The sequence below is a fragment of the Mycetohabitans sp. B8 genome, from assembly GCF_021991875.1.
In the GTDB taxonomy this organism is placed as follows: Bacteria; Pseudomonadota; Gammaproteobacteria; order Burkholderiales; family Burkholderiaceae; genus Mycetohabitans.
The window spans coordinates 115,344-171,518 of the sequence record NZ_JAHLKR010000001.1 but is presented as its reverse complement, the minus strand read 5'-3'; the positions used below and the strand labels follow the sequence as shown (position 1 = coordinate 171,518).

The 56,175-nt window shown below is 61.4% G+C and carries 54 protein-coding genes and 6 pseudogenes (1 of these 60 cut by a window edge); 30 read left to right on the top strand and 30 right to left on the bottom strand.

Annotated elements, in window-relative coordinates:
• Nucleotides 1-12: 12 nt before the first annotated feature.
• Together KQH60_RS00725 and KQH60_RS00720 are read right to left on the bottom strand one after the other, a co-directional pair.
• A pseudogene (locus KQH60_RS00725) lies at nucleotides 13-759 on the bottom strand (GTP-binding protein).
• Nucleotides 760-806: 47 nt separating this feature from the next.
• Nucleotides 807-1,256, bottom strand: a complete 450-nt coding sequence (locus tag KQH60_RS00720; RefSeq protein WP_237574628.1) for a lytic transglycosylase domain-containing protein — start codon at nucleotides 1,254-1,256, stop codon at nucleotides 807-809.
• 496 nt (nucleotides 1,257-1,752) lie between these two features.
• Here KQH60_RS00720 and gspD point away from each other — a divergent pair, with 496 nt between their 5' ends.
• Genes gspD through gspF form a run of 3 tightly spaced genes read left to right on the top strand, consistent with a single transcriptional unit; the run spans nucleotide 1,753 to nucleotide 6,980 of the window.
• Complete coding sequence (gene gspD, locus KQH60_RS00715) at nucleotides 1,753-4,236, top strand: type II secretion system secretin GspD (protein WP_237574627.1); 2,484 nt, start codon at nucleotides 1,753-1,755, stop codon at nucleotides 4,234-4,236.
• A gap of 32 nt (nucleotides 4,237-4,268) precedes the next feature.
• A complete protein-coding gene (gene gspE / locus KQH60_RS00710; protein WP_237574626.1) occupies nucleotides 4,269-5,759 on the top strand; it encodes a type II secretion system ATPase GspE in 1,491 nt (496 codons plus the stop codon).
• 12 nt (nucleotides 5,760-5,771) lie between these two features.
• A complete protein-coding gene (gene gspF, locus KQH60_RS00705; RefSeq protein WP_237574624.1) occupies nucleotides 5,772-6,980 on the top strand; it encodes a type II secretion system inner membrane protein GspF in 1,209 nt (402 codons plus the stop codon).
• Nucleotides 6,981-7,025: 45 nt separating this feature from the next.
• Here gspF and KQH60_RS00700 read toward each other — a convergent pair whose 3' ends face one another.
• Nucleotides 7,026-7,457: a general secretion pathway protein GspC gene (locus KQH60_RS00700; protein WP_237574623.1), complete on the bottom strand. Its 432-nt coding sequence runs from the start codon at nucleotides 7,455-7,457 to the stop codon at nucleotides 7,026-7,028.
• Between the two features lie 248 nt (nucleotides 7,458-7,705).
• On the opposite strand from KQH60_RS00700, the gene gspG reads away from it, so the two are divergent.
• From gspG to KQH60_RS00655, 9 genes are all read left to right on the top strand, one after another.
• Nucleotides 7,706-8,170, top strand: coding sequence for a type II secretion system major pseudopilin GspG (gspG, locus tag KQH60_RS00695; RefSeq protein WP_237574622.1), 465 nt, complete (start codon nucleotides 7,706-7,708; stop codon nucleotides 8,168-8,170).
• Between the two features lie 22 nt (nucleotides 8,171-8,192).
• Entirely contained in the window at nucleotides 8,193-8,729 is a 537-nt protein-coding gene (locus KQH60_RS00690) for a GspH/FimT family pseudopilin (protein ID WP_237574621.1), read from the top strand.
• Nucleotides 8,701-9,111, top strand: coding sequence for a type II secretion system minor pseudopilin GspI (gene gspI, locus KQH60_RS00685; protein ID WP_237574619.1), 411 nt, complete (start codon nucleotides 8,701-8,703; stop codon nucleotides 9,109-9,111). The genes KQH60_RS00690 and gspI overlap by 29 nt, the downstream gene beginning before the upstream one ends.
• A complete protein-coding gene (locus KQH60_RS00680) occupies nucleotides 9,089-9,748 on the top strand; it encodes a type II secretion system protein J (RefSeq protein ID WP_237574617.1) in 660 nt (219 codons plus the stop codon). The genes gspI and KQH60_RS00680 overlap by 23 nt, the downstream gene beginning before the upstream one ends.
• A gap of 56 nt (nucleotides 9,749-9,804) precedes the next feature.
• Nucleotides 9,805-10,878: a type II secretion system minor pseudopilin GspK gene (gene gspK / locus KQH60_RS00675; RefSeq protein WP_237574616.1), complete on the top strand. Its 1,074-nt coding sequence runs from the start codon at nucleotides 9,805-9,807 to the stop codon at nucleotides 10,876-10,878.
• Between the two features lie 67 nt (nucleotides 10,879-10,945).
• Nucleotides 10,946-12,370, top strand: a complete 1,425-nt coding sequence (gene gspL, locus KQH60_RS00670) for a type II secretion system protein GspL (RefSeq protein WP_237574615.1) — start codon at nucleotides 10,946-10,948, stop codon at nucleotides 12,368-12,370.
• Nucleotides 12,346-12,876, top strand: coding sequence for a type II secretion system protein GspM (gene gspM / locus KQH60_RS00665; RefSeq protein WP_237574613.1), 531 nt, complete (start codon nucleotides 12,346-12,348; stop codon nucleotides 12,874-12,876). Before gspL ends, gspM begins: the two co-directional genes overlap by 25 nt.
• 16 nt (nucleotides 12,877-12,892) lie before the next feature.
• Entirely contained in the window at nucleotides 12,893-13,672 is a 780-nt protein-coding gene (locus KQH60_RS00660; RefSeq protein WP_237574611.1) for a type II secretion system protein N, read from the top strand.
• Between the two features lie 228 nt (nucleotides 13,673-13,900).
• Complete coding sequence (locus KQH60_RS00655; RefSeq protein WP_237574610.1) at nucleotides 13,901-15,445, top strand: efflux transporter outer membrane subunit; 1,545 nt, start codon at nucleotides 13,901-13,903, stop codon at nucleotides 15,443-15,445.
• 118 nt (nucleotides 15,446-15,563) lie between these two features.
• Here KQH60_RS00655 and KQH60_RS00650 read toward each other — a convergent pair whose 3' ends face one another.
• Nucleotides 15,564-15,929, bottom strand: a complete 366-nt coding sequence (locus KQH60_RS00650; RefSeq protein ID WP_237574609.1) for a hypothetical protein — start codon at nucleotides 15,927-15,929, stop codon at nucleotides 15,564-15,566.
• A 201-nt stretch (nucleotides 15,930-16,130) separates the two neighbouring features.
• Between KQH60_RS00650 and KQH60_RS00645 the strand changes: the two genes are divergently transcribed.
• Nucleotides 16,131-16,895, top strand: coding sequence for a phytanoyl-CoA dioxygenase family protein (locus KQH60_RS00645; RefSeq protein WP_237574607.1), 765 nt, complete (start codon nucleotides 16,131-16,133; stop codon nucleotides 16,893-16,895).
• 76 nt (nucleotides 16,896-16,971) lie between these two features.
• On the opposite strand, the gene KQH60_RS00640 is transcribed toward KQH60_RS00645, so the two are convergent.
• The gene (locus KQH60_RS00640) at nucleotides 16,972-17,175 is read right to left on the bottom strand and encodes a DUF3185 family protein (RefSeq protein ID WP_237574606.1); all 204 of its coding nucleotides are present in this window, start codon (nucleotides 17,173-17,175) and stop codon (nucleotides 16,972-16,974) included.
• A gap of 223 nt (nucleotides 17,176-17,398) precedes the next feature.
• Nucleotides 17,399-18,808 carry an MATE family efflux transporter gene (locus KQH60_RS00635; protein ID WP_237574605.1) on the bottom strand — a complete coding sequence of 470 codons (1,410 nt, stop codon included), beginning with the start codon at nucleotides 18,806-18,808 and terminating at the stop codon, nucleotides 17,399-17,401.
• A 446-nt stretch (nucleotides 18,809-19,254) separates the two neighbouring features.
• On the opposite strand from KQH60_RS00635, the gene ada reads away from it, so the two are divergent.
• Both ada and KQH60_RS00625 read left to right on the top strand, forming a co-directional pair.
• Nucleotides 19,255-20,382: a bifunctional DNA-binding transcriptional regulator/O6-methylguanine-DNA methyltransferase Ada gene (gene ada / locus KQH60_RS00630; protein WP_237574604.1), complete on the top strand. Its 1,128-nt coding sequence runs from the start codon at nucleotides 19,255-19,257 to the stop codon at nucleotides 20,380-20,382.
• A complete protein-coding gene (locus KQH60_RS00625; protein WP_237574602.1) occupies nucleotides 20,375-20,587 on the top strand; it encodes an AlkA N-terminal domain-containing protein in 213 nt (70 codons plus the stop codon). Before ada ends, KQH60_RS00625 begins: the two co-directional genes overlap by 8 nt.
• On the opposite strand, the gene gshA is transcribed toward KQH60_RS00625, so the two are convergent.
• The 3 genes from gshA to KQH60_RS00610 all read right to left on the bottom strand — a co-directional run bounded on the left by gshA (nucleotide 20,577) and on the right by KQH60_RS00610 (nucleotide 24,176).
• Nucleotides 20,577-22,193, bottom strand: coding sequence for a glutamate--cysteine ligase (gshA, locus tag KQH60_RS00620; protein ID WP_237574600.1), 1,617 nt, complete (start codon nucleotides 22,191-22,193; stop codon nucleotides 20,577-20,579). The genes KQH60_RS00625 and gshA overlap by 11 nt on opposite strands.
• Nucleotides 22,194-22,335: 142 nt before the next feature.
• A complete protein-coding gene (locus KQH60_RS00615) occupies nucleotides 22,336-23,964 on the bottom strand; it encodes an ATP-binding domain-containing protein (RefSeq protein ID WP_237574599.1) in 1,629 nt (542 codons plus the stop codon).
• 53 nt (nucleotides 23,965-24,017) lie between these two features.
• Nucleotides 24,018-24,176 (bottom strand): hypothetical protein, encoded by a 159-nt coding sequence (locus KQH60_RS00610; RefSeq protein WP_237574598.1) that lies wholly within the window; start codon nucleotides 24,174-24,176, stop codon nucleotides 24,018-24,020.
• Between the two features lie 182 nt (nucleotides 24,177-24,358).
• On the opposite strand from KQH60_RS00610, the gene KQH60_RS00605 reads away from it, so the two are divergent.
• Genes KQH60_RS00605 through KQH60_RS00595 form a run of 3 tightly spaced genes read left to right on the top strand, consistent with a single transcriptional unit; the run spans nucleotide 24,359 to nucleotide 27,022 of the window.
• On the top strand, nucleotides 24,359-25,363 hold the full coding sequence (locus KQH60_RS00605) for a sodium:calcium antiporter (RefSeq protein WP_237574596.1): 1,005 nt from the start codon (nucleotides 24,359-24,361) through the stop codon (nucleotides 25,361-25,363).
• A 47-nt stretch (nucleotides 25,364-25,410) separates the two neighbouring features.
• The gene (locus tag KQH60_RS00600) at nucleotides 25,411-25,863 is read left to right on the top strand and encodes a copper chaperone PCu(A)C (protein ID WP_237574594.1); all 453 of its coding nucleotides are present in this window, start codon (nucleotides 25,411-25,413) and stop codon (nucleotides 25,861-25,863) included.
• Nucleotides 25,864-25,867: 4 nt separating this feature from the next.
• The gene (locus KQH60_RS00595; protein WP_237574592.1) at nucleotides 25,868-27,022 is read left to right on the top strand and encodes a class I SAM-dependent methyltransferase; all 1,155 of its coding nucleotides are present in this window, start codon (nucleotides 25,868-25,870) and stop codon (nucleotides 27,020-27,022) included.
• Between the two features lie 8 nt (nucleotides 27,023-27,030).
• Here KQH60_RS00595 and metE read toward each other — a convergent pair whose 3' ends face one another.
• Nucleotides 27,031-29,310: a 5-methyltetrahydropteroyltriglutamate--homocysteine S-methyltransferase gene (gene metE / locus KQH60_RS00590; protein WP_237574591.1), complete on the bottom strand. Its 2,280-nt coding sequence runs from the start codon at nucleotides 29,308-29,310 to the stop codon at nucleotides 27,031-27,033.
• A 105-nt stretch (nucleotides 29,311-29,415) separates the two neighbouring features.
• Between metE and KQH60_RS00585 the strand changes: the two genes are divergently transcribed.
• A complete protein-coding gene (locus KQH60_RS00585; protein ID WP_237574590.1) occupies nucleotides 29,416-30,315 on the top strand; it encodes a LysR family transcriptional regulator in 900 nt (299 codons plus the stop codon).
• Here KQH60_RS00585 and KQH60_RS00580 read toward each other — a convergent pair.
• The 10 genes from KQH60_RS00580 to KQH60_RS00535 all read right to left on the bottom strand — a co-directional run bounded on the left by KQH60_RS00580 (nucleotide 30,292) and on the right by KQH60_RS00535 (nucleotide 39,894).
• Nucleotides 30,292-30,585: a DUF296 domain-containing protein gene (locus KQH60_RS00580; RefSeq protein ID WP_237574588.1), complete on the bottom strand. Its 294-nt coding sequence runs from the start codon at nucleotides 30,583-30,585 to the stop codon at nucleotides 30,292-30,294. The two genes, KQH60_RS00585 and KQH60_RS00580, sit on opposite strands and share 24 nt — an antisense overlap.
• Nucleotides 30,586-30,597: 12 nt before the next feature.
• Nucleotides 30,598-30,921 carry a hypothetical protein gene (locus KQH60_RS00575; RefSeq protein ID WP_237574587.1) on the bottom strand — a complete coding sequence of 108 codons (324 nt, stop codon included), beginning with the start codon at nucleotides 30,919-30,921 and terminating at the stop codon, nucleotides 30,598-30,600.
• Between the two features lie 29 nt (nucleotides 30,922-30,950).
• The gene (locus KQH60_RS00570) at nucleotides 30,951-32,108 is read right to left on the bottom strand and encodes an iron-containing alcohol dehydrogenase (protein WP_237574586.1); all 1,158 of its coding nucleotides are present in this window, start codon (nucleotides 32,106-32,108) and stop codon (nucleotides 30,951-30,953) included.
• Complete coding sequence (locus tag KQH60_RS00565; protein ID WP_237574584.1) at nucleotides 32,105-32,413, bottom strand: putative quinol monooxygenase; 309 nt, start codon at nucleotides 32,411-32,413, stop codon at nucleotides 32,105-32,107. Before KQH60_RS00565 ends, KQH60_RS00570 begins: the two co-directional genes overlap by 4 nt.
• Nucleotides 32,414-32,446: 33 nt before the next feature.
• A complete protein-coding gene (locus KQH60_RS00560) occupies nucleotides 32,447-33,022 on the bottom strand; it encodes a glycerol-3-phosphate responsive antiterminator (RefSeq protein ID WP_237574583.1) in 576 nt (191 codons plus the stop codon).
• A gap of 9 nt (nucleotides 33,023-33,031) precedes the next feature.
• The gene (locus KQH60_RS00555) at nucleotides 33,032-34,591 is read right to left on the bottom strand and encodes an FAD-binding oxidoreductase (RefSeq protein ID WP_237574582.1); all 1,560 of its coding nucleotides are present in this window, start codon (nucleotides 34,589-34,591) and stop codon (nucleotides 33,032-33,034) included.
• Complete coding sequence (locus KQH60_RS00550; RefSeq protein ID WP_237574685.1) at nucleotides 34,588-36,267, bottom strand: glycerol-3-phosphate dehydrogenase/oxidase; 1,680 nt, start codon at nucleotides 36,265-36,267, stop codon at nucleotides 34,588-34,590. The genes KQH60_RS00555 and KQH60_RS00550 overlap by 4 nt, the downstream gene beginning before the upstream one ends.
• An 18-nt stretch (nucleotides 36,268-36,285) precedes the next feature.
• Complete coding sequence (locus KQH60_RS00545) at nucleotides 36,286-37,833, bottom strand: FGGY family carbohydrate kinase (protein WP_237574581.1); 1,548 nt, start codon at nucleotides 37,831-37,833, stop codon at nucleotides 36,286-36,288.
• Nucleotides 37,830-39,293, bottom strand: a complete 1,464-nt coding sequence (locus KQH60_RS00540; RefSeq protein WP_237574579.1) for an MFS transporter — start codon at nucleotides 39,291-39,293, stop codon at nucleotides 37,830-37,832. Before KQH60_RS00540 ends, KQH60_RS00545 begins: the two co-directional genes overlap by 4 nt.
• 148 nt (nucleotides 39,294-39,441) lie before the next feature.
• Nucleotides 39,442-39,894 (bottom strand): hypothetical protein, encoded by a 453-nt coding sequence (locus KQH60_RS00535; protein ID WP_237574578.1) that lies wholly within the window; start codon nucleotides 39,892-39,894, stop codon nucleotides 39,442-39,444.
• Nucleotides 39,895-40,600: 706 nt separating this feature from the next.
• Between KQH60_RS00535 and KQH60_RS00530 the strand changes: the two genes are divergently transcribed.
• Entirely contained in the window at nucleotides 40,601-41,476 is an 876-nt protein-coding gene (locus KQH60_RS00530; RefSeq protein WP_255778898.1) for a helix-turn-helix domain-containing protein, read from the top strand.
• Here KQH60_RS00530 and KQH60_RS00525 read toward each other — a convergent pair.
• The 3 genes from KQH60_RS00525 to KQH60_RS00515 form a co-directional block, all read right to left on the bottom strand.
• Nucleotides 41,473-42,252, bottom strand: a complete 780-nt coding sequence (locus KQH60_RS00525) for an SDR family oxidoreductase (protein WP_237574576.1) — start codon at nucleotides 42,250-42,252, stop codon at nucleotides 41,473-41,475. The genes KQH60_RS00530 and KQH60_RS00525 overlap by 4 nt on opposite strands.
• On the bottom strand, nucleotides 42,249-43,961 hold the full coding sequence (locus tag KQH60_RS00520) for an ATP-binding protein (protein WP_237574575.1): 1,713 nt from the start codon (nucleotides 43,959-43,961) through the stop codon (nucleotides 42,249-42,251). The genes KQH60_RS00525 and KQH60_RS00520 overlap by 4 nt, the downstream gene beginning before the upstream one ends.
• A 112-nt stretch (nucleotides 43,962-44,073) precedes the next feature.
• Nucleotides 44,074-44,574: a molybdopterin-dependent oxidoreductase gene (locus KQH60_RS00515; protein ID WP_237574573.1), complete on the bottom strand. Its 501-nt coding sequence runs from the start codon at nucleotides 44,572-44,574 to the stop codon at nucleotides 44,074-44,076.
• Between the two features lie 497 nt (nucleotides 44,575-45,071).
• On the opposite strand from KQH60_RS00515, the gene KQH60_RS00510 reads away from it, so the two are divergent.
• From KQH60_RS00510 to KQH60_RS14935, 7 genes and pseudogenes are all read left to right on the top strand, one after another.
• Nucleotides 45,072-45,251, top strand: coding sequence for a hypothetical protein (locus KQH60_RS00510; protein WP_237574568.1), 180 nt, complete (start codon nucleotides 45,072-45,074; stop codon nucleotides 45,249-45,251).
• Nucleotides 45,252-45,347: 96 nt separating this feature from the next.
• Complete coding sequence (locus KQH60_RS00505; protein WP_237574567.1) at nucleotides 45,348-45,617, top strand: helix-turn-helix domain-containing protein; 270 nt, start codon at nucleotides 45,348-45,350, stop codon at nucleotides 45,615-45,617.
• Nucleotide 45,618: 1 nt separating this feature from the next.
• Nucleotides 45,619-46,558, top strand: a pseudogene (locus KQH60_RS00500) (HipA N-terminal domain-containing protein).
• A 306-nt stretch (nucleotides 46,559-46,864) separates the two neighbouring features.
• A pseudogene (locus tag KQH60_RS00495) lies at nucleotides 46,865-47,104 on the top strand (IS3 family transposase); the annotation flags it as partial.
• Between the two features lie 69 nt (nucleotides 47,105-47,173).
• Nucleotides 47,174-47,416, top strand: coding sequence for a hypothetical protein (locus KQH60_RS14945; protein WP_368669304.1), 243 nt, complete (start codon nucleotides 47,174-47,176; stop codon nucleotides 47,414-47,416).
• A 147-nt stretch (nucleotides 47,417-47,563) separates the two neighbouring features.
• On the top strand, nucleotides 47,564-48,280 hold the full coding sequence (locus tag KQH60_RS14940; RefSeq protein ID WP_368669303.1) for a hypothetical protein: 717 nt from the start codon (nucleotides 47,564-47,566) through the stop codon (nucleotides 48,278-48,280).
• 32 nt (nucleotides 48,281-48,312) lie between these two features.
• On the top strand, nucleotides 48,313-48,747 hold the full coding sequence (locus tag KQH60_RS14935; protein WP_368669302.1) for a hypothetical protein: 435 nt from the start codon (nucleotides 48,313-48,315) through the stop codon (nucleotides 48,745-48,747).
• 123 nt (nucleotides 48,748-48,870) lie between these two features.
• Here KQH60_RS14935 and KQH60_RS00485 read toward each other — a convergent pair whose 3' ends face one another.
• The 6 genes and pseudogenes from KQH60_RS00485 to KQH60_RS00465 all read right to left on the bottom strand — a co-directional run.
• Nucleotides 48,871-49,014 carry a hypothetical protein gene (locus KQH60_RS00485; RefSeq protein ID WP_237574566.1) on the bottom strand — a complete coding sequence of 48 codons (144 nt, stop codon included), beginning with the start codon at nucleotides 49,012-49,014 and terminating at the stop codon, nucleotides 48,871-48,873.
• A gap of 58 nt (nucleotides 49,015-49,072) precedes the next feature.
• On the bottom strand, nucleotides 49,073-49,513 hold the full coding sequence (locus tag KQH60_RS00480; protein WP_237574565.1) for a CesT family type III secretion system chaperone: 441 nt from the start codon (nucleotides 49,511-49,513) through the stop codon (nucleotides 49,073-49,075).
• A gap of 613 nt (nucleotides 49,514-50,126) precedes the next feature.
• Nucleotides 50,127-51,662, bottom strand: a complete 1,536-nt coding sequence (locus KQH60_RS00475; protein ID WP_237574564.1) for a hypothetical protein — start codon at nucleotides 51,660-51,662, stop codon at nucleotides 50,127-50,129.
• A 288-nt stretch (nucleotides 51,663-51,950) separates the two neighbouring features.
• Nucleotides 51,951-52,755: pseudogene (locus tag KQH60_RS00470) on the bottom strand (IS5 family transposase).
• Nucleotides 52,756-53,155: 400 nt separating this feature from the next.
• A pseudogene (locus tag KQH60_RS14930) lies at nucleotides 53,156-53,245 on the bottom strand (resolvase); the annotation flags it as partial.
• Between the two features lie 176 nt (nucleotides 53,246-53,421).
• A pseudogene (locus KQH60_RS00465) lies at nucleotides 53,422-53,580 on the bottom strand (IS3 family transposase); the annotation flags it as partial.
• Between the two features lie 561 nt (nucleotides 53,581-54,141).
• Between KQH60_RS00465 and KQH60_RS00460 the strand changes: the two are divergent.
• Both KQH60_RS00460 and KQH60_RS00455 read left to right on the top strand, forming a co-directional pair.
• Nucleotides 54,142-54,558, top strand: a complete 417-nt coding sequence (locus KQH60_RS00460) for a hypothetical protein (protein ID WP_237574563.1) — start codon at nucleotides 54,142-54,144, stop codon at nucleotides 54,556-54,558.
• 303 nt (nucleotides 54,559-54,861) lie between these two features.
• Complete coding sequence (locus KQH60_RS00455; RefSeq protein ID WP_237574562.1) at nucleotides 54,862-55,335, top strand: transposase; 474 nt, start codon at nucleotides 54,862-54,864, stop codon at nucleotides 55,333-55,335.
• A 237-nt stretch (nucleotides 55,336-55,572) separates the two neighbouring features.
• Here the strand turns inward: KQH60_RS00455 and KQH60_RS00450 are convergent, their stop codons facing one another.
• Entirely contained in the window at nucleotides 55,573-55,719 is a 147-nt protein-coding gene (locus KQH60_RS00450; protein WP_237574561.1) for a hypothetical protein, read from the bottom strand.
• A gap of 367 nt (nucleotides 55,720-56,086) precedes the next feature.
• On the opposite strand from KQH60_RS00450, the gene KQH60_RS14925 reads away from it, so the two are divergent.
• Nucleotides 56,087-56,175 carry the 5' end (the start) of a DDE-type integrase/transposase/recombinase gene (locus tag KQH60_RS14925; RefSeq protein ID WP_368669301.1) on the top strand. 346 nt of this gene lie beyond the right edge of the window, so the window shows 89 of its 435 coding nt (coding positions 1-89); the start codon lies at nucleotides 56,087-56,089; its stop codon lies beyond the right edge, outside the window.

Genomic DNA, 56,175 nt, shown 5'->3' with positions numbered 1-56,175 from the left:
CGGCACCGTGGTTCACATTGACTGGCTGGCGAACGCCGGCAACCCGGGTGTGTTCCCGGGCGGATCATCGACATCGCTGACGTGATCAAACGTTTCGCTCCATTGCGGAAACGGGTCGGCGAATTCTTGCCATGCCGACGGATCGGTGCCCTGTTGTCTTGCTTGCCATTGCGCATCGGTTAGCACGCACGCGTCGAGCCGTGCTTGCCACGCATCGCGATCTAGATGCGCGCCGATCAGCACGAGTTCCTGGCGACGATCACCGATCGTCGGGTCACTCCAATCCCCATGCCAGTCCGCTTCCAACTCCGACAGGAACGCGTCGTCTCGCGGCCACGTGTCGCGCGGCTGGGCAGCCCACCATGCCCCGGCCGGTCCGTGCCGGCCTGAGACAGCGTGCCGGCAAGGTCGTTGCGGGGAGCAAGCCAGAAAAAACCCTTGCCGCGCAGCACGCCGCGCCAGGCAGTCTCGTCGTGCAGCAGGTCCCAGAACCGTTGCGGATGAAACGGCCGGCGCGACCGATACACCCCATTGCTGATGCCGAATGCGTCGGCCTCGCCGGGATCATCGTGGTGCAGCGACGCGAGCCAGCCTGGTGCGCTCGCCGCGTACCCGTTGCGCATCGATATTGACTGATGCGACATCGTTGACGATGACGGCCACGCGTAAGCCGGTGCGGTTCGCGAGGATATGATTGAGCAGTGTAGTCTTGCCGGCGCCAAGAAAACCACAGAGCACGGTAACAGGGAGGGGGCGCAAGTCATCGCCGTATTCTACGCCTGCCGCCGCCGCTCGCGCTGCTCAACTCAGCGCTGCGCGAGTAGGTTCCACTTGTTCAGGATCGCCATAATCTGCTTGGCGTACTTGTCGCGCAGCGCCGGTGTTTCGGAATGGTAAGAGCCGACCGCCTGCCAGGTATTGCCGTACTTGTCCATTTGGCGCCGCAAGTGCCAGGCGGCGATATAGACGGCCTTGCATGGTTCCATGAGCGTCTGGTGCGAGATGCCATACGACGCGAGCTTGGGCAGGTGGATCGAGTTGATCTGCATCAGGCCATAGTCGATCGAGCCGTTCGCGTTCTTATGCAGGGCATCAGGCCGGTTGTGCGACTCCTGCCACGCGATCGCGCGCAGGATCAGTGGATTCACGTGATGATAGGCAGCCGCGTTGTCGAAGCAGTCCGCATGCGCGCGCGGCGACGTCAGCGCGAGCACGCTGGCGGCAAAGGCGATCGAGGTGACGGATCTCAGGTTCATCGTTTCGGACAGGAGCAGTTTCAAGGCGGCACCCAGCGTGTACAATGTGCGGCGACCCCGGCGCGGTACGGGCCAGCACGCGCACCTTCGTGCCACTTCGTCGCTCATGGTAGCGCATCGGGATGCCTGGTTTGAAGCATGGCTTCGCGCCGGCACGCGTCACTGCGCGGTGCGCCGCCGAGTTGCGCCGCGCGTGGCCCATCATCTGGCACGATAGGCAGCAGAACTAGGCGTTTGCCCACAGAAGCGGCAGGCACAATAGTCTGCCGCCGGCATTTTTGCCATTGTGACGCATGCGTGTACAGTAAGGATCGCTTAAGGATAGTTTTTTGTCCGAATTCAATGAATGATCGCTCTTGTGATAGTTCAAACATAAAAAGCTGTTAATGTTGCAGTTTTGGCACCGCGCACGGCATCTTTTGCGGTGTCACCCCAAGCTGCTTGCATAATTGATCGGCCTGAGCACTGCCCGGCCGGCGCCAAACATCACTATCCAATGACACAGAATCGTTTTCCTGCGCGGCGCATGGCGCGTTCGCTGCTGGTCGCGGGTCTGATCGCCGCCGTGCTCGGGGCGTCGCCCGCTCGTGCGCAGGTCACCTTGAATTTTGTCGATGCCGAGATTGATCAGGTCGCCAAGGCAATCGGCGCGGCGACCAACAAGACGATCATTGTCGACCCCCGCGTCAAGGGGCAACTGAATCTCGTTTCCGAGCAGCCGGTGCCGCAGGATCAGGCACTCAAGACGTTGCAGTCCGCGTTGCGGATGCAGGGTTTCGCCCTGGTGCAGGACCACGGTGTGCTGAAGGTCGTGCCGGAGGCCGATGCGAAGCTGCAAGGCGTGCCGACTTATATCGGCAACACGACGCCGGCCCGCGGCGACCAAGTGGTCACACAGGTGTTCCAGTTGCGCAATGAGTCAGCGAACAACCTGCTGCCGGTGCTGCGGCCATTGATCTCGCCAAATAACCAAATTGCCGCCTATCCGTCGAACAATACGCTGGTAGTGACCGATTACGCGGACAACGTGCGCCGTATCGGTCAGATCATCCGAGGCGTGGACATGTCGGCCGGGGCACAGGTGCAGATTGTGCCGTTGAAGAACGCCAGCGCAATCGATGTCGCGCAACAACTGGGCAAGCTGCTCGACCCGGGTGCTATCGGCGGCACCGATGCAACGCTGCGAGTGAGCGTGAACGCTGATCCACGGACCAATTCAGTGCTGCTGCGCGCGGTGAGCCCGTCAAGGCTGGCGGCGGCGAAATCGTTGATTGCGACGCTGGACGCGCCGACGATGCAACCGGGCAATATCCACGTGGTGCCGCTGCGCAACGCCGAAGCGGTACGCATGGCTAAGACGCTGCGCGGCATGCTTGGACAGGGCAGTCGCGGGGCAACGGGCTCGGAATTGCAAGACAGCGGCGGCAAATCTGATTCGTTCGGCGGCGGTCTTGGCAGCTCCACCGGCGTCTCTGGGCTGCCACCGCTGCCGTCGGGCTCGTCCAGGTCCAGTGCCATGAGCAGTAACCCGTTGTCGGGCAGTGGCGGCGCCGGCGGATTCGGCTCCGGACAGTCAAGGGACCAGCGCTTCGGCAACAAGGAAAGTAGCAACGACGACAATGCGCAGGGCGGCATCGTGCAGGCCGACCCGGCCACTAATTCGCTCATCATCACCGCGCCAGAGCCGTTGTACCGGAACATCCGCAATGTGATCGATCAGCTTGACCAGCGCCGGGCGCAGGTCTACATCGAAGCGGTGATCGTGGACATGAACGCGACCTCTGGTGCCAACCTCGGTATCCAATGGCAGGGCGCGCTACTGTCGAACAACGGCAACAATGGGTTGTATGGCGGCTCGAACTTCAATGCAAACGGCAGCCAGGGCATCGTCGGCTTGAGCGCCACCGGTGCCATCGTCGCGCAGGACCCGGCCACCGCGGCTGCACAGATTGGCCCGAACAACCTGCTCAACAACGGCCTGAACATCGGCTTGTTACACCGCTTTGGCAAGATCTTCGGCCTGGGCGGCCTGTTGCAGGCGCTGGCCACGAGCAGCGATACCAACATCCTGTCCACGCCTAACCTGATCACGCTGGACAATGAAGAAGCGCGGATCGTGGTCGGCCAAAACGTGCCGGTGGTGACCGGTTCGTACGCGACGCCGACCGCCAATACGACGACCTCGGTCTCCGCGTTCAACACGTTCGATCGCCAGGACGTGGGGATCACGCTGCATATCAAGCCGCAGATCAGCGAGGGCGGCGTACTCAAGCTGCAAATCTACCAGGAGGATTCCGCTGTGCAACAAGGCACGCAGTCCAACCCTGGTGGTGTGTCGATCACCAAGCGCTCGATCCAGTCCACCGTGCTTGCGGACGACGGCGAGATCATCGTGCTCGGTGGCTTGATCCAGGACAACTACGCGAACGGCAATTCGAAGGTGCCATGGCTGGGCAATATCCCGGTGCTCGGCAGTCTGTTCCGCAGCGAATCGAAGACGCGCACGAAATCGAACCTGATGGTGTTCCTGCGTCCGGTGATCGTGCGCGACCAGGCCACCAGTAGCCAGCTGGCGCTGGACCGCTACGAGTATTTGCGTGCCGAGCAGGCTGCATACCAATCGGATAACCGGATTGTCAAGGACCGCGAAACGCCGTTGCTGCCGCCCGCGCCGCTAGGGCCGAGCGAGGGCGGCGGGCCTGCGGCGAACAACGTGTTCGACCTGCGCTCGACATATAGTCGAGGCGGGTCGTACCATGGCAATGGAGCTGATGCACGCGGCAACGGCGCTGCGGCGGCGAGCGCGCCGCCGTCTGTTGGCGCCGCACCCGATGTGTCTGATGCACCCGGGGTGTCCGAGGCAGCCGAGGTGTCCAACGCACCTGGCGTGTCTGTTGGCAATGCCGCTGCACCTGTGGGCGCGTCGCCTGTGCCAGCGTCGCCGGCCGATTCCATGGTGGCGCCCGGACAGCATCCGTGACGCCTGCCCTTTCTGTACAGACGGGTCTGTCGATGCGTACCGTGACTGCTTCGAACGAAACTGTTGCTGACCGCGAGCCGCCGTCGCCGTTGGCCGCGCGGCTGCTGCCTTACGCGTTCGCGCGCAGCGGCCAGATCCTGATCGCGCACCAGCACGCCAGTGGACTGGATGTGTGGATCAGCGAGCGCACTAGTGCCGCGGCGCTGGCCGAGGTGGCACGCAACTTCGGTGCGCTGACGCTGACCCGCTTGCCGTCAGACGAGTTGACGCAGGCGATCAACAGCGCGTACGCGCGGCAGGACGGCAGCGCCGCGCAAGTGGTCGGCGAGGTCGAGGGCGAAGTCGACTTGTCCAGGTTGATGCAGGACATTCCAGAGGTCGAGGATCTGCTCGAGTCCGAGGACGATGCGCCGATTATTCGGATGATCAATGCGCTGCTCACGCAGGCTGCCCGCGAAGGCGCGTCGGATATCCACATCGAGCCGTTTGAGAACACGTCAGTCGTGCGCTTTCGCGTGGACGGCACGTTGCGCGACGTGGTGCGGCCCAAAAAGGCGCTGCATGGTGCGCTGATCTCGCGCATCAAGATCATGGCGCAACTGGACATCGCCGAAAAGCGCCTACCGCAGGACGGACGCATCACGTTGCGCGTCGGCGGGCGTCCGGTCGATGTCCGGGTATCGACGTTGCCCACCGGTCATGGCGAACGCGCGGTGCTGCGGCTGCTCGAAAAGGACGCGCAGCGATTGAACTTGGAGCGGCTGGGAATGGGCCCCGATACGCTTGCGCAGTTTGACAAGCTGATTGGACGCCCGCACGGCATCGTGCTGGTGACCGGTCCGACCGGTTCGGGCAAGACCACGACGTTGTACGCGGCGCTGTCGCGGCTGGAGACCGAGACGTCGAACATCATGACGGTCGAGGATCCGATTGAGTACGATTTGTCCGGCATTGGGCAGACGCAGGTCAACGATCGCATCGGGATGAATTTTGCCCGCGCGCTGCGCTCCATCTTGCGGCAGGACCCGGACATCATCATGATTGGTGAAATCCGGGATCTGGAGACGGCGCAGATTGCGGTGCAGGCGTCGCTGACCGGGCACCTGGTGCTGGCCACGTTGCACACCAACGATGCAGCATCCGCGGTGACGCGGCTCACCGACATGGGTGTGGAGCCCTATCTGCTCGCGTCGAGCCTGCTGGGCGTGCTTGCGCAACGTTTGGTGCGCCAGTTGTGTCCGGTATGCAAGCGACAGAGCGTCGAGGATGGCCGCGTGCAGTGGCATCCGGTCGGTTGCGACAAATGTGGCCACTCGGGTTATACCGGCCGCCGTGGCGTCTATGAATTGTTGGTGATTGATGACGCGATCCGCACGTTGATTCACCGCAATGCATCGGATGCCGAACTGCTCCAGCGCGCACGCGCGAGCGGCATGCGTACATTGCGCGAGGATGCGCAGCGCTGGCTCGACACCGGCGTGACCTCGCTCGAGGAAGTGCTGCGCGTGACCGGCGGCGAATAATACGGACTGCCTATGCCCGCTTTCCGATTCGAGGCGATCGACGCCACAGGCAAGTCGCAACGCGGCGTAGTCGAGGCCGACAGCGCGCGCGCCGCGCGTGCCCAGTTGCGCACGCAAAGGTTGACGCCGCTACTGGTCGAGGCCGCTGGCAGCGGCGAGCGCAGCCAGCGGCTGGTATTCGGTCGCAAGCTGTCGCAGCGCGAGCAGGCACTGTTTACGCGGCAGCTGGCCAGCCTGTTGATCGCCGGGCTGCCGTTGGACGAAGCGCTCGGTGTGCTAACGGACCAAGCCGAGCGCGAGTACATCCGCGAGTTAATTGCCGCCATCCGTGCCGAAGTGCTCGGCGGTCAGTCTCTGGCCGGCGCGCTGGCGCAGCATCCGCGCGATTTCCCGGATATCTATCGTGCACTGGTGTCGGCCGGTGAGCATACCGGCAAGCTCGGGCTCGTGCTGTCCCGGCTGGCCGACTATATCGAGCAGCGCAACGCGCTGCGCTCGAAGATCCAACTCGCCTTCACGTACCCTGCCATTGTCACGCTGGTGGCGTTCGTCATTGTGACGTTCCTGCTCAGCTACGTGGTGCCGCAAGTGGTCAGCGTGTTCGCAAGCACGAAACAGCAATTGCCATGGCTAACGGTGATGATGATGTCGCTGTCCTCGTTCGTGCGGCACGGCTGGTGGGCGATCCTGTTGACCGTAGGGGTCACGGTCTGGCTCGTGCGTCGCATCCTGCAGCAAAGCGGGCCGCGCCTGGCGTTCGATCGCTGGCTGCTCGGCGCGCCGCTCGCCGGCAAGCTGGTACGCGGCTACAACACGGTGCGCTTCGCGTCAACGCTCGGAATCCTGACCGCTGCCGGCGTGCCAATCCTGCGCGCGCTTCAGGCCGCCGGGGAAACATTGAACAACCGTGCCATGCGCTCGCTGGTAGACCAGGCGATCGTGCGCGTGCGCGAGGGAACCTCGCTGTCACGCGCGTTGGGTAATACGCGCACCTTTCCGCCGGTGCTGGTGCATTTGATTCGCTCCGGCGAGGCGACGGGTGACGTGACGTCGATGCTCGACCGCGCATCGGAAGGCGAGGCGCTGGAACTGGAGCGGCGCACGATGTTCCTGACCAGCTTGCTGGAACCGCTGTTGATCCTCGCGATGGGCGGGGTGGTGTTGGTGATCGTGCTGGCGGTGATGCTGCCGATCATCGAGTTGAACAACATGGTGGGCTGAGCGTCGCGGCGGTGGTCGCCGCGCCCGTGATTCAGCGCCTGCGGTTCAGCGCACGTAGATCGTTGGTTGGCCTGGTGCGTTGGGCGGCAGAAAGATTTCCGAGCGTCTGCCATTGCGTTCGACAACGATCGAGCGCTGTCGCACGGCGATGAGCTTCACACCCCGCGCGATCGGGCTGTTCAGCGATATCGCGCGGGCTGGATCGGTGCCGTACGACACGATGGCGGCCGCGCCGTCGGCCAGCGCGAGGATGCCGGATAGGTGGATGTCGGCCGCGCGCGTGTCGCCGGCGTGTGAACCGAACAGGGTCTGAGCTGCGTCGATGGTGACCGGCAGGCGGCCCGGCGCGGCGGCCGGAAGCGGCGCGGTGTCGCGGGAGCCGAGCGTGACGACCCAGTAAGTGACGGTCGCGCACAGCACGGCGAACAAGGCGAGCGATGCAAGCCGCACCGCAAGGCGTTGAGTCAGGAAGTTCATGATAGATATTGTACGGGCTTATATGACATTGAGGAGCGTGCATGACGCGCCGGAGCGCAGCAAACGGTATGGCGAGTCCGTGCGTCATGGCGCCACGGGGGAGGGCGAAACGGCGGCCGCGCGGATTGGCCGTCCAGGCAGCGGCTTAAAATGGTCGCGGCACGAGGCCGGTCGATGAACGCTGATGCACCGGCGCGTCGCGTTAACTTTTTTCCAGTCAATTCAAGTAACCGAGTAACGAGGTAGGAATGCAATACGCAAGACCAACGATTCGCCGCCAGGCCGGCACGCCGGCGCGCCGCCAGCGTGGATTCACGCTGATTGAGATCATGGTCGTGATCGCGATTCTTGGGATCTTGGCCGCCCTGGTGGTGCCCAAGATCATGAGTCGTCCCGACCAGGCACGCCGCGTGGCGGCGGGCCAGGACATCCATACGATCATGGATGCGCTGAAGCTGTACCGGCTCGACAACGGCCGGTATCCGACACAGGAGCAAGGTTTGCGTGCGTTGATCCAGAAGCCGTCGACGGATCCGGTGCCAAACAATTGGAAGGAAGGGGGCTACCTCGAGAAGCTGCCGAATGATCCTTGGGGTAACCCGTACCAGTACCTGAACCCGGGCGTGCACGGCGAAATCGACGTGTTCAGCTATGGCGCCGATGGTAAGCCGGGCGGCGAGGGCAACGACGCCGACATCGGCTCGTGGCAGTAATGCGCGAGCCGGCGCGCAATAGATGGCCCGTGTGATGGGCGTGGCGATGATCGCCCGTGGCGCCGCGGCGCGCGATGCCGGCCGCGTGCAGCCGCGCCGAGGTATGCGCGCGATGGCCGGCTTCACGCTGCTGGAAATGCTAGTGGTGCTGGTGATTGCGGGCCTCCTGGTATCGATGGCGACGCTGACGATGACACGCAATCCGCGCACGGATCTGAATGAGCAGGCGCAACGTCTGGCGTTGCTGTTCGAGTCGGCCGGCGACGAGGCGCAGGTGCGTTCCCAGCCGATTGCCTGGGTGCCGGTGGCGCACGGCTATCGCTTCGAGGCACGCACCGCGGATGGCTGGCGTGCGCTGCGTGACGACCTGCTCGCGCCGCGTCGCTGGGATACGGAAGTGACCGGGGTGGCGATACAGTATCCAGGATCGGACGAGACGGCCAGCCGGATTGTGTTCGGGGTGGAGAGCATCGACATGCCGGTGCAGGTCACCCTTTATTCGGCGATCGGCCAGGTCAGCATCGTTGGCAATGGCAATGGCCGCTTCGAGGTACGTTGAAATGAGGCGCGGCACACGCGGGTTCACGATGATCGAGGTGCTGATCGCGTTGGCGATCATCGCGATCGCGCTTGCCGCATCGTTGCGTGCGGTCGGCGTGCTGGCCGTCAATAGCAGCGAGTTGGACAAGCGCATGTATGCGGGCTGGAGTGCGGACAACGAACTGGCCAGGCTGCATTTGATGAAGGCGTGGCCCGATATCGGCTCGCGCACGTTCGACTGCTCACAGGGCAATCTCACGTTGAATTGCACGCGGCGGGTATCGGCCACCCCCAATCCGATCTTCCGGCGCGTCGAGGTGTTTGTCGCCACTCCGGGGCAGTCGGGCTACTTGGTGCAAATGGTTACGGTCATCGCCAATGAAACAGGCCGCTCGCTTTGACCAGCAGCGTGGCTTCACGCTGATCGAACTGCTGGTCGCGATCGCGATCCTAGCGGTGATCGCCGTGCTGTCGTGGCGCGGGCTGGATTCGATCACGCGCAGTCGCGAGGCGATCAGCCGCTCGATGGAGGATGAGCGCGTCCTGGCGCAGCTGTTCGATCAGCTGCGCGCAGACGCTCGACAGGCGGCCACCGATGACCAGGCGGGCGCCGCGGCGGTGGCAATCGGCAATGGCGAGTTGCGCATCGTGCGCCTGCTCTTCGCCCAGGACAGCGCGCCGCGGCTGCAAGTGGTGCGTTACCGACTCGACAATGGGCAAATCATCCGTCTCGCGTCGCCGCCGATCGCCACGCAGGGACAATTGCGCAGTGCGCTGCGCGGCAGCTCCGAGGGCTGGAGCAAGGTGTCACTGATTGGCGGTGTCGGCGCGATGCGCATGCGTCTGTTCGTGCCGCAAGTCGGCTGGACCCATTCCATGGCCGACGTCGATGCGACCATCGCAAAGCGCATGAATAACCTGAAGATACCGGGCTTGAACGCCGCGCCGCTGCTGCGCGCGGCCACGGGGCTGGAGGTGACGCTGCGCGCACAGCAGGTCGGCGCGCCGCTCACGCGCGTCCTGTTAATCGGGGAATGACGATGCGCGCCCATCGCCGTCCAAACCTTCTACATTGTGCTCGACCGCCACGGCGCATGCGCGCCGAGCGCGGCGCCGCGATCATCACGGCGCTGTTCGTGGTCACACTCGCGGCCATTCTGGTCTCCGGGATGCTGTGGCGGCAGCAGGTGCAGATCCGACGGATCGAGAACCAGCGGCTACTGGCTCAGGCGCGCTGGATTTCGCGCGGCGCGACCGATTGGACGCGGCTGATTCTGCGCAGCGAGGGCGACACCTCGCCGGGCTTCACCTACCTGGGTGGTATTTGGGGTGTGCCCATTGCACGCACACGTCTGTCTGACTTCCTTGGCCAGATCGGCGAGGTACGTGCCGAGGAAGGGGCCGCAACGTACCTGTCCGGTTCGATCGAGGACGCGCAGGCACGATTTAACTTGCGCAACCTGGCCACCATTACACGCCCCGGCGTGATCGCGGTCGACCCGAACCAACTGCTGGCGTTCCAGCGACTGCTGTCGTTGCTGGGGTTGGATGGACAATTGGCCGGTCGTGTCGCCAGTGCGATGCGCGACAGCTTGGCGGGTTCCGCGACGCGCTTTCAGATGAATGCACAGGCGCCGCTTGGGGCGAGTGGCGTGCCCGCTCAACAGGCAGCGGCTGGCTCGGCGATTGGCGGCGAGTTGACTGACAAGCCGGGACTCGAAGGCGGCGACGATGCGTCCGCGCGCCGGCCGATCCAGATGGTCGATGCAACCGCGCTGCTGGATGTGGCCGGTTTCACGCCGGAGATGGCCGCGCGCCTTAAGCCGTTTGTGAGCGTGCTGCCAACCCGCACGATGCTCAACATGAATACCGCCAGCGCCGAAGTGATCGCCGCCACCATACCGGGTATGTCGATCGGTGCGGCGCAAGCGCTGGTGGCGCGCCGCAGCACAGTGTTCTTTCGCAATATGGGCGACGTGCAGCTCGCGTTACAAGCGGCTGGCATCCCCGAGGTGAAGAAGAACCTAAACACAATCGGCGTCGACACGCACTACTTCATCGTGCATGGCACAGTCCAGCATGAGCGCGCCGAATTGATCCGTACGACTTTGATATACCGCGACGCGTTGACCAAGACCACGCGCGTCGTCAGTGTGAGGGACGAGTGATGCGCCAGCCCTGCGTCGCGGTTCCTTGCCCTGCCATTCAACCCCGTCATCGAACGAGGACTGCTTCTTGACCACGCTGATCGTCCAACTGCCGCCGCGTGACCCGGCGGTGCCGTCGCAGGAATGGCAACTGCCGGATCTGCCGTTCCTGCTGCTCGACAAGCAAGGCCGGACTCAACGCGCTGGCCGCGCGTCGCTGGCGTTGCTGCCGCGCGCCACGCGTACCGTGCTGATGCTGGCCGCGCGCGACTTGCTGATGCTGGCCGCGACCATTCCGCCGCTCAAGGGCCCGCGCTTGCGCCAGGCATTGCCCAATGTCATCGAGGACCACCTGATCCAGGATGCGCAGACCTGCCACATCGCGCTCGATCCGGCCGGGCCGATCGATGGCAAGCGCGTGATTGCCGTGATCGACCGCGGCTGGTTCCGCTTCATCTGTGATGCGTTTCGCAGCGCCGGCCACACATCGCTGCGTGCGGTGCCGGTCACGCGATGTCTGCCGCAACCGGGCGCCGTGCAGCACGGACTGGACAAAGTTGACTCGCAGGCTGCCGCCGGCGCGGCACTGCCCCGGGTCGCGGCCGGCGACGACGCAGGCCCGTCCAATATTGAGGCGGGTGACGAGCCCAGCGCTCCCGCGCATTTGCCGATCGTCGCCGCGATTCTCGGCAATGTCGTGCGCACGGAGCCGGCCGCGCTACTCGGCGAACCGGGCGAGCTGGCTGGCGTGTTCGGGCCGCATTGTGAACTGGCGCTGGCGCGCGGTGCGCTTGGCGAGGGGTTTGCGGTGCCGGTCAATGCGCTGGAGCCCACGCTTGCCGCTCTGGCCGCCGATGCGCCGGTTACCCTTTACCGGCTCACTGAGGTGCCGGGCAGTGAGCCGCACGCCAGCCGTGGCGGCAATGACGCGGCGGCGCCGACCACGCATGTCGAGGCCCTGCCGCTGACGTTCGAGACGCTGGCACACAACGCGCTGGCGCAAGAGTTTGACCTATGCCAGTTCGAGTTCGCGCCGCAATTGTGGAACCTGTCCGGCGCCACGCTCGCGCGCTGGCGCTTGCCGATCGCGCTCGCGCTCGCGTCGATTGTTGTCGCGGTGATTGGCGTGAACGTGCAATGGCTGATGCTGGCGCGGCAGCGTGATGCAATCAATGCGCAGATGACCGAGTTGTTGCTCAGCGCCTTTCCGAAAACCACGGTTGTACTCGATCCGGCTGATCAGATGACGCGGCAACTGGATCAGTTGCGGCTGGCTGCCGGCGAGCCGGCGCCGGACGATTTCCTGTCTCTGGCCGATGCGCTTGCCCGCTCGCTGGGGCCCGTGCCGTCCAATACGATCGCACAGTTGGACTATCGCAACCGCTCGCTGGAGGTGACATTCAAGCCGTCGGTCGCCGTCGACGACGGACTGACGCAGCGCCTGGCTCGCCATGGCGTAACCGGCGAGATGGACACCAGCACCGGCAAATGGACAATCAGGAGTGCGCGATGAAAGGGAAAAGCGCCGTGGCGACGGCTCTGGACGATTTTTGGGGTGAGCGTGCGCCGCGCGAGAAGAAGCTGATCACGATTGGCGGCACCGTGCTGGCCCTAGTCGTGCTGTATTGGTTGGTGTTGGATCCCGCGCTGAGTGGCCGCGCAACGCTGCGCGCTGACTTGCCCGCGATGCAGCGTCGCCTGGCGCAGATGACGGCCGATGCGAGCGAGGCCCGCCTACTCGCTGCGCGGGCGCAGGGTAGCACGCCCACCGGCAATGCGCTTAAGGAGGCGTTGGCCGCGTCGCTCGCGCAACGTGGACTGGTGGCGACGCAGTTGAACGTGGCAGGCCCCAACGTCCAACTTCAATTGAAGAACGCGCAGTTTGGCAGTTGGCTTGCGTGGCTGGACGACGTGCGTCGGCAGTTCAAGGTCAAGGCTTCGCAGGCGCATGTCAGTGCATTGAAGGACGACGGCCAAGTGGACGTCACCGCGACGCTGCAGCCGGCTAATAGGAAGTGATCCGACGGGACCCACGATGATTTTTCTCTGGCGCCGAATTGCGCGCGCGCTGCCTTGGATCGTCGCGGGCGGCCTGGCGGCGCTCATCACACTGTTATGCATCGCGCCCGCCGCGTGGATCACGCCACAGTTCGGGCGGGCCACTGGCGGGTATGTGAACCTGGTGGACCCGGCTGGCTCGCTGTGGCATGGGTCGGCCACACTGCTGCTGGCCCCCGGCAGCGAGCGCGCCAATTCGACGCTGCTGCCCGGCCGGGTTGAATGGCACACCGCCTTTTGGCCGCTGTTCGGCGGCCGCTTGCACATGACGCTGCAGCATACCGAAGCGATGCCTCAGCCGGTCACGCTGGACGCGTCGCGCAGCCAGGCCGTGCTCGGCGCCGGTTCGCTGGTGTTACCCGCCACGTTGCTTGCGGGTCTGGGCGCACCGTTCAATACGCTGGATTTGCAAGGCGACGTGCGGTTGTCCTGGACTGACCTGCGCGTGCTCAATCAGCAGGCGTATGGACAGCTCACCGTGCTGCTGACCGACATGGCCTCGCGCGTGTCGCCGGTCCGGCCACTTGGCAGCTATCGGGTCACGCTGCTTGGGCAAGGCCCGGCGGCGACGCTGCAACTGGCGACGCTGAGCGGCCCGCTGCAACTGGACGGCGCCGGGCAGTGGCGGCAAGGGCGTTTCGCGTTCAAGGGCACGGCCCGTTCGACGAGCGAGGCCCGTGGCAGCCTAACCGGGCTGTTGAACCTGCTGGGTCGCCGTATCGATGACACGACCTACGCGATTACCTTTGCGCGCTGAAACCGCGCGTTGAACATCCCGTTATTCGCGTTGCCGGGCGGGGCGATCGGCGTGCTGGCGGTGTCGTGGCTCGATCATCACCTGCATCCGCAGCGCGCCTGAGCCGTAAACGCCTGTAACGTAGGTGGCCACGCAGACAACGCGCTGGCGTATCGGGCGGTTTATGCTTCGCATTGTGCGGCAGACCGTTCCACGGGCCGAGCGCCGCGTCCGGTTACAGGAATTTCAATGCATTTGGACTTTTGCAATTTTCCGGCGGTGCAACGCGGCGCCGCCGTGCCGCGCCGCGTCCCTGTTCTGCGCTGCGCGCTGGCGTTTGCCTTACTGCTCACCGGCTGCGCGGTAGGTTCCAACTACACGCGTCCGAACATCGTGGTGCCGTCGAGTTTCAAGGAGGCCGCGCCCGGCTGGAAAGTGGCGCAACCCGCCGATCAGCAGGACCGTGGCAATTGGTGGGCCCTTTATCGCGATACGCAACTGGACGCGTTGATGGGCCGGCTCAATGCCGCAAACCAGACCGTTGCGCAGTTCGCCGCGGCTTACCGGCAGGCGCGCGCGCTGACCGACGAGGCGCGCGCAAGCGGGTTCCCGACACTCAGCGGGTCGGCTTCCGGCAGCCGTGTCGGGTCGGGCAGCGCGTCGCGCGGCACGACGACAAGCGCGGTGGCGACCGGCGGCTCGCGCATATCGAACAGTTTTAGCACGCCGCTGGATGCATCATGGGAGGCGGACCTGTGGGGTGGGATTGCCCGCGCGGTGGCGTCGCAGAAGGCAGCGCAGCAGGCGGCTGCGGCCGATCTTGCCAATGCGCGGCTGTCCGCGCAGGCGACATTGGCGCAGAATTATTACCTGCTGCGCACGTCGGACGCGCAACAAAAGGTGCTTGACGAGACTGTGGCCGCGTATCAGCGCACGCTCGAATTGACCCAAAACCGATACAGGCAAGGCATCGTGCCGCGCTCGGACGTGATCTACGCGCAAACACAGTTGCAGTCGGCGCAATCCGCCGCGCTTGGCAACGGTATCGCCCGGGCACGATATGAACACGCGATCGCCGTGCTGGTCGGCGAGCCCGCCTCGACATTCTCGCTGCCGCCCGCGCCGCTTGACGTGACCCCCCCGGCGATCCCGGTATCGGTGCCCAGTGCGCTGCTCGAGCGCCGCCCGGATGTTGCGTCCGCCGAGCGCAAGGCTGCCGCGGCCAACGAGCAGATCGGCGTGGCGATGGCCGCGTTCTTCCCGTCGCTGACGTTGTCGGCGCAAGGGGGATCCTCCAGTTCGATGCTGGCGCAGTTGCTGCGGGCGCCGTCGCGGTTCTGGTTACTCGGCCCGGAGTTGGCCGTGACAATCTTCGATGGAGGTTTGCGCAGCGCGAAAGTTGACGCGGCGCGTGCCGCCTACGACGAGCAGGTCGCGGTGTACCGGCAGACCGTGCTGGCGGCACTCCAGGATGTCGAGGACAACCTGACCTCGTTGCGAATCTTGGAGCAGCAGATCGCGCTGCAACAAGCTAGCGTCGATTCGGCCCAGCAGGCGTTGGACATCGTGCTCAACCAATACAAGGCTGGCACTGCCGCGTACTTGTCGGTGCTCACCGCACAGGCGAGCCTGCTGTCCGCGCGGCAGACATTGCAGTCGCTGGCTGGCCAGCGCATGACCGCGTCGGTTGGACTGATCAAGGCGCTCGGCGGTGACTGGGACGTTGCGCGACTCGATACCGAAGCCGGGTCGGTGGCGCCGCTGACCGCCGCTTCCGAGGCCTTGGGCAGCTGATGTCGGCACGGCTCGACGGGCGGCGCGCCGTGGCCATGATGCAGGTAGGCATCGCCGCGGGCATCGTGTATGTGTCACGCGCCGCCGGCGTGGCGCCGGTGTCCGAGGCTGACATTGCTCAGCGGCCGCCGAAATACGGCGACCAGGGGCCGCACGGGGGGGCATGGCGGCGCGGCGCGCGCACCAGACGAAGGCGGGGCGCTTGGCGCGGATGGCGCAGCGCCCGCGCCGGCGCGACGCGCATTGAGCGGCCCAACGAGGCACGCCAGATGCTGTGCAGACGCAGATGGACGAGCGAGTGCACCCACGCGCGTACGTTGCCGCTCCAACGCTGCGCGATATCACGCGACAAACGCGCAGCCAGCGCGCGTGTGCGTGCGACGTGGTGACGCAGCGAGCGCGCGGCGCGCCGTTGGGCGATACGCGTGATGTGAGCGGCATGCCAGACAGTGACGGACATGCGTTTAGACAAACGGGCTGACATGATCATTGACTCGAGATTGGAAGCGCCGCAGCGCTAGTTTGCAGTGTTAACGGATTCAGCGTACACCCGAAATAGCTTACCCGACAGTGACACGGACCACGCTGCCGCGTGTGAGTTCAGCGGGTAAAAACAGGGTTGGAAGCATGCGACGTGTACTGCACGTAAAATCAACGCAATCAAAGTCATTGAACCGGATATGCGATGGCGGAGCATTTCTCAAAGAGAGGGCAGGTCGAGTTGCTGAGGCAGCACGGTTTTGTCGTCGTGCCCGGGTTGTTGCCGGCCGAGCGTTGCGAGGCGATCAAGCAGGCGGCGCGTGCCGAGCTGGCGCAGCCACAGGGGCCGGTCGAATTCGAGGCGGATTTGCGCTATCCCGGCGCACCGCAGTCGCACGCTGCGCCCGGCGGCCATACGGTACGCCGTTTGCTCGACGCATACGCGCGCAATGCACTGTATCAACAGTGGGCCACGTCAACGGAAATACGCGGCTGGATGGAATTGTATTTTGGCGAGCAGGTGGCGCTTTCGCGCGCGCATCACAATTGCATGATGACCAAGCACCCGACATACGGCAGTCTGACGGGCTGGCATCGCGACGTCCGGTACTGGGCATTCAAGCGCGAGGACCTCGTATCAGTGTGGCTCGCGCTCGGTACGGAGACCGTGGAGAACGGCGCGCTGTGGTTCGTGCCCGGCTCGCACGCGGTGGATTTTGCCTCGGAGCATTTTGACGAAGCGAAGTTCTTCCGCGCGGACGTGCCCGAGAATGCAGCGCTGATCAGCACGGCGGTTTCCCCGGCGCTGAACCCGGGCGACGTGGTGTTCTTTCACTGCAACACGTTACATTCAGCGGGCAAGAACCTGACTGACAACGTCAAGTTCTCGCTGGTCTTTACCTACCATGGCGTCAGTAACACCCCGGTGCCGGGCACGCGCTCGGCGGCCAAGCCGGAAGTACCACTGTAAGCGATGGCGGGCAGTGCGCACGCGTGGCATCTGGACTGGGTGTGCCACGCGTGCTCACGCGCCGGTCCCGCGTGCGTTAGCGCCGCGACCCGAGCGCAAGTCCGATGATGCCGGCAACCAATGCCACCGCACCGGCGGCGAGCAGCGTGATGGTACGGTCGGTTGGCATGCCGGTGAACAGGCGCGATATGTCATTGCTGAACGAGTGCAGTGATGTGCCGCCGAAATACAACAGCACGATACCGCCAACAATCAGCGCGATCGATACAGCGTTGCCCATGAAAGTGTCCTCCGTCGTTGTGCGATGCTCGTCGAGCATGACCGGATTATCGCCGACGCACCGTGCGCCGCGGTGCATTGGATTGTTTGATTGCGCATAGCACGAGAACTTTTCGTATAAGCTATCAAGCCGCTGTACAACGTTATTCGTCCGACATGCAACTGAGGCCATGCGGTCGCAGCGGCAAAGGCGGCATCAGCCTATGGGAAAAGCTGTCGACCGATCAGGCCTTTTGATTCGACGCGGCGCCGGGCGGTCCTGTCAATTGCGCGTCGATACGTGGCAACACGCGCGCCAGCGTGATACCGCGCGCCGCCATGAACAGTAGCAGTGACGCCCATAGCCCATCGTTGCCAAACGGGCCGGACAGTGTCACCGAGCCCAGCATGAACACGGCGAGCGATATTGCCATAGCCCACATGAGGTCCCGCGTGCGCGTGGCGCCGATGAACACGCCATCAAATAGGAACCCCCAGACGGAGATGACCGGCAGTGCCGCGGCCCACGGCAGAAAGCGCACGGCCGTATCGCGGACCGCATGCTGATCGGTCAGGCAGCCGATGATCCATTCGCCGCCGCTCGCGTAGACTAGCGAAAAAACCAGTGCGCCGAGTCCGCCCCACACCATTGTGGTCCGCACGGCCTGACGGAAGGCATCGCGTTGGCGTGCGCCGATGGCGGTCCCGACCAGCACCTCGGCGGCATGAGCGAATCCGTCGAGTGCATAGGCCATGAAGGTCTGGAAGTTCAGCAACAGTGCGTTGGCCGCCAGCACCAGGTCGCCCTGCGCTGCGCCGGCGTGCGCAAACCAGCCGAAACATGTCAGCAGGCACAGCGTACGCACGAAGAGATCGCGATTGAGCGCAACCAATCGCCGCAGCGCGTCGGTATTTAAAAGCGTGGCCCAGCGCAATGGCGGCAGCGCGCGCGGTCGCTGTCGCCACAGCAGATACGCGCCCAGCGCGAAGCCGCATGCGTCGGCTGTCGCGGTAGCCGCGCCGATACCGGCGATGCTCCAGTCGAAAACATAGACGTACAGCAGTACCGCCGCCACATTGACGGCATTAATGAACAGTTGAATGAACAACGCGACGCGCACGTGCTGGCAGCCCAGCAGAAAACCCAGTATCACATAGTTGCACAGTGCCAATGGGGCGGCCCAGATCCGCGCGTGGCTATAGTCGCTCGCGTACTGCTGCAGCGCATCGCTGCCGCCGATGAGGCGCAACGCGGCACCGATCAATGGCGTGCGCGACGCGAGCACGGCTAGGCCGATCACGATCGCCAGTGCCAACGCGCGCAGCAGCGTCGCGCGCAACGCGGCGGGGTCGCATGCGCCGAATGCCTGCGCCGTGAGCCCGGTGGTGCCCATGCGAAGAAAGCCGAAGCCCCAGAAAACGAAATTGAAGAACAGGCCGCCCGCGGCGACCGCCCCCAGATACGCCGGGTCCGGTAGGTGGCCCGCGACGGCCGTGTCCACCGCGCTGAGGATCGGCTGGGTCAGGTTTGCCAGGATGATCGGTACCGCCAGCGCGAGCACGCGGCGATGCCACCGGGCGGCGCTGACCGGCGTATTGGACAGGGACGCGGGCAGCGACTGACATGGCGGTAAGCGGTCGTTGGATTCGTTCATGGACAGCGCCATGTTGGGCAAAGCCCCATCGTTACGATGGGGAAGGACTTGGAACGACGGATTCGCGTACTGTGCGTGGCAGCGACATAAAAAAAGCCCACTCGTCGAGTGGGCTGAATCCATATCAGGAGGAGACATGGAGGAGACGGTTCCCACTATACTGATTCGGGTGCTGCAATGCAACATCTTGGCGTGGAAATTTTAGAGTAAGTCTTCTATCAATCGGCGATTGATCTGTTCGACCAGGCGCTTTATTCCTACCGAATGACAGCGCAAGATACGTGTCGCCCGTGTACGGCGGCATCGATAAAGTGGATGACATGCCATCCATACCAGGGTCCATCATGAATGATCGAGCCACTTTGCCCGTCCACCCGGCAGATCGGGCCGGTTCATCGCGCGCGCGCGCGCCCGCGTCGCCGCCGAAGAGGTATCATTCGAGCGTCATGACGCACGATACAGTCAGTCAACCCAGCGGCGCGCCGAGCGATTACGTGAGCGATGATGCCCGTTGGGATGCGGTGCGCACACACGATTCGTGCGCCGATGGGTATTTCTTCTTTGCGGTTCGCACGACTGGCGTGTTCTGTCGGCCGTCGTGCAAGTCACGTTCGCCGCGGCGTGAAAACGTGCGCTTTTTCGAATCTGCCGACGCGGCCATCGCAGCGGGCTTCCGCGCGTGCAAGCGCTGCCAGCCGCTGCACGCGCCCCGTGAGGTTGAATTAGTCGCACGGGCCTGTTCGGTGCTGGCCGAACGGATCGACGAGCGTGTCACGCTGGCACAACTCGGCGACGCGGTCTACACGAGTCCCTACCATCTACAGCGCGTCTTCAGTCGCGTAATGGGTACCTCGCCGCGCCAATACCATGCGAATTTGCGCGCTGAGCGGCTGCGCGAAACGCTGCGCTCGGCCAGCAGCGTGACCGATGCGGCATTGGACGCGGGCTTCGAATCTGCGTCGCCGCTGCGCCATGCTGCACGAGAGCATTTGGGCATGACCCCGTCGGCATACCGCAAATATGGCGCCGGCATGACGATCGTCTATGCGGTTGCCTCGACCCGGCTGGGCCCGGTACTCATCGCGGCCACCGGGCGCGGCCTGTGCAAGGTGGCGTTCGGTGACGACGAAGCCTCCCTGCTACACGCATTGCATGAAGAGTTTCGTAACGCGAAGCGGGTTTGCGACCCTGAATGCCTCGCGCATTACGTCGAGTGTATCGACGCCTACTTGGACGGACGCGCCGATCCGACGGACTTGCCGTTCGATGGGGTGGCGACTGCGTTCCAGCGCCGCGTCTGGGACGCGCTGCGCCGTATTCCGTACGGACAGACGCGCAGCTATACCGAGGTCGCGGCCGAACTTGGCGTGCCGAACGCGGTGCGGGCGGTCGCCGCCGCATGTGCCGCGAATCCGGTGGCATTGGTCATTCCTTGTCATCGCGTGGTCCAGAAAAGCGGTGCGTTGGCCGGCTACCGGTGGGGGCTGCAACGCAAGGCGGCGTTGCTCGACGCGGAACGGCGCGATGGTGCTGTCCGTGCTGCAACGCCCGGCTCGGAACCTATCGATGCGTAACGCGTTCACCACGTCGATCGCTTATCGGCCGCTATACGACTGGCATCGCATGGCGGGCTTGTTTGCCGCGCAAGCGACGCCTGGCGTTGAGTTCGTCGATGCGCAGGTCTACCGGCGCGGTGTCGAGATCGATGGTGCGCTGGGCACGTTTGAAGTGACGCACGATGCACCCAGTGATGCGCTGGCGGTGTGTATCAGATGCTGATCCGGTTCAGCGTATACGCGCGGTAGGCCGCGACGAACTGATCGAAGTGGCTGGCTTCGGTGCGCTCGATCTCGGCTTGTTGCTGCAGCGAGCGTGCCGCCAGGGCCGCGTAATGGGCATGCAACTCGCGCGGCAGCGGCCGGGCACGCATCGCTGCGGCGTGCTGCGCGCTGTACTCGAGCGCGAAGCGGACGAACGAGCGCCCGGTCGTGCGCATGTCTTCCAATACACGTGCCGAAGGGGTCAGCGCGAAGTCCTCGACCTTCGCGCGTTGCGCGGCCAGCGCGTCGCCATATCGGCTGCCGCCTTCCTGTGCGTCGAGCAACGCCGCGGCCGGCCCGATCCGCTCGAGCAACTCGAGGGCCCAGTCCCGCAAGGGCATGGGGCGGCCACCGCGAGACAATTCAAGTCCCGGCTGCCGCCCCTGCGTTACCACGCGGGCGAAGTTGTTGCCCGCTTCGGTGCACTCCGCCTCGTGGAGCAACGGACTCGCGTCTAGCGCGCAAAACAACAGATACGCTTCGACAAAACGCGCAGTGGTGGCCGAGATCCCGGTGGCCTCGAATGGATCGATGTCCAACAGGCGCACCTCGATGTATTGCACGCCGCGTGACGCGAGCGCGTGCAGCGGCCGTTCGCCCGGTTGCGTGACGCGCTTCGGACGGATTGTCGAGTAGAACTCGTTTTCGATCTGCAGCACGTTGGTGTTGATCTGCACCCACTCGCCGTCGCGCTGGGTGCCAAACCGCGCATACGGCGCGTAGGGCTGGCTGACCGCGTTCGCCATATTGTGTAGATAACCGTCCAGGCTGTTGTAGTCCGCGCGCAATGCAGCCTGCGCGGACGTGTTCTGATAGCCCAGGTCACTCATGCGCAGACTGGTCGCGTACGGCAGGAACAGCGTATCGGCATCGAACGTATCCAGCGCATGCGTGCGTCCGCCCACAAAGCTGTGCGACAACGCTGGCGACGCGCCGAACAGCAACATCAGCAGCCAACTGCTGCGGCGGAAGTTGCGGATCAGCGCAAGGTAGGCATCCGATTGGTACTGGAGCGGCGAGCCCTCAACCTGCTCATGTTGTTGCAGCAGGTGCCAAATGTCCTCGTGCAACGAAAAGTTGTAGTGAATGCCGGCGATGCATTGCATCGCCCTGCCATAGCGCAGCGCCAGCCCGCGCCGATAAACATGCTTGAGCCGGCCAATATTCGACGTGCCGTATTGCGCGATTGGGATCTGCTCCTCGGGCGGCAGCACGCAGGGCATCGACGCGTTCCACAGCAACTCGTCGCCAATCGATTCGTAGACGTAGCGATGCAGCGTATCGAGCTGCTCCAGTATCGCATCGGCGGCGTGCCCGGCCGGCGTGATGATCTCGAGCAACGCCTCCGAATAATCGGTCGTCAGCTGCTCGTGCATGAGCGCCGAACCCAATGCGGCCGGATGCGGCGTGGGCGCCAGCGTGCCATCGCGCTGAATCCGCAGGCTCTCCTTCTCGACGCCGCGCAGACCCTGCGCCAGCAACGGGCGATGCGCGGGCTGCGCCAATAACGCCAGGCGTTGAGCGTACGCATCCGTCGTCGGGAGGGCGGGCGTGTTCTTGAGCATTATTCGTATGGTGTGCTGGAGGCCGGTCTGCCACGGCGGATGGATTCACGAGTAGCGGGCACTTTAACACGTGCTGCGAAGCATTGCTGACGCCATGCAAGATAAGGCTGAGCAGGCAGTCAGGGGACCTCAGGGAGCTCGTTCAGTGGTGCGGCAGCCGCGCCGCGGCGCGGGCGGACATCACGACGATCAGCTTCATCGTGGCGCGGGTTGCCCCGACAAAAAGCTTGCGGGCGGCCCGCTCGTCGAATGCATCGAAATCCACCTCGGTTAGGATCACACAGGGCGCGGCCTGGCCCTTAAAGCGGTGGATCGATTCGTACAGTACGTCGCCGTCGCGGTACTCGGGGTTGCCGAACAGATCGTAGCGACCGGTGAAGCTGCGCAGCCGGTGCGGCCCGAGCTGTTCCAGTGCGGCAAAGCGTGATTTTTCACGGCCGCGGAACGACAGCAGCGCGATATCTTGCTTGCGAAAACCCAGCGACAACGCCTGAGTGATGGCCCGCTTGGTCGGCTCAAGTGGATCATCGCCGGCATAGGTCGACACGGAAACGTCTGAACCACCGAATGGGCTGCCGCTTTCGACGGTGAACGACGGGCCGATGACCTCGCGCAGGTAGTCAAAGATCTCGCGTGGGCTACGATAGTTGACGCAGGCATTGAGCGTGACCCAACCCGGCAACGGAACCGGTTCGCGCATATATAAATTCTGCATCGGGTCCTCCAGCCACCACCATGCGCCGTTCGGTGCCAGCAGCCGTTGCAGCGCGGCGACCCAATGCGCACGAAAGTCCTGTCCCTCGTCGACGATCATCACATCAAAGCGCCACGCATCACTGGGCGGCACGTCGGCAAAGCGTGCATCGAGCCAGCCGAAGACATCCGGTGCTGCAAAGTCCGGCTTCTGCCCGCTGTCGCGCACGACCCAGTCGCACAACTGGTGGTAGGTCGCGACCTTCGCGCCCGGCGGCGCGACGCGCGCGATGTGGTCCGCCAGTGGACGGTTGAAGCAGACGTACAGTGCGCGCCGGCCCTGTGCGAGCGCATCCTTCATCACCTGGATCGCCAATTGCGTCTTGCCTGAGCCCGCCGTGCCGGTCACGCGTAGCCTGAACGGCTCGAACGATAGGCGCCGTGCCCATTCGGCCAGGCCGCCGGAGAGCCGCGTGACCAGCGTGTCCGCCTGCCCGACCAGCGCGCTTGCGTCTGGCGTGAGCGCAAGGTGATCGGACAGGAAATGATGCAGCTTGGCAGCACAGTCGAATGGGGCCTCGTTGGGCGGCAACGCGTGCTGGATGGCCGCGGCGAGTTGGTCCTTGCGCGTTGCGTCGACGATGCGCTCTGGGGCGACGCCGGCAATGCCCGGGTCGCGTACGATGTAGTCCGGGCAATACAGCAGCGCCTCGATGCAATAGGTGCCGGCGCCGAACGCCGCGGTGAAGCGCCGATGCAGGCCTTCGATCGTACGGGCCAACTGAACCGCGACATTACGTTCCTTTTGCAGGTAGACCTTGACCAGGCCCGTAGGCGTCTCGCGCAAGAATCCCGACTTTTGCTCGATCACCATCAAGCGCCCCGACGGGCCCACCACGACGAAGTCCGCTTCGCCGAATACCGAGAAGCCTTGGTTCACGCGGGTCCAATGCACGCCGTGATAGACCGTGTAGTCGCCTGGCAGTTGTTCGGCCAGCATGGTCAACGTCTCGCGCTCGCGGGCTGCGGCGCCTGTTGCGTCCAAGTGTTTCCAGTCGTCAGGAATGATGCGCGCCATGTTCAGCAGTGTCTCGAATAAGGGCTAGCGGATACGCGGTGCTGCATAGCATTCTATGCGAGCCGCCGCGTGTCGGTTAGAATGCGCAGGTCTTTGGGGAGTAGCCTTTCCTGCGTTGCTGCGTTGCTGCGTTGCTGCGTTGCCGGGTGGCCGCGCCGCATGAGTTCGATGCCGGCACGCCAGGAAGATCGCGCCAACAGTCTCTGGCTCATGCCGTGGCGCGCTCGACCCACCCGGGTTTGGCCAGACCATCGACGCCGCGCCTCGTCCCGGTCGGACCGTCGCGCCGCGTCATGGTTCATCTGTCCGACCGTGGAGATATCGTGCAACATCCCCGTTCCCCGTACCCCACTGCCCGTTTAGCCATGTCGTCCGTTGCGGCGGGAGAGTGCGCATGACTTGGCTCGTGTTCGAACTCGTGCTGATGCTCGCGGTGATTCTGGTTGCCGCCGAATTGTTCACGAACGCGCTGGAACACCTGGGCGAGCGGATGAAGCTATCTGAGGGCGTGACCGGCTCATTGTTCGCAGCGGTCGGCACCGCACTGCCCGAGACGTCGATTCCGCTGATTGCCATTTTGTCGGGACGCGGCGAGCGGCTCAACGAGGAGATCGGCGTAGGCGCGATCCTAGGTGCGCCGCTGATGCTCGCGACGCTGTCCACCTGTCTGATGACCGTTGCGGTACTGCGCCAGCGCGGGCTCTGCGGACGAATACGGCCGGAGGTCGGCGGCATTAACCGCGATCTCGACTATTTCTTGTTTGCGTTTGCGTTATCGGCCGCCGCGATGTACGTGCCGCATTCGAACGTGTTTGTGCGGGCATTGCTGAGCGTCGCGCTCGTGTGTGTATATCTGCGTTACGTGTATGCGACGTTGCGTGCATCGCACGCGTTGGTGGCTGGCGGGCACGGTACCGAGGCGCCGGGCGTGATGCATCTGTCGCGCTTCGGTGTCCCGACCCGGCTCGTGACGATCTGGCTGCAGCTGGCCCTCGCGCTGGCCTTGCTGGTTGGCGGCGCGAAGGGATTCATCCATGGCGTGGATGGCGTCTCCCAGTTGTTGGGTGTGTCGCCGCTGTTGCTGTCACTGCTGATTATCCCGATCGCCACGGAGTTGCCGGAGAAGGTCAACAGCATCTTGTGGGTGCGCCGCGGCAAGGACACGCTTGCATTCGGGAACATCACCGGCGCGATGGTGTTCCAAGGCACGCTGCTGCCGGCGCTGGGTATCATGCTCACGCCATGGGAGCCGCGCATTGAGGTGCTGACCGGCATCGTGATCACACTGGCCGCGGCAGCGTGGTGCCGCGCGCTGTCGCGCGGTCGCGGCCTGCCGGTCTGGGCGCTGCTGTTCAACGGCGTGCTCTACGTGGTCTATCTGATCGTGACGTTGGCATAATGCTGCAGTGCTGTTCGATTTTTCGCCGTTCAATTCCGGAGGTAGGGATGCAGGTCAAGACTTTAATAGGCGCCGCTGCGGCGCTATTTGCCATGTTGAGCGCCGCCGCGCAGGCCTCTGGACTGGCAGGGGTGCAGGTGAGCGGTTGTTGGGTGCGGACGATGCCGGCGACCCTGCCGTCGTCCGCCTATTTCACGATAAAGAACGACGCAGACAAGCCGGTCTCGCTTAAGGGCGTCGATGCGCCGGCCTTCGGAATGGTCATGATGCATCAGACGCAGAGCAACGGCAGTACGTCACGGATGGTCCATGTCGATGCGCTCGACGTGCCAGCCCACAGCACGTTGCAGTTTGCCCCGGGTGGTTATCACGTGATGCTCGAACAGCCCCAGCACGCGCTGAAAGTCGGCACGACGATCCCGTTGACGCTCAATTTCGGTGCCGCCGGCAAGCTGGACGTGCAATGCGAGCTTCGGCCCGCCTCGGCGCCGGCGCATTGACGCGATGAGCGAATCCGAAGGCCCGATACTGAGTTGGACCGAGGGCGATCAGACCCGCCACGCGCGCTGGCGCTCGCATGCCGGGCTGCCGCCGCCGCGGCGCGTGGTGCCGGCCGACGATACGGTCAGCGCTGATCACGCCTATCGGCTGGCATGCGAGGGCGTCGCGATCCTGTGGCAGGGCGACTTCAATAACGCACGGCAGTTGTTGCAGGCCATCGCGCGGCGTATTGAGCGCCGGCGGCCCAAGCACGGTGCGACGCCACAGGAAACGTTTAACCTGCATCGGCTGGCGCAATCGCAGCGGGCCCGCACGCTGGCGATGCTGCTGGTGCCGCTTGATGCGCATTACCGAATACCGCTGCGCCGTGCTCCGGACCTGAGTGGTGCGTGCGCGCACGCATACGGTCCGCCACCCGGCGACGACGCGGCAAGCGTTGTTTCGCTGCGCGAGCTGCTGGGGATGGTGGGTGCGTTTGAGTGGCATCGCAAGGGTGTGGTCATCGACGCGCTTGGCGGTGAGCGGATTCATCCGCACTATGGCGTGTTCTCGCCCGTACGCGGCGAATATCTGGACCTGATAGCGCAGGCGCCGTTGCCGAAGGGTGCCGATGCACTCGCTTTCGACATCGGCACCGGCACCGGTGTAATCGCCGCATTGCTGGCCCGGCGCGGTGTGCGGCGCGTGATCGCGACGGACGTCGATTCGCGCGCGCTGGACTGCGCGCGCGAGAATGTGGCTCGGCTAGGGCTGTCTGCGCAAGTGGAAGTCGTGCTGGCGGATCTTTTTCCGTTATCGCGCCGCGCGCCGCTGGTGGTCTGCAACCCGCCGTGGGTGCCGGCGCGCCCGAGCACATCGATCGAGCATGCCGTGTTCGATCCGGACAGCCGCATGTTACGAGGGTTCCTTACCGGCCTGCCGGCGCATTTAGCACCCGGCGGCGAGGGTTGGCTAATCATGTCGGACCTGGCCGAGCATCTTGGCTTGCGTTCGCGCGAAGCGTTCCTCGCGATGATCGACGCGGTCGGCTTGCAGGTGCTCGACCGCGCCGATATCCGGCCGCGTCATCCCAAAGCGTCGGACGCCGCGGACCCGTTGCATGCGGCGCGGGCCCGCGAGGTGACGTCGCTGTGGCGCCTCGCGGTTCGAGGCCGCTGAGCGCGTCGCTATGCGGTGCCGCGCAACGTATGCGCGGCGGCCACCATATTGCGCAGCGCCGGGATGACTTCTGTCCATGCGCGCGTCTTCAACCCACAGTCCGGATTGACCCATAGGCGCTTAGCTGGGATGCGCTCGGCCGCCTTGCGCATCAACTGGACGATGTGCTCCTGCGTCGGGATGTTCGGTGAATGGATGTCGTACACGCCCGGTCCGATCTCATTCGGATAGTTGAAGTGATCGAACGCATCGAGCAGTTCCATATCTGAGCGCGAGGTTTCGATTGTGATGACATCTGCATCCATCTCCGCAATCGACGTGATGATGTCGTTGAACTCCGAATAGCACATGTGCGTGTGGATCTGCGTGTCATCGCGCACGCCGTTGGCCGCAATGCGGAACGCGCCGACCGCCCACTGCAGGTACTCATGCCATTGTGACTTGCGCAGCGGCAAACCTTCGCGCAAGGCCGCCTCGTCGATTTGAATCACGCGTACGCCCGCGCGTTCCAGATCGAGCACCTCTTCGCGGATCGCCAGCGCAAGCTGCTGGCACGACACGGCGCGCGGCTGGTCGTCGCGCACAAACGACCAGTTTAGGATCGTCACGGGCCCGGTCAACATACCTTTCATCGGCTTGTGAGTCAGCGATTGCGCATATTGGATCCATTCGACCGTCATCGGCTTCGGCCGGCGGATGTCACCGAACATGATCGGCGGTTTCACGCACCGCGAGCCATACGACTGCACCCAGCCGAACTGGCTGAACGCATAGCCTTCGAGCTGCTCGCCGAAATACTCGACCATGTCGTTGCGCTCGGCCTCGCCATGCACGAGCACGTCGAGCCCCAGCGCCTCCTGTTCGCGCACGCTGCGCGCGATCTGCTCGCGCATGGCTGCATGGTAGCCCGCCTCGTCCAATTCGCCGCGGCGGAAATGGCTGCGCGCCTGGCGGATTTCCTCGGTTTGCGGAAACGAGCCGATTGTCGTGGTCGGATACGGCGGCAGTTGCAACTGCTCGTGTTGCTTGCGCGCGCGCTCCGGATAGGGGCTGGTGCGGCGTTCCATGTCAGCGTCGATGCGCGCAAGCGCCGCCTTGACGGCCGGATTATGCACGCGCGCCGATACCTTGCGCGCCGCGATAGCGGCCTGATTGTCCCGCAGTTCAGCCTCCACGGCCTGCCTGCCGTTGTTCAGTGCTGTAGCCAGCACGTTCAGTTCGTCCAGTTTTTGCAGCGCGAATGCAAGCCATGAACGGAGCTCGGCGTCGAGCTCGCGCTCACTGGCCAGGTCCACCGGCACGTGCAGCAGTGAGCACGACGGCGCGAGCCAGAGCCGCTGACCGAGTTGCCGGTGGATCGGCTCGAGCCAATCGAGCTTGGCGACGAGATCGGTTTTCCAGATATTGCGGCCGTTGACGACACCGAGCGACAGCACGCGCTCGGCCGGCAGCGCCGCGATGACGTCGCGGACTTCATCGCGCGCATTGAGCGTGTCCACGTGTAGGCCTTGCACTGGCAATCGGCAGGCAAGCGGCAGGTTCTCCTGCAATTGCCCGAAATAGGTGGCCAACAGCAGCTTAACGCGATCGGTGTGCAGCGTGTCGTAGGCGTGCACGAACGCTTGCTGCCACTGCGGATCGAGCTCGGTGACGAGGATCGGTTCGTCAATCTGCACCCATTCGGCACCGCACGCGGCAAGCTCAGCCAACAATTGCGCATAGACCGGTAGCAGTCGCGGCAGCAGCGCGAGTTTGTCCGAGTCGTCCTTAGCCTTGCCGAGCCACAGGTACGTCAGCGGCCCGATGATCACCGGCTTGGCTTTCACGCCAAGGCGGCGCGCCTGTTCGAGCTCGTCGATCAGTCGCGACGCGTCGAGTGAAAAGGTCGTGGATGCGCTCAACTCCGGCACGATGTAGTGGTAGTTGGTATCGAACCACTTGGTCATCTCGCCGGCCTGCACGCCGCAGCTGCATGCTCCGTCCGTGGCCGAACGCCCGCGCGCAATCCGGAAGTAGTTGTCCAGCGAGTCGCCGTCCAGGTCGCGTACCCGCTCCGGCAGGTTGCCGAGCGTGAAGCTCATGTCGAGCACCTGGTCATAGAACGCGAAATCGCCTACCGGCGACCAGTCCAGTTTTGCCTGGTTGGCCCAGTGCTGCTGACGCAGTTGAGCGCCCGCTGTCTTCAGTTCATCCAGCGAGGACTGTCCTTTCCAGTAAGACTCGAGGGCGAATTTCAATTCCCGCTTTGCGCCGATGCGCGGAAAGCCCAGATTGTGCGTGATGGCCATAATTCGATAGAGGGTGGGTCAAGAGTGCATCGATCATAGAGGTTGGGATCCATGAAAAAAAGTGGCATTATTTCATTGTCCTATTAATTATTTTCAAGTTTCGATATGCTCGAACGTATTCACCTCGCGATTGTGCGCGAGGTTGACCGGCGGGGTTCATTGACTGCTGCGGCCGAGGTGTTGTGCCTGACTCAGTCGGCGCTCAGCCACACGGTCAAGAAAATGGAGCAGATGTTGGGCACGGCGGTTTGGCGTCGCGAAGGCCGCAACCTGCGGCTGACGCAGGCGGGCGAATACCTGCTATCGGTCGCTAATCGCGTACTGCCGCAGCTGGAGCACGCGCAGGCGCGCCTGGCGCAGTACGCGCAGGGCGAGCGTGGCACGCTGCGCATCGGGATGGAGTGCCACCCCTGCTACCAATGGTTGCTTAAGGTGGTGTCGCCATACCTGGCACAATGGCCGGACGTCGATGTGGACGTGAAGCAGAAGTTCCAGTTTGGCGGCATTGGCGCGTTGTTTGTCTATGACATCGACATCCTGGTCACGCCTGATCCGTTGCACCGCGCGGGCCTTCGCTTCGAGCCGGTGTTCGACTACGAGCAGGTGCTGGTGGTCCAGCGCGGACACGCACTGACACGTGGCACGCACGTTGAGCCGGCGCAGTTGGCCGGCGAAGTGCTGATCACCTATCCGGTCGATATCGACCGGCTCGACGTGTATGCGCAATTCCTGATGCCGGCCGGCGTGCGGCCGAAGCGTCATAAGACGATCGAGACCACCGACATCATGGTGCAAATGGTTGCCAGCGGTCGCGGCGTTGCCGCGCTGCCGCGCTGGCTGGTGCAGGAATATGCGGACAAGATGCCGATCGAGCCGGTGCGGCTGGGACGCGACGGCATCGCCAAGCAGATCTTTGTAGGCCTGCGCGAGGCGGATGCCGACACCGACTACCTCGCCGCCTTCGTCGCGCTTGCGCGGCATTCAGCCCACTATGCGGCAGCGTAGTGTCACGGCACGGCGGGACCTTCGATGATGGAGCCCACCAGCCACTCCTGCAACGACACTTTCCACACCGGGGCCATCGACCGTGATTGCCGCGATCGCGCCACGCTGCGGCAGCAGCAGTGTGGCGCCGAGCAGGCTGCCGACCGCACTGCGCACCAGCGCCCGCTCGATCTCGTGCGCGTCGCACAGGTGTTCCAGCGACGTAACCAGGTCCTCGTTGGGCTTGACGCGCGCGACGACCAGCCGCGCTAGCCGGCCCGATTCGATCATGACATGATTTTTTCATGCGAGCGGTGTTCTCATCGGTTGCAACAGGTCGTAGGTGGTTTCTGGATCATGGGAGACGACCAATTCCACTTCGTCGAACAGGCACACCCTGACCCGCATCGGCTCATGGCCGACCACGGTCCGCTGCAGGTCCAAATGGCCGCCGTGGTGCGTGCCGTGGGCATCCATCATGCCGCCATGGCAATGCAACACACGGCTGCCATCCTGACGCCGACCAATCGTCATTGCCGCATCCACCAACGTAACGTCACCGTCACAGACGATCGGCGGGCCATACACGTACGGTGGGCCGAGTCCCCCGGACGCAAAGAAAGACATGTGGGCCGAGTCCACGAAACGTGGGCGTCCTACCAGGCCTGCTCGTAAATGGCGAGGGCGTCGGCTTCGCGGACTTCGCGAGGATTGTTCACGAGCAGGCGGGTCTGCAGCATCGCGTCGGCGGCCATTCTCGGCAACTCGTGCCGGCCGACGCCGACTTCGCGCAGCGTCCTGGGGATCCCGGTGGCGGCAATCAGCGCGTCGATGCTTGCAATCCATGCCGCTGTCCTGGCTTCGTCGCTGCCGCGTGCGTCGGGCGCGATGATCGCTGCAAGCTGCGCATACTGCTGTGCGGCCGCGTTCGCGTTGAAGCGCAGCACATGGGGTAGCACAAGTGCGTTGGACAAACCGTGCGGCACGTGGAACAGGCCGCCGATTGGATACGCGAGCGCGTGCACGGCGGCCACCGGCGCATTGGCGAACGCTTGCCCGGCCAGCATCGCGCCGAGCAGCATGGCCTCGCGCGCCGCGCGGTCCTGCCCGTTGTCGCACGCCGGCAGCAGGTGGCGGGACAATAGCTCCAGCGCCTGTAGCGCGAGCCTGTCCGACAGCGGGTTCTTCAGGCGTGCCGACGTGTATGCCTCGATCGCATGTACCATGGCGTCGATGCCGGTGGCCGCGGTCGCCGCGCGCGGCAGGCCAAGCGTGAGTTCCGCGTCTAGAATCGCGATGTCAGCGAACAGCTGCGGCGCGACCACGCCCATCTTGCGCCCCTCGCCGAGCGTGACGATCGACACCGCGGTGACTTCCGAGCCGGTGCCCGCGGTGGTCGGCATGTGTACCAGCGGCAAGCGCGTACCGCGTACGTTGCCTACGCCGTACATCTCGGCCAGCGGTTGGTGCCCGGCCACCAGGGCGGCGATCAGTTTAGCCACGTCCATTGACGAGCCGCCGCCGAGTCCGAGCACGATCTCGGCACCGACGGCCGAGGCGCGTGCGGCGGCGCCGAGCACCACCTGTTCGGGCGGATCGGCCACCACGTTATCGATGACGGTGACATGCCAACCCTGCGCAGTGAGGTCCGCCAGCGCGGGCCCGAGCAGCCCGCTGCGATGCAGGAGTGCATCGGTCACCACGCACAGCCGGCTGAGCGTGCCAAAGCGCTCGCGCAACAATGCACCGAGCCGGCGTGCCGCGCCAAACTCCATGATCACCGTGGGTACGGTCTGAAAGCGAAATGGGGTCATTGGCTTGCTCCGTGCACCATATGGCTGCTGACCTCGCGGCGTTCGAGCATCGGAATGATTTGCCCGTAACCGATCTGCTGAAAATGCGGCGTTTGCCGATGTTCGTCTAATCCCGTTGCGTCAGTGTACTGCTCGAGGATTACAAAATGGTCAGGATCGTGCGGCGAGCGGAAGAACTGGTAGTCTAGGTTTTTCGGCTCATCGCGCGTGGCGCGCGCGAGCGCGTCAAGCAGCGCCAGCACGCGTTCACTCTGCCCGGGCTTGGCGAAATAGTGGGCAATGACCTGCAAGTAAGGTGGCCTCACCGTTGGTTTCCTCCTCCACGGTCCATCGCGCGTTCAATGCGGCGTATCCAGGTTCCACCATTGACTGTCGCTAGTGGACACCGCCACTGCGCCGTGCGCCTGCGCCTGGCGCACATCGTGCTCATTGCAGACGAAGCCCGATGCGACGATCGGCGGCAGCGCCGCACGGTCTTGCTCACGCAGGTGCGGCAGCATCGGCGCCGGCATCAGCTGTACCAGATTGGGATCGCTTTGCTCGATCGCCTTGACGCTGCGCGGCCATGTCGAGCGGTCCGTCACAAAGACCTTCTGCATTGTCACTAGGCCGGCGCGGTTGGCACGCTGCACCGTCGCCACGCGCGTGGACACCAGGCTGGTGACGCCAATATCGACGAGATATTCGACGCCGCCCTTGTCCTGCGACAGCCCATCGCAGCTGTCAATATTGACGATCACGAACTTGCCGGCCCGCGTCAGCGCGGCCACGACCGCCTGCAGCTTGCGCAGCTCGACGTTGGCCACGATGCCGACTTCGGCCGCGCTGCCAATGAAGCTGTCGAGCTGCTCGGCGCCGTACAGCGTCGCGATCACGGGATGTCGGGCCAGACGCGCTCCGAGAGACTTGTCCATATCAAAATATCAGCTTGCTGGCGCGATGATGTCGTCACCCAAGCCGAGCTTACCAGGATTGAGGATGTTCTTCGGATCTAGCGCACGCTTGAGCGCGTGCAGCACGGGGAACGCGCTGCCCAGCGCGTCGCGCATGTAGGGCGCGCGCAGTAGACCCACGCCATGGTGGTGGCTCAGCGTCGCATTGTATTGGATCAGCACGGCATTGGCCGCGTCCCACGCACGACGGTACCACGCAGCGCGCTGCTCGATGCCCACTTCGCCGCGCAATGAAAAGTACAGGCATGCGCCGTCCACATAGGCATGCGACTGGTGCGCGGAGCCCGCCAACGTACCCGGCACCGATTGCAGCGCATCGACCACGTCGCGATAGATCGCGGCCAGATCGCGCCAGCACCCAGCCATCTCCAGCGTGTCGGCGACAAACCCTGGGCTGCGTTTGAAGCCCTCCGCGCTCTTGCCGGTCAAGTACCGCGTGTCGAGCCACTTCTCGAAGATCGCGTCCCCGTTCAGCCGCTGCCCTTGCGGCTCGCATACCTGCTCGCACACCACCATTCCCGCATCGACGAGCTCGCGCGCGCCCTCGTCGGCGATCAGCAGCACATTCGTGTCTGGCAGGCCGAACTGCACGCCGCTTTCGAGTGCATCGTACAGACGCAGCGCCGCCGGACGGGCGCCGCGCTGCATGATCTCGCGGCACGCGTGCAGGCCGGCGGCGAACGAGTCAAAGCCATAGGCAATTGCCCGGCCGTAGTCTGGCAGGCGGTGCAGCTTTAATCGTGCCCGTACGATGATGCCCAGCGTGCCTTCGCTGCCGATAAACAGCTGCTGCAGGTCCGGCCCGATTGCCGCGCGTGGATAGCCGCCGACGCTGATCAGCGAGCCGTCGGCCAGCACGACGTCCATGCCGTACACCATGTCCTCAACCTTGCCGTAGCGCGTGGACAACTGTCCGGCGCCTCGGCAGGCAATCCACCCTCCCACGGTGCTGATGCCGAATGACGACGGCCAGTGTCCCATCGTCAACTTGTGCTCGCGCTGCAGCGATGCCTCAAACACGTCGCCGAACATACCCGCCTCCACCTCGACGAGCTGGCTCTCGTGATCCACGCTGAGCAGCCGGTTCAGGCCACACAAGTCCAGTACGATGCCGCCCCGCACCGGCAGCGCCGCGCCGGTGACGTTGCTGCGCCCGGCCGATGCCGTCACCGGGATCGACGCCGCATGCGCAATGCGCATCACTGCCTGGACCTGCGCGACACTGGACACGCGCACGACGACGGCGTGCGGCGTGGCTGGCCGGCCGGCGGTTTCTGTGACCATCGAGGCGGCCCACCAATCACGGGTCCACGCGACCACTTGTGCCGGCTGCGTGATTACCTCGTCGGCGATTTCCCGCAGCGCGTCGCATTGTCGTTCAGAGACCTGCACCGGTGCGCGTTGCATGCCGCCGGCCGGCACGTCGTACGGCACACTGGGCAAATTCAGCGAGTACGGTGGCGGTGTGTGAGCGCCGACGACATAATTGCCGCGGTTGTAGCCGCGCTGGATGGCTTCTTTGCTGATCATCCGTTATCTCCGATGAGGACCGATTTTTCGTATTGGACGGCCGCGACGTAGTCGCGCACCTGGCTGGCGACGAGCGCGTCGGACAAGCCGAGCTCCGCCTTCAGAATCTGGCCCACGCGCGGTGCGGCGCGGGCTGACGCATCGCGCGCCATCAAGCGCGCGCGCGTGCGTCGCGACAGCACGTCGTCTACGCTGCGCGCCAACTCATGACGCGCGGCGTAGACCACTTCCGCTTCGCTGTACGGCAAGCCCTCGACGATCGGGGCGAGCAGTGACGGGCGTGCATCGATCAGGTCGCTGACAAAACGCGCCTCGGTGCCGTAGCGCTCGCCCAGATGCGCGGCCAGCCCGCCCGAGGCGACGATCGCCTGCGCATCGTAGCCAGCCGCGCCCAGCAGGTAGGCCGATTTCGTGCGGCATGGCGCGCGTTTGCCGATGACTTTCTGCGCCGCGTCGATGGTCTGCTCCGCCATGTGCCGGGAGGTCGTCAGCTTGCCGCCGACAATCGTTACCAGGCCGTCGGGCGCGACGCGGATTTCGTGGTTGCGGCGCATCTCGATCGTCTTGCCGCCGGGTGGGCCAACCAGCGGCCGGCAGCCGGCGATGCTGCCCACTACGTCGTGCGGCTGCAGGTCCGTCTTCAAAGCCGAGCGGGCGCCTTCCAGCAGGAAATCAAGTTCTTGCCGCGTGCAGTACACGTTGTCCAGGTCGCCATCGTAGTCTTCGTCGGTGGTGCCCAGATACGAGACGTTGCCCCAACGGGTGATCGTCGCACGCCGATTGCGGCCCGGCACCGGGATCGTGACGGTGCAGTCGTTGCGGATCTTCAACCACGGAATCGCCACGTGCACGCCCTTGGCCGGTCGTACCTGGAGCGCCGGTGCATCCCCTTTGCGGCGCCCGTCCCAGTCGCGCAGCCAGACGCCGGTTGCCATGATTACCACGCCGGCGCGCACGCGGATTTCGCGGCCGTCGGCATGCACGATTGCCCCGTTGACGCGTCCTTGCGCATTACGGGTAACCTCGGCCACGCGCGCATGATTGGCCACCGCCGCGCCGTGGAACGCCGCGGTGCGCGCCAGCGTCAGCGTCAGCCGCGCATCGTCCACGCGCGCATCGAAGTACATGAAGCCGCCGGTCAGGTACGCTTCGTTGAACGTTGGGCAGTGCGACAGCACTTCAGCCTTGGTCAGTTTCTGGTGCAAGATGCCTTCGCGCCAGCCGCCGGCAAGGTCATACATCCACAACAGGCTCTCAAAGGCCTTCGCCAGACGCTTGTCGAACACGCCGTCGCGCTCCATCACCGGAAACAGGAACGGCAGCCGTTGCACCAAGTGGCGCGCATTGCGGCGCAGGCGCTGCCGCTCCAGCAGCGAGTGGCGTACCAAGCTGAGATTGCCCTGTTCGATGTAGCGCAGGCCGCCATGAACCATCTTCGAGGATTTGGACGACGTCCCGGACGCAAAGTCGCTTTTCTCGACCAAAGCGACGCGATAGCCACGCAGGCTCGCGTCCAGTGCCGCATAGGCGCCGGTGACGCCGCCCCCGACGATCAACATGTCGAATGTGTCGCCGCCCAGGCGGGCGAGCTGTTCCTCGCGCACCACGTGCAGTGGCGACGTGGCCGTCATCGCAGCCCGATCCTGCGTGGGCCGTCTGGATGGCAAGAAAATCATACTGGTCAATCTCCGTACTCAACCGTGATCGAAATCGGCCGCGTGGGCGAGCTCAGATTGGATGCGCGCGTGCCATCTCGCGCGTCGCTGTTGCCGCAAGCCGATGTCGGGCGACGGCTCGAACACCGCGTCGGTGACCAGCGTGGCGCGTGCCGCGTCCAGCGAGTCCCACAACAAGCCCGAGGCGCCGGCCAAGAATGCCGCGCCGCGCAGGCTCGCGCGGTCGCTCTCGCGGATACGCCGCACCGGCAGGCCGCTCAGGTCCGCCTGGATTTGCAGCAGCACGTCGCTGCCCGACAGGCCGCCACCGACCACCAGTTCATGCACATCGATACGTGCCACCGCCTGGTTCGCCTCCATGCATGACGTCACCGAATGGCCAATGCCCTCGAGCAGGGCGAACGCGACCTCTTCCCGTGTGGTCGCAATCGAGATCCCGGACAGCGATGCGCGGGCGCACGGTTCCATCTGCGGCACACGCAACCCGGTCAATGCGGGGACGAACAGCACGCCGCGCGCCGACGACACGGTGCTGGCCAGGGCACTGATCTGCGCCGAATGGTCGAACCAGCGCAACGTGTCGCAAACCCAATTCAGCGCGGAGCCCGTCGTGGCGACAAAGTTTTCGAGCGAATAGTGTGAAACGCCGCCATGGCGGCGCGCTGTCATGGCCAGCGTTGTGCCGTATGATGGCTGGTGCTCATGCTCATCCATGAGCGTGGTGCACGGTAAGGCCGGGCCCGTCAGCAGATCGACGAAGCTGCCCGTGCCGTGCACGCACATGGATTGCCCACGGTCAAGACACCCGAGTCCGACCGCGCCGGCAAGCTGATCGCCCGCGCAGGCCAGGATCGGCACGTCGATCCCGAGTAACTCGGGCCGAGTGCGGCCGAACGCGTCCGCGTCCTCGCGCAACGCTGGCAACAGCTCGCGCGGAAAGCCCAGCGCATCGACCCAGGCGTCGAAATACCGATGCTCGCCCAGCAGATAGGCACTCGCCGAAGTCGCATTGGTGGGCGTGGTCACGCATGCGCGCTCGGTGGACAGGTGCCACAGTAGCCAGGTGTCGATCGTGCCGAACGCGAGGCGGCGTGCGTGAAACGCGTCAGCGACTGCGGGTACCGTACGCAATTGATGGGCGGCCCATAAATACGGCGAGCGCACGCCGGCGGGCCGGCCTACGCCCGCCATCAACCTGCGGTCCCATGTGGCGGCCAGGCGGTCGAGTTCGGCCGCATGACGCGTATCCTGCCAGACCATCGCGGGGACCAGTGCCCGTCCCGTGTGCGTGTCCCATAGCACGGCCGTTGCTCGCTGGGTGGCGATGGCCGCTGCGACGACACGCACACCCTGCTGTGCGGCCTGTGCCAGCGTCGCGCGGCAGACTGCGACGGTTTTGTCCAAAATCGCATTCGCATCCTGCTCGACGACCCCGGGTTGTGGGCTGTCCACGCGCAGCGGCAGATATTCGAGGAAGGATACGTGTCCATGGGCGTCGACTAGCGCAGCCCGTGTGCCAGACGTGCCTTCGTCGATCGCAAGGACGGCGTTTCGATGCGCGTTCATGGCTGGGTCTTCTCGATGGTGGGGGGCATGAGCGCCGGCTTGGACGACGAGGCGTCCTTGAACTGGGGTGCGTCCGGCTCGTTATCCGGGGTGATCGTTGTGCGCGTGGGGTCCCAGCGAATCGCACAGCAGATCGCACTGGCGGCAAGCGGCACGACGGCCAGGATCAGGAAGGTCTGCTCCAGGCCGTAGCGTTCCAGGAACAGTGGGAAGACGAGCAGTCCCAGCGCGGCACCGATCGAGCCGAGTGCGCCGACCACGCCGTTGGCGCTGGCGCGCAGTTCGCCGCGGAACGACAGCGACGACAGACTCTTGCCATTCGCCCCCGGCCCGCCGGCATGAAACAGAATGAACAACGACGGAATGACTACGCACGCCCACAGTGGCATCCGGGCATGGAACAGGCCCAGTATTAGCAACATCGCGAAGACCGCTGCAAATCCCATGGCCGATGCACGCCGCAAGCCCAGCCGGCGCGCGATCAGCGGCGAGGTGAAGCCGCCCGCAATACCAAACACGTTGAATACCAGTGCGCCGAGCGTCGCGTACACAAAATCCTTGCCGAACAGCGTCGCGCTAATCAGCGGCAAATACCAACCGATGGCGAAGTACTCGATCGATTGTCCGATCTGCACGGTGGCCGCCAGGACCGTGCGCGGCAGGTACACGCCGCGAAAGATCAACAGCACGTTGGCCAGCCCGCGCGTTGCTGGGTTGAGCAGCGGCACGCGCTCACGCAGCGGCGCAGCGACGAATGGACGACCATAGATTTGCGCCATCGCACGGGCCGCGTCGTCCAGTCTATCCCTGCGGGCGAGCCAAATCGGGCTTTCGACCAGAAATGCAAACTGCATGAGCACAATGGCGACACCGAATACGGCAGTGGCCGCCACCGAGTAGCGCCAGATCGAATCCCCGACGTTCCATGAGTGGAACAGCAACGCCAGCAACAAGTTCGTGCATACCGCCGTGTACCACATGCCTTGCCACGCGTTCAGGCGGCTTTTCAAGTGGGCTGGCGTGAACTCGGCCAGCATCGCCATGGCGATCGCGAAATCGAGGCCGTACGCCATGCCGACGAAGAAGCGCCCCAGCAGGATCACTTCGAAGCGCGGCGCGCACACTACCAGCACCGCGCCGAGCACTGACAGCAGCTTCGCGATGATGAGGGGGCGGAGCCGGCCCCAGCGGTCCGCCATCCAACCGCCAACTGGATTGAACGCAATCGCCACCCATGATGCGAACGACGTCATCAGCGCCACCTGGGCCGCCGTCAAATGGAGGTCGCGCGTCATCGGCCCGAGGCCCGCGCTCAGCGCTGAATTCGCGAATGCGTCGAGAAACAACCCACCGAGCGATAGCCACCAAATGAGGCCGGCTCTGCCCGCGATGCCGGGCCGTGAGTCGAGGAACGATAGGATGTCTTCAATGCCACGAATCTTGATCGCGATTGCTTGCACCGCCGGCCTCCATTCTCATGATTCTGTAAGAGGCCTGAACAGACAACGCGATCGATGCGCGCAAGAGACCATCTTACAGATAGTCTCTTATCTCGATCTGTGCGCCCACTTTACGGCGAGTGTGGGCGGCGTGTCAAGCGCGGATGAGTTAGCCGGGTCCCGCGCCCATCGATTGACGATAGCGCCGCAAGACGTCGATGTCGTGGCCCGTCAACGCGCGTGGCTCGTCCTGGATGGCCTGGCAGTAGGCCATCACTTGCGCATCGTGCCGCATCCCCTCCAGCAGCAGCGTGGCAGCCGGTTCGTCATCCCTGCCCAGCGTCTGATAGCGATTGCTGCGCATCGCGCGCAAAATGGCCCAGAGCACGGCCAGATGGCCGATCAACAACGCCGCGGCGATTTTCCAATGGCCGCCGCGGCCCGCGTCGATATCCTGCAGCGCGCGGTGGATAATCATCATGCACAGCAATACAATGGCCGCCGACGCGCCGATGTGTAACCATTTGGCCACCTCGAATGCAACGGCACGATGGCTGAGTTCGTCACGCGTCAATGGCCGTTCCAAAGTGGCGCTCGCGCGTGTACCTGACTCAAAGCTCATGCCACCACCTCCGATGCCGCTGTATCCTGCCTTCGGAATCTGTGGCACCCGACCCGCAAAGGCGGGACCAGCCCATTCGTGTCCCGCTGTACTGTCGCCTGCTGTCCAGGCCTGCCTGCACTACGCTCGTTCATTGTCAGCGTTGTTGCCTCCACGTTAAGGGAAACGGCCACGTGGCTTTTGCCTTCACATTGGCCAGCATGATCGAACCGTACAGATAGGGTTGCGTTCCATCGGGAGCGGTTCGATGTCGTAGACGCGCCTCGTGGTTGAGATGAACCCGGCGGCGCAACGCGTCGATTACTGCCGTGCAACAAATTGCATGGCCTTTTGCGTTATCAATCGTTTGAACTGCATGGGATTCGTCAATTGAGGGCAACAGACTGAGCAGTCCGTTCAGGCGTATGTCTTACCGTTGCAATATCGGCTCATCGAGTCTGTAGCGAGCAACGCTGAATTGAGGCGGGCACAAACCATTCGATCCATCGTGTTGGACTGAACCTATGCACCCTGTCGGATTGATTGCGTTCATGGCGGATACTCTTTACCTCGAGCAATGACAAATCAAATCGTTGTACGGAATGCAAGTATTAGCGGCTAAACATCGTGTGTCAAGCAATATATTACTGAATTTCTTAAAATGACATTGCATGTCATGCGCGTTTTCTCATAAAGTTGGGGCCGAGCAGAACGATCCGGACATTACATGTTTTCAAGCGAAGACAAGGTTTCAGAAGAGTCGCTGGCGATTGCTATGCGAATTCATGATTTGCTGAACCGACACGGTGTAGGCAAACGCCAACACGCGGCGGAGATTCAGCGCATCCTCGGGCTGAGTTATTCCCAGGCTCACCGGAAAATGAAGGGTGCCAATCCGTGGACCATTACGCAGGTCAAGACTGTGGCGCAAGCGTATGGTGAATCTGCCGCGATGTTGCTCGATGGGCTCGACTCGGGCGAGCCGGTTGGCGCACTGGCTGCAAAGATGCAAGAAGCGGTGTTTTATGTCGGTGATGCTGTTTATCGTTGCCTAGCCGAGATCGGAGAGCGGGCTCATGACGTGTCGGGGCTGGAGTTCGTTGCGCTCAAGGACAGCAATCGATGGAAGGTGTTTCCGGTCGAGGCGGCGCCGGGCGGTGACTATTTCGTGGTCGAGCAGATCCTGATACGCCCTCGTGGCGCGCCCGAGGTGAGCCCGGTCATTGCGATACTCGACGACGATCCGTTATTGACCGCGGAGATGTGCTCGTATTTCCATTCTCGAGGCTATATTGCGCGGCCGTACAATACGGAGGCCACGTTCCGCGCGGCGCTTGGCGAAAATGTGTTCGACGGATTCATTGTTGACTGGCTCCTAGAGAGCGGCACGGCCGAACAGATTATCCAGTCGATCCGTCAGTCGCGTCGCGGCGACGCGCCCATTTTGCTGCTCACGGGCAAGCTCGTGACAGGCGAGGCGAACGAGGATGAGGTGGCGCGCGTGATCCAGCAATACGACGTGAAACCCTTTGAAAAGCCCGCGCGCCTGAACTGGGTGGCGGTGGAGTTGGCGCGGCGGCTCAAGGCGGGGGTGTCTGGCTAGTCCCGTGGGGCGCGATGCAGATAGATGACGTCCTGCTGCACGGGTATCAGGTTCTGGCCGCTATCGATGACGAAATCGGTGCCGTTGTAGGCCGGGGAAGCCAGTAGCAGGACCGCCGCAGCGACATCGGCTGGGCCTGCCACCCTACCCAGCAAGTTGGACTGGTGGGCCGCGTACTGGAAGTCCGCATCGGTTTGGCTGTCGCTGGGCAACATCAGTCCGGGAAAAACGGCGTTAATGCGTAAGACCGGCGCGGCCGAGATCGCAAGCATTTGCGTCAGGTTGCCCAGCGCTGTCTTTCCGACCGTATAAGTGAAGTGGTCGCGGTGGAAGTTGCCTTTCACCTTCTGGTCCACGACATTGATCACTGCGCCAGTCGCACCTGCGGCCCTTGCGCAGTCGTGAAAAGCCCGCGTCAGCAGGATCGGAGCCCTGCAGTTCACCGCCCATGCCTGATCCAGCGCTTGCACGGAGAAGTCGACGAAATCGTCTTGCCAGAAAACCGCCGCGTTGTTGACCAGCAGGTCCAACCGGCCGAAGTGCACGAAGACATCCTGGATGAGCTGGTCGATCTGCTCGGCGTCCCGCAGGTCACCGCTGAAGGCAAGTGCGTCATATCCGGCATGCTGTAGCGCCCATGCGGCCGTTTGCGCCTCATCGCGCGATGTGTGCGCGTGTACGGCCACGCGATATCCATGCTTCGCGAGATGCTCCAGGATCTCCCGGCCGGCCCGCTTGGCCGAACCGGTCACCAGTGCTACCTTATCGACGCTCATGAAGACGCTCCATCCAGCAGGTTTCCGAAGGCGGCGCGCAGCGCGTCAATCCGGACCGGTCTCATCAAAAGTTCGTCGAACATGGCCAATTGCGTTTCACTGAGTAGTTCCGGCGCCGATGCGCTCACGCCAATCAGTTTCGAATGAGGCGCGCCGGTTTTCCGGATCCATCGCGCCAACGAAGCGCCGTCTTCCCCCGGCATTTGCAGGTCAATGAGCGCGACATCCACTTCCCGCTGGCTGAGCATGACTCTGGCGTCCCACGCCGAGTCCACGGCGGTAACGGCCAGGCCCAAGCTGTGCATGAGCGCGACCAGCGCATCGCGCATCTGGGGCTGATCGTCCACCACCAGTGCCTGTTTGCCGTACAGCGGCGTGTCGGGCAGCGCGCTTCGGCTGTCGCTGTCGGGTTGCCCGCGACGTATCAACGAGTCGGTCGATTCGCGAAACGTGACTTCGAACGTTGAGCCAATACCGAGCGTGGACGTCACGGTGATATGGCCGCCGAGCAGTCGCACCAGCCCGTCGACAATGGCCAGACCCATGCCGATGCCCGTGTGGCTTCGTGTGTTGCCGTCGTCAAGCTGCACGAACGGCTCGAACAACTTTTCCTTGGCCTGCTCCGGGATGCCGATACCGTGGTCGGTCACCGCGATTCGCGTGACACATTCCGATGCAGCAATGTGCTGCGTCGCACGGATCAGCACGTCGCCTTGGATCGAATACTTGATTGCGTTGTCGACCAGATTGAGCAGGATCTGCCGTATCCGTTGCTGATCGGAGTGAATCAACCATACGATGCCGCGCGTGTCGATTCGCACAGACAGCCGCTTGGGCGCAGCCATCGGCCGCATCTGTGTGGCGACCTGCTGCACGATATCGATCAGATCCACCGGCGCAATGCGCAACTTGAGCTTGCCCGCGTCAAGCCTTGCATAATCGGCCAGGTCTCGCAGTTGCGCGTCGATCTGTTCGGCCGCCTGCTCCATTCGCAACACAGCGCGCATACTCCTTGTCGACAGCTCGGCGTCGGCGAGACTCGAAAGACCGGCTGATATCGTTTGTAACGGCGTGCGGATCTCATGCCCGATCGCTCCCAGGAACGCACTCTTGGCTTTCAATGACGCATTGGCTGCCGCCGTCGCGCTTTGCTCGGCAATTCTCCAAGTCCGTTCCCGCCGGGCGGCACGCATGCCACGATACGTGGTGATGGTCAGCGCGATCAATAGCGAACTCGTCAACGAAGCTGCACCGATACTGCTTGCCCACAGCACCCGGCGCTTGTGTCGGAAGTCCTCCAGCGCGATGTCGCGACGTTTGTTTTCTGCTTCGCCGATGCCTTGCGCAAATTGAAGTGTCGACTCGTCCAGCGCGTGCAGATGGTCGGCGATGACGCGCGCCGTCGACCTGTCGCCCGGCTGCAGATCGACGATGAGCGGATCGATCGTTTGCAGGCAATGTTGGATTGCCGTGACAGCCTGCACGTAGTCCGGCACGCTCAGCTGTACCTGGGTGGTATCCGACGGCTTTGAAATAAGCGAGAACTTTGACACCAGGATCTCATAGGAACGCTGAATCTCGTCCAGATCTTGACTGTCGCCGTTCGCGTACCGCAAAAGCAGGTTTTCCAGGCGATCTGCGTTGAACTTGAACTGAGCGGGTGCCCAGTAGTAGTTTTCCTGCGGACCGGCCAGCTTGTACACGGCCATGGGTTCCGTGCTGGTCCACTGAAGTGCCGTATAGCCCCATGCCGCTATCACCAGCGCGAGCGCCACCCCCAAGAAGGTGCCTGCCCGCGACCAACGAAGCCATTGACACGTATCATCTGACCTCAATCGACTTCACCTGCCATACGAACCGCCCGGCGACCTCTGAGCGATTCAACTCCTTTGGGAACCGGTCGCGGGGGTAGACAAGAAACAGCGGGCCAAAGTCCCTGAGCGTCAGCTGTTTGCCGTTGATGTGGTCGGCTAGAATCACGCCGTACCGGTGCGCGTCGCTGATCGGGATCGCATACGCCACATAGCCATCGTATGCCGTCACCCGCAGCGTTGTTCCCTTTGCGCCTACTATCGATAACACGTCGCTAAGCAGCACGCCGGAAAATCGCGACGAGGGCGTCCAGTTCGTGGCCGTGGTGAACTGGGCACGCGGCATCGACCGCCATTCCTGTTCTGTGAAACGGTATACATGAGCACCTGGCACATTCGTATGCTGGATCTCGCCGGTGATGTCCAGTTGCATCGGCGTGGCCTGGGCGAGGCCGCCGATGACGAACAGGATGAGCGCGAGGCTTCTCGCGAGCGTTGCAAACTTGTTCATGCAGGCTCTCCTGACGAGCCGATTGGCTCAAGCGGTATCTGGGAATTTGCATGCCAGCCAAGCAGTTGCGCAAGCAGCCACGAGGGTGGTCTGTGGAGCGCGATATGCAAGCCGTCGCTCGGATGATCGAGCGCGGTCGTGAACAGCCGACCAAATTGACTGCAGCGCATATAGGGTATCGGCAGTAGGTTTGCTTGCTCGCCCGTCCGTTGTGGGAGCGACGCAGTTTTTCGAAAAATCAGCGTACCCGTCCAGGCCAGCCGGTGCGCCGCACACCTTGTCGTTACAAACGGCCACATCGCTATCGATTTCAGATAGGCGGAACCTCGGTGCAGCCATTAATCAATAGACAGATTTGTCTGGACGAGGTTGGCAACTCAGTCAGCATATCGTCGGTGTCCGTGTGTCGCAATGCTTGCGTCTGACCTTTTTATAAAAAGACGACATGCTTGCTTTTTATGACGAGGTGGTGGGTTCAGTGATGCGGTGGCTAGCCCATGCTACACCCGCTTTTTTGCGTGCTGGTCGCGACTGGCGTACCGGTGAAGCGTTTAGCGAAGCATTCGCGTATTGCCAATGTGCTGCTGGGGGCGTTGCGTGCGGTATCGATGGTGCAAAGCTGGGTAATTGCGAATCTGACGCGCCGTCAGCGTGCTGAAGGGCTCAACTTTATCTGAATTTCAGATATTTTTAAATTATCCGTTTTTCGGATATATTGAAAATATCCTAATTGCAGCTAAAATTAAAATAGCTGATTTTCGGGTACAAATCCTATGTCCCACACCCCGCCGTTCCAACCGCTTGTGACTGCTTTGCAGCTAGGTCAACTGCTGAAGGCGGCTCGCAAGCGTGGCAGGTTGACACAGGCCGAGGTGGCGGCCCGTTTGGGGCTGAGCCAGAACCGCGTTTCCTATCTGGAACAACACCCGGACCAACTGAGTTTCAAGCAGTTGCTGGGCTGGTGCACGGCCGTCGGGCTGGAACTGCGGCTGGGCGAGCGCGAGCGCGAGCGCCTCGAATCGACCAACAAGACGGAGTGGTGAGATGGGGCGGCGCTCGCACAGTCAAACCCTGACGCTTTGGGCCAACGGCGACTACGTGGGCCGCTGGACTATCACGGCCCGCGGCGACATGGAGCTGCAATACGACGGGGGCTGGCTCGCCTCTGCGCATGGACGGCCAATATCTTTGTCGCTGCCCTTTAACCTCAACAACGAGCCGTTGAAAGGCGAGCGCGTCGCCCATTACTTCGAAGGCCTGCTGCCTGACAGCGATGCCATCCGCAAGCGCGTTGCAGCCCGCTTCAAGACGGGGTCTACCGAAGCCTTCAACCTGTTGGCCGCCATCGGACGCGATTGCGTAGGCGCACTACAACTCCTGCCGGAAGGCGAGATACCTTCTGGTGTCGACCGTATCGACGGCGTTGTCGTGGACGACGAAGCCATCGAATGCCACCTGCTCGAAGTCGTGACCCCGGACCCTCAGGCAACTGTTCCCCCTCGTGCAGCAGTCGCTGGATGCCGAGCGTGACCTGCGCGCCCTCATGGCTTCGCAAATCCTGTTCTGGATGCTGCGCGCGCCGGACGGGCATGCCAAGAACTTCAGCATCCAACTGCAGGCGGGGACAGCTGGACGGTTCCGGCTCACGCCGATGTATGACGTGATGTCGGCGTATCCGGTCATCGGCGAAGGGCCGGACCAGTGGGCCGAGCAGGACCTTAAGCTTGCTATGGCGCTGCTGGGCAAGAACCGGCACTATCATATGCACGCCATCCAGCGCCGGCACTTCAATAGCACGGCCCAAAAGCTCGGCTATGGAGGAAACGCCGAGCCATTGCTTCAGGAACTGGTCGCTCGGACGCCAGAGGTGGTCGCGCAGGTGCAAGCGGAACTGCCGCAAGGCTTTTCGCAGCAGGTAGCCGACAAGGTGCTGGGCGGGCTATTGGATGCCGCCCAGGCGCTCGAAGGGATGCCGCCAGCGTGATGCCCGCGGCAGTCGTAGCAGCAGGTAAGGACAGGCGATAACCACGCGAATTATCTTATTGTGAAAGCGCCTCACGCCACCGGCCACACTTCTGCCGCGAGACGAAAGAAGCGATGCCGCCAACGCTGGACGGCGTCTGGAGGACGCAGTTCGATCTGTCTGCTGCATTCGCAGACGCGCTCACTGGCAGACTCTCGAGTAACTGTCGCGCGAGCTTTAGTCGCTCAAGTTGGCTATAAAAGAGGTCGACGATTTCCAGTATCTTTTCCTCGAACACTTTGTAAATGCCACTCAGAAGCAGGTCACAGGCTGATTCGCTCAATGTCGCGCAAAGGTTGCTCGCCCCACAATGCGGCCTGCGAAGGCTTCTTTGGGCGGCTGAAAACGAAATTGTTCTATTCTCGGGACTGGCGGGCTACAAGTATTGAGCAGTTCATTGAGGTAGTCAACGCTTACATCCGCTGGTATAACGCAAAGCGAATCAAGCTCTCGCCTGGCGCACTCAGTCCACTCGAATACCGGGAAAACCTCGGACTTGCGGCATAAACCAGTCCAAGATTTTAGCCGCACCTCCAATTGGTCACGTTCCCGTCGCCGATGACAAATGACCAGAGCATGCGCTTTGAACGCGTACTGGGTGTCTACGACCGCGGTGGTTCGCGAACTAATCGGGCGGAAGCCGATGCCATCGTCAAGGCAATTGAGCGGCACTATCTGGACTCGGCGAAGCGGCATCTGACGCTCGGCGTAGTGACCTTCAATCAGGCACAGCAAAGCCTGATTGAGCGGATGCTGGATGAACGCCGTCGAGCGTCTCAGCAACTAGACCAGGCTATTGCGCAGGCGGCGGCGCAATAGCCGCTGTTCATCAAGAACCTGGAAAACGTCCAAGGTGATGAGCGGGACATCATCTTCTTCTCCATTACCTACGGCCCCGATGCATCGGGCAAGATCAGCCTCAACTTTGAGCCGTTGAATCTAGAGGGCGGCCATCGGCGTCTCAACGTGGCCGTATCACGTGCTCGTGTCGGCGTCGTGATTTTTAGCACATTGCTTCCCGAGCAGATTGACCTGTCGCGCGTCCGGGCTGCCGGCGTACGAGACCTGAAGAACTACCTGGAGTTCGCCATTCGAGGCCCACGCGCCCTGGTGGAGCAAAATGTGCCGACTGGACGGGAGCCTGATAGCCCGTTCGAGCAGCAGGTGATTTCCGCACTTCGTGAGAAAGGTTGGACAGTCCACCCGCAGGTCGGCGTGTCCGGATACCGGGTTGATATTGGCGTGGTCGACCCGCGTGCGCCGGGACGCTATCTGCTGGGCGTCGAATGCGATGGCGCCATGTATCACGCCGGCGCCACTGCGCGCGACCGTGACCGGCTCCGCCAGCATGTCCTTGAAGGGCTCGGTTGGGAACTGTATCGTATATGGTCCACGGACTGGTGGCTGAGTCCGCAAGAGCCGATACGAAAGCTTGTGGCCCGACTGGAAGAGTGGGTAGCGACGGTGCCGACCGAGAACGAACCGCCTGTTGAACTGCCGGAAGAGGAGAAGTATGAAGAAGCGCCGCATGCTTTGTATGCCCGGGTCGGATCGGTCGTCGGGTCGATTGCGCCTGCTACTCAGTTGCCCGAATACGAACTGGCCCGCTTGGACAGAGGCAACCCCCACCTCTTCTACGAGAGCCGCTCAATGCCGACTTTGGCCGAGCAGTTACTAAGGTAATCGAAACGGAAGGACCGGTATCGCAGGCGATAGTGTTCAAGCGTGTGACGCGGGCTTGGGGGTTGTCTAGGGTTGGTAGTCGCATCGAGGCTCATTTGATTGCATTGGTGCCCAAGCAGGTGACCCGTACGATGGACAACGACATCACTTTTTATTGGCCAGGGCATGCTAAACCAAGCACCTGGGAAGGTATCCGGGTACCAGGAGGTGACCCCGAAACGCGCCGCAGTATCGACGAGGTTAGCCTCGAAGAATTGGGTAATGCGGCTATGTATATCTTGATGCAACAGCGTGGTACGTCGCAAGAGGGATTGGTAAAAGCGGTTTGCCAACTACTCGGTGTGGCTAGGACAACGGCCGATGCCGGCATACGGATTTCTTGGGCGCTGACCCACGGGCGAGTCCAGGCAACAGTGGCTATGGAGGGCGGTTCTGTTTGGTTGCGGAACGGAGTTAGCGTAGGGTAGGCGTTGTTTCAGGGCCGCGTTGATGTTCAGAATTGGGTCCACTCGCCGAATAGGCGGCTGGTTATTGAGTCGAGGAATGGCCGCGCTTACCGACGATGATAAGCGGCGCGTCCAGCGCTTTGTTCAACGACTGCCGAGCGAAATCCGCACATCGCAGCGCTCCTCAAGCCCTACAGTAACGGCGCCGTTGAGGGCCATGTCAATCGGCTCAAGTTCCTCAAGCGCCAAATGTATGGCCGCGCCGGCTTCCAGCTGCTTCGTATTCACAGTCTTATGCCTACCCGCTATTGTAAGTGGCAAAGTGTGTCCGGACTTTCAAAGGACGTCAAAGTTGCCGGATTTGTCGGAACCGTTGAGCGAGGCGCTGGCGTTCTTCGATAAATTTTTCGATTGCTTGCTCAAGCGCATCGGGCTTAAGCGTCTCGACAGGCAAACCGAGATGATAGACGAATGCGTCCATCGGCTCAGAAACTGAAATCACACCGCCACGCGTGCCTACCTCCAAACAATTCAAACGCAACATATCGGCAAGAACTTGCCCATCCTGAGCATCATTCAACGGCGCAAAGGGTGCGTATATATACAGTTTGTTTGATTCAGCATTGAACCTTAGGTACAAACGCTCCCCCCACGCTAGCTCGATCCCTGCCTCGTCATTGGCATCCAGTGTCAAGCCGGCGATGCGGTGACGTTGACCAAGCGCTTCAAGACACCTGCGCACGCGTTCTTTAGCTTGAAAGTGCACGACTGCAAAAAAATGATTCATAGTATTTTTACTGCCAATAGATGCAATAGCACATGACCGCTCAAAGAGTGAAGTGCTGTTTTGAAGATCTAAAAAAACTTTCTTCTGGGTATTTGGCCATAATTTGCGAAAATTCTATCAAGGCAGATGGTTTATGTTGGAAGGCTTGCTTTGTATTAAATATTTTTCTGAAAAATTAATTTCGCGGCATGTAAGCGTTAATTTCATTTCTGTGGGTTAATCGGTGATCATGCACGTGATTTCTGTGACGCTCGGAATAACAAAGCGGAAAAATGTATTAATTTTATTTGCGTCCGGTTGCGCTGATTAATGGTCGACATTTTTGCAAAAAGTATTGCTCAATATTTTGTTAAAAATAAACACTCAGATAGTTTGCGGCATCAATGTCGATGTGCATTCTCTCGGTTGCCCACTTACACCCGTGCGGCTTCATTTATTTATGCATTTTATCCTATAATTAACTCCATGTTAAATATAAGTTTTTGTATTTTCCTGTCGCGGTCGAAATATTTTATCAAGCTTAAGGCGGTTGGGGGTATTCGCTCTAGTCCAAAAAAGTTTTGTTGGATTATACGCGCTGAAAATACAATTTAAAATTTAGTCAAACCATTGTTCATTCCGAATAATAGCGAGAGCGCCCAGAAACGCGGAGGCGCCCGGATTGTTGAAGAGCCGATAGTGGTGAGCCAATTGGGTCGGACTTTGAAACTGCTGATGGAGCTTTAGTTGAAGTCGCTCCTTCAAGGGAGCTCTTGGTCCAAGTATTAAAAATTGCGTTAGATTGATTGTCGGAAGATTTTTGTTTATGATAATCTAATATAATGCGCTCTATAATGCATGCTGCGACGTTGTGTGATTCTGGGCTTGGATGTTGCTCAATATATCCTTGATCTTTAAAATGCTCCATGAGCTTATTTAAACTCATGGTTTTTCCATCAAATTCAACTTGGGTATCCTTTTCAGCTTCAAAAAGCTTTTTAAGGGTTTCGGGGCGCATTTTTTTCCAATAGTGATTGAGTTCATCCTCCTGGCCCTTGAGTTCCTTCTTCACAATTTTTCCTTCCATTAAGGCGATATTTTTGCCAATATTTCGACCATCTTTTTGTTTAAATTTTTGGATTAAGCCTTGCTGTATTCCCATAAGCATGTCTTCTCCGCCTGCAACCATATACGCAGCATAGATTCCATCTTCTCCTTTTTTGCGAAATGGAGATTTTATAGAAACGTATTGTTGTGCTGGCGATAGAACTGGTCGCTCGTTTGCAGTTTTTGGTTTTTTGGGGGGATATTCATTTTTTTTGAATCCAAAGTGTTTCGGAGGTTCTTCACGTGTAGGATAACCAACTCCAAGTCCGACGATAGATTTTTGAGTATTTTTATGTTTATTGTTCAATTGAGTTTTTATACCAGGATTGGTGTGTCTAGTATTTTCGGTTAGAGCAACGTCCTGATCCATCATTATAATTTGCTGAGGACGATATGGCAGTGTATCTGCAAACGCCAAGGCTGCAGCGCGCGCAGCGCCGAAACCGGTCAAGCTACCGCCGTACCACCCGACAAGATGCAAATTTTTATATTGCTCCATCATTTCGTTAAGAGCAGCCTCATAGCATTTGAACTCTGTCTCATGAACAAGCAAATAAATTGATTCATCTCGCATATATTTTGGATGCCATGCGAGGCTGCCGCCTGTTTTGCTTTTAAGGTCGCCTGCAATTTTATTTGCGCTCCCGCCGCTTATAACAATAATTGGCACTTCATTTGACTGCAGATCATGTTCTTGCCATTTATGTTCTTGTGTACCCTCTCTTTTCCTGAATGAGAACCAGCCAACTGAATCACCTTGATAAGCAAGTTCCTTACATGTAGCAATTCTTTTTTCTAACACTTCTTTCATGTACTCAAAATTTTTATTTTTATCACCTGATACGTTGACGGGAGCATATTTGCATTTTGATCGTGTTTCTTTATTAGCCCAGCTAGTGTTTAAATTTATTTTAATTGCAGATTTCCCTGCAGACGCAGTGCCAGAATTATTTTTTATATCAGGAGCGCTGCGATCTCCAGTAAGATGAAGTTTAGGGGAATAGTATCTTGAATTTTTTAAAGCACTTTGGCGACCTTTTGAAGCAGAAGCGTGTGCTTCCACCGATCTGGACGACCTAGAAGGATTTGTAGAATTATTTTTTAGCTCTTTGCGGCCAAGCATAATTTTCCCTCTATTTTAATTAATTAAAATTATTGGAGTATAGCTATATCCCAATTATCGAAAAACAAATTCCTTCCTTATTGGCACCTTTCTTTGCGCAATGCACAGAGCATTTGGGCTGTCAATCAACGTTCAAACCCTCAATGTAGAATAATTTGGGTGATCTCTATTTATTTTGGCGGCGATCGACTAGTTTATGTCTGATGGATCAAAATTATCTAGAGCGTGTTATGCACTTTGCGAGATAGGCGTGGCATGAACGAGCATGAGCATGGCAAAGACGACGAAATGCAAGCCGACGAGCGTTTCAGGCAAACGCTCGTCGTCACGAGCGAGTCTTCGAAAGCGATTGAGCCATCCAAGACTACGCTCGACGACTCATCGGCGCGGCAGCAGGATAAAGCCCTTCTTTGCCTCTGACCGTTTGATAACCTGCAATTTGATGCCTTCATCTTACGCGGCTTGCGCAGGCTCTCTCCTATATAACCTTGGTCGGCAAAGGCAAGCTTCACGCTCTGCCCGGTCCCAAGTTGCCCCTCTTGTGCCAACTTCGGAACCTGCGCGCGCTTTTGCTCATTGGCCAGCGTGACATGGACCGCCAGCCAATGCCCGAGCGTATCGACGGCCATATGCACCTGCTTCCTCGTTTGCGCTTGTCGCCGTCGTAGCCTGCGTGTGGGCCTTGCTCGCAGCTCGACTGCAACGTACGCCCGTCCAGAAACACCGCACTGGGCTGGCCTTGCCGACCCTGCGCAACACGCAGCACCGAACGCAAATCTTGAACCATCGCTTCGAAGCAGCCCGCTCGCAGCCAGCGTTGAGTTTGCTGATACACCACGCCTCCCATGACGAAAGTTCGTCGGCAGCATGCGCCACGCAGCGCCAGCACGAGCTAGCCAACGCAGCGCGTTGAACAACTCGCGCAATTCATACCATCTTGCGGTGCGTCTGGCTCCATCAACGTCAAATACGCAGCAGCGAAGCGCCATTCTTCGACCGTCACGTCGCTCGGATAGGGTCTGCGTTTCTCCATCTCGATTCGATTCTGAACCTCGCTGAAAGTGCATAACACGCTCTAAATCCGCAAAAGCCTGGCTTGCTACCCGTTATGGCATACGGTGCCAGCAATGATGAAGAGCGCAATATGCGCGTTCCATGCATCCCAGTGTGCAACTGCCAGAAGGTTGTAAATTGCCAGAGCCTTCTAGACAACGGGAGCGACGTAGATGGGACCGCAGTGTGCTATATCCAAAGGGAAGCTCACCGACCAACACATAGAAGCTCTGTCACATTAATGCGGCGATGCCGCCAGTTGCCGGGACAAGTCGATCAGGGACCCCGCGAAAATCGTCATGCGTGGCATGGGGCCCTCCGACTCACCGGGCCGCGGCGCATCCGCTGATCGGGACACTGCGATAGCGCAGATACGCCTAGAGCGTGCTCTTGGAAATGTGCGGCCGTTGCGCAATCTGCTCAACGCTGAGCTGCTCCTCGCGGTACAAGGTCTCGGCGGCATATGCTGTCATGCAGCAGCCCGCGCGCTTTGGAATGCAATCACCTCCCACAGGCAACAGTTACTCTTCGCCAACGTCTGGTGTACCCGATGTCGCGACGTAACGACGATCGTCGATTTTAGTGGTCGGACTGAACGCGGGGATTTCGTGCTGCAGGGGCGCTGCAAAATCTGCGGCGGTGAAGTCGCACGCTCCTGCAACTGCCCCTTCCATTCCGTGACCTGATTCGGGTGCACATTGAATGGGTGCGCCAATCCTGCCGGCGCTTGTTCACCCTTGACCGCTGCCATTGCCAGCTTTGCCTTGACCGCCGATGAGTGCTTCCGTCTTGTTCCCTTCGTCATTTCCTGGGATCCTTTGCCTGCCTTATCGCCGGCTCGGGGCACGGACATCTCACTTATCAGGATGTTCGATTGCAAGGCCACCTTTGCTAACTTGGAACTCAAAACGTCACACGATATGTGAGAGCCAGTTTTTGAAAAGCGTTGACTGGGCGAGTTAGGATGGACTAGTATGGATTTAAAGCGTGTTATGCGCTTTCAGCGAGACTCGACGCAGATGATGTTTTGTCAGCAGCGCGAGTATTCGCGGCCAATCTGGACAAGCTTGATGCGAACGTGAGTCCGCTCGTGTCGGAAAGTGAGGCTGGCGGCTTTTCAGAACTGTCGGTACGGGTAGCTTACGCTGCAATGGCTCGCCATCTACCGGCTACCCATCATGACCTGTTCGATCGGCTTTTTGTTGCACAGGCGTTGTTTAAACCGTTGCACTTATTGATATCCGATGGCCATTTACCGAAACACGCTGACCTTGTGATTTCCCTGTAGGGAAAAGGATCCATTTTAAATTTGCGGGACTTGGTAATGGAACGGTCGATTTTTAGCTGAAGGCAATGGAGATCATTGATGGGCAAGCCGATCGTCGTGACGGGCGCCATGCTGGTTTTTCCGGTTCAGATTCAGGATGTACTATTCGTGCCCCCGATTCCTCCACGGCCCCTGTCGGGAAGCGGCCTTGCCAAGGTGAAGGGGCGGCCGGTTTGTCAGCTTGGCGATGAAAAAAAAATCATTGTGACAACTAGCTATCAGACGGCATCGGCCTCCATTCCAGGCGTCGCTATTCTGACGGTTACGCAGGCCGAAACCGCCAAGCGAACAAAGAGCCCGCTGCCTGTCATTATCGCGCCCAGCTGGGACATATTATGTACCATCACGGTTCCGGCACAAATACCGGGTACGCCCCCTGTTCCACAACCCCATCCACCCGTTTCAGGCAAGGCTACCGTGATGGCCAATCCCAATATCAATGTGATAGCGAACTAGGGCATAGGTTGCTCATCTATCTAAAAACCACTTCCCACACCATTTTCTCCTTAAGCATCGTGAGGACTTCGTCTGAATCAAAGCAAGCATCCATTCAGGTTTGCAACATGTGCGAAACAGCTGGCACAATCACATGCACTCCCTTAATAATCCTTATGGGGAAAATAAGACTTTAGTGTGGTATGATTTTTTCTATAAAAATGAATCGGTCTTTATTTCGATAGCAGATAGCATCCTATAGGATATGCGATTGTGTGCCGCAATTCATTTTCTCATGCTGTTCAACGATAGGAATAATATGACGTGAGAAACCATAAGCTCAATGCGACTGAAATCATAGCGGTGTTACAAGCACTCCGTGAGGGTGAGACGGTACCTCAGGTTTGTTGCCGATGGGGTATCAGTGCAACGACGCTTTATCAATTAAAAAGAAGTTATGACGGTCTGAGTGCACCTGTATTTGAACGTATCACCGCACTGACGCGGGAAAACGCACGGTTGCGCCAGCGTGTGAAATCGCTTGAACGCGATAGTGAAGTACTGAGCGAGGCGCTTCGAGCGCAGAGTCTCAGCACACACAAGCGTCGCAGGTTAATCGATCATTTAAGGCAGCATTTCACTGTGAGTCTGGCGCGTGTATGCCGCTTAGTGGGGATGTCGCGCACCCTTTATTACTATGAACGTGGCGAACTAGGAGGAGAACAAGGTGGCCCGAGCTTTGACCGAAGATTGGTAAAATCGCCCAGAAGTGGCCTTACTAAATCGGACAGGCTTTAAGGAAATGAGCAAGAAGGCAAGAGGATTCCTAAGCAATGCCTTGCGCAGGTTGCAATGAGACGCCGAATTCCGCCGCTCGCTGATGTCATTGTTTGATGACTCGCTCCCTGTAGCACCGTCCGTAACGGTTTGCTTCGGGGGCCGCGGACGTCATGCCGAAACGCATCGCGTTGTAGCGCAGCACTGCAATCTTCCGGGCGGTGGCTGTTAATGCCTTTGCTTTACCGATACGCGCTGCTAAACGACGATAAAACGCCCGAACGCCGTATTGGACTTGTTCACAGTGACGGCAGCCAGCCGCAGCAGTGCGGCCAGGCGATTAGTTGCCTGGCGCGTATGCGACAACAATATCTTGCCGCCGCTGATTTTGCAGCCGGCGACCATGTTAGTTAAGCACGAGGTGAAGTGTTTAGCCGTTGGTTAGCAGCTTAGATTGGCACCGCACTTGGCAACTAGGCGTCTGGTCAGATACGGTCCGAGTCCGTGGATCTGCGTCAGGTCAACGCCATCAAGCTGATACATGACATCGCGTACATCAAAGCTCAGTGCGTTCTGTTGTTTCGTGCGGCTGCGCGTATCTGACAAAGGCTTCTGCGGTATTGGCTTATCGGCAGTCAGGGCATCCAGATCACGCTCTCCTGGCTAATTAGAATCTGATGCATTGCATCGACAAACGATATTTGGCGTTTGCATTTGCCGAGGCGCGGATGCTTGCGTGCCTGCTGCGCCGGAAAGGCCATGAGATTGGCCGGTGACGCGTGCGCACATTGATGGAACGGGTGAGCCTAGAAGCATTGTGCCACCGCCCGAACACGAGCCGGCGCAACATGCAGCACAAGG

Coding starts and splice junctions, on each gene's coding strand:
- KQH60_RS00720 (WP_237574628.1), bottom strand. CDS start 1,256: ATGAACCTGAGATCCGTCACCTCGATCGCCTTTGCCGCCAGCGTGCTC.
- gspD (WP_237574627.1), top strand. CDS start 1,753: ATGACACAGAATCGTTTTCCTGCGCGGCGCATGGCGCGTTCGCTGCTG.
- gspE (WP_237574626.1), top strand. CDS start 4,269: ATGCGTACCGTGACTGCTTCGAACGAAACTGTTGCTGACCGCGAGCCG.
- gspF (WP_237574624.1), top strand. CDS start 5,772: ATGCCCGCTTTCCGATTCGAGGCGATCGACGCCACAGGCAAGTCGCAA.
- KQH60_RS00700 (WP_237574623.1), bottom strand. CDS start 7,457: ATGAACTTCCTGACTCAACGCCTTGCGGTGCGGCTTGCATCGCTCGCC.
- gspG (WP_237574622.1), top strand. CDS start 7,706: ATGCAATACGCAAGACCAACGATTCGCCGCCAGGCCGGCACGCCGGCG.
- KQH60_RS00690 (WP_237574621.1), top strand. CDS start 8,193: ATGGCCCGTGTGATGGGCGTGGCGATGATCGCCCGTGGCGCCGCGGCG.
- gspI (WP_237574619.1), top strand. CDS start 8,701: ATGGCAATGGCCGCTTCGAGGTACGTTGAAATGAGGCGCGGCACACGC.
- KQH60_RS00680 (WP_237574617.1), top strand. CDS start 9,089: ATGAAACAGGCCGCTCGCTTTGACCAGCAGCGTGGCTTCACGCTGATC.
- gspK (WP_237574616.1), top strand. CDS start 9,805: ATGCGCGCCGAGCGCGGCGCCGCGATCATCACGGCGCTGTTCGTGGTC.
- gspM (WP_237574613.1), top strand. CDS start 12,346: ATGGACAATCAGGAGTGCGCGATGAAAGGGAAAAGCGCCGTGGCGACG.
- KQH60_RS00660 (WP_237574611.1), top strand. CDS start 12,893: ATGATTTTTCTCTGGCGCCGAATTGCGCGCGCGCTGCCTTGGATCGTC.
- KQH60_RS00655 (WP_237574610.1), top strand. CDS start 13,901: ATGCATTTGGACTTTTGCAATTTTCCGGCGGTGCAACGCGGCGCCGCC.
- KQH60_RS00650 (WP_237574609.1), bottom strand. CDS start 15,929: ATGTCAGCCCGTTTGTCTAAACGCATGTCCGTCACTGTCTGGCATGCC.
- KQH60_RS00645 (WP_237574607.1), top strand. CDS start 16,131: ATGGCGGAGCATTTCTCAAAGAGAGGGCAGGTCGAGTTGCTGAGGCAG.
- KQH60_RS00640 (WP_237574606.1), bottom strand. CDS start 17,175: ATGGGCAACGCTGTATCGATCGCGCTGATTGTTGGCGGTATCGTGCTG.
- KQH60_RS00635 (WP_237574605.1), bottom strand. CDS start 18,808: ATGAACGAATCCAACGACCGCTTACCGCCATGTCAGTCGCTGCCCGCG.
- ada (WP_237574604.1), top strand. CDS start 19,255: ATGACGCACGATACAGTCAGTCAACCCAGCGGCGCGCCGAGCGATTAC.
- KQH60_RS00625 (WP_237574602.1), top strand. CDS start 20,375: ATGCGTAACGCGTTCACCACGTCGATCGCTTATCGGCCGCTATACGAC.
- gshA (WP_237574600.1), bottom strand. CDS start 22,193: ATGCTCAAGAACACGCCCGCCCTCCCGACGACGGATGCGTACGCTCAA.
- KQH60_RS00615 (WP_237574599.1), bottom strand. CDS start 23,964: ATGGCGCGCATCATTCCTGACGACTGGAAACACTTGGACGCAACAGGC.
- KQH60_RS00610 (WP_237574598.1), bottom strand. CDS start 24,176: ATGAGCCAGAGACTGTTGGCGCGATCTTCCTGGCGTGCCGGCATCGAA.
- KQH60_RS00605 (WP_237574596.1), top strand. CDS start 24,359: ATGACTTGGCTCGTGTTCGAACTCGTGCTGATGCTCGCGGTGATTCTG.
- KQH60_RS00600 (WP_237574594.1), top strand. CDS start 25,411: ATGCAGGTCAAGACTTTAATAGGCGCCGCTGCGGCGCTATTTGCCATG.
- KQH60_RS00595 (WP_237574592.1), top strand. CDS start 25,868: ATGAGCGAATCCGAAGGCCCGATACTGAGTTGGACCGAGGGCGATCAG.
- metE (WP_237574591.1), bottom strand. CDS start 29,310: ATGGCCATCACGCACAATCTGGGCTTTCCGCGCATCGGCGCAAAGCGG.
- KQH60_RS00585 (WP_237574590.1), top strand. CDS start 29,416: ATGCTCGAACGTATTCACCTCGCGATTGTGCGCGAGGTTGACCGGCGG.
- KQH60_RS00580 (WP_237574588.1), bottom strand. CDS start 30,585: ATGATCGAATCGGGCCGGCTAGCGCGGCTGGTCGTCGCGCGCGTCAAG.
- KQH60_RS00575 (WP_237574587.1), bottom strand. CDS start 30,921: ATGTCTTTCTTTGCGTCCGGGGGACTCGGCCCACCGTACGTGTATGGC.
- KQH60_RS00570 (WP_237574586.1), bottom strand. CDS start 32,108: ATGACCCCATTTCGCTTTCAGACCGTACCCACGGTGATCATGGAGTTT.
- KQH60_RS00560 (WP_237574583.1), bottom strand. CDS start 33,022: ATGGACAAGTCTCTCGGAGCGCGTCTGGCCCGACATCCCGTGATCGCG.
- KQH60_RS00555 (WP_237574582.1), bottom strand. CDS start 34,591: ATGATCAGCAAAGAAGCCATCCAGCGCGGCTACAACCGCGGCAATTAT.
- KQH60_RS00550 (WP_237574685.1), bottom strand. CDS start 36,267: ATGATTTTCTTGCCATCCAGACGGCCCACGCAGGATCGGGCTGCGATG.
- KQH60_RS00545 (WP_237574581.1), bottom strand. CDS start 37,833: ATGAACGCGCATCGAAACGCCGTCCTTGCGATCGACGAAGGCACGTCT.
- KQH60_RS00535 (WP_237574578.1), bottom strand. CDS start 39,894: ATGAGCTTTGAGTCAGGTACACGCGCGAGCGCCACTTTGGAACGGCCA.
- KQH60_RS00530 (WP_255778898.1), top strand. CDS start 40,601: ATGTTTTCAAGCGAAGACAAGGTTTCAGAAGAGTCGCTGGCGATTGCT.
- KQH60_RS00525 (WP_237574576.1), bottom strand. CDS start 42,252: ATGAGCGTCGATAAGGTAGCACTGGTGACCGGTTCGGCCAAGCGGGCC.
- KQH60_RS00520 (WP_237574575.1), bottom strand. CDS start 43,961: ATGGCCGTGTACAAGCTGGCCGGTCCGCAGGAAAACTACTACTGGGCA.
- KQH60_RS00515 (WP_237574573.1), bottom strand. CDS start 44,574: ATGAACAAGTTTGCAACGCTCGCGAGAAGCCTCGCGCTCATCCTGTTC.
- KQH60_RS00510 (WP_237574568.1), top strand. CDS start 45,072: ATGCTACACCCGCTTTTTTGCGTGCTGGTCGCGACTGGCGTACCGGTG.
- KQH60_RS00505 (WP_237574567.1), top strand. CDS start 45,348: ATGTCCCACACCCCGCCGTTCCAACCGCTTGTGACTGCTTTGCAGCTA.
- KQH60_RS14945 (WP_368669304.1), top strand. CDS start 47,174: ATGCGCTTTGAACGCGTACTGGGTGTCTACGACCGCGGTGGTTCGCGA.
- KQH60_RS00480 (WP_237574565.1), bottom strand. CDS start 49,513: ATGAATCATTTTTTTGCAGTCGTGCACTTTCAAGCTAAAGAACGCGTG.
- KQH60_RS00460 (WP_237574563.1), top strand. CDS start 54,142: ATGGGCAAGCCGATCGTCGTGACGGGCGCCATGCTGGTTTTTCCGGTT.
- KQH60_RS00450 (WP_237574561.1), bottom strand. CDS start 55,719: ATGGTCGCCGGCTGCAAAATCAGCGGCGGCAAGATATTGTTGTCGCAT.